Source organism: Myroides sp. DW712, from assembly GCF_046557355.1.
Classification (GTDB): Bacteria; Bacteroidota; Bacteroidia; order Flavobacteriales; family Flavobacteriaceae; genus Flavobacterium.
In genome coordinates, this window is sequence record NZ_JBKFDO010000023.1 from 1 (window position 1) to 55,068 (window position 55,068).

The following is a 55,068-nucleotide window of genomic DNA, read 5'->3' on the forward strand; positions in this document are numbered from 1 at the left end:
CAATGCCAATACCTACCAAGTAGAAGTGTTGGAAGATCATCGCCCGATTCAAGGGATAGCTCTTGTTTCTTTTCAAGTGCATGACAATGCCATACTTTCGATTTCACCTGCTGTGGAAAATGTACGCTTGGGTAGTACCCTTGTGTTTACCGCTGCCTTTCACAACCAGAAAAACGCAAAGCCTTTCTTGGTCAAATGGCGTATTCAGTCCCCTGGCAACGCTAGATTCGAAGAACATTTTATTAAAAACACGTCCATTACCTTACACTTTCCTCTAGAGGGAACCTATGTTGTCGAATGTGTATATGGGCATTTTTTGATGGTTAAAGACAAAGTACGTCAAACGATTCACGTGGTTGACAATAAAATTAACCAGCTCACCCTTAGCCCTAGCCTCTCCAAAACAGAAAGCGGGCAAACAACTTACACGGTTTACTGCCAGGATTGGGTAACGATGAATTTGGGAATGACTATTGGGTATCAACCTCCATCGGAAGCAGCCTATTTGGAAGTGAAGGAATTGGCATCTGCCCAGCAGTTTCAACACCTTATTCGCCATCTTTTTTCCAAAGAAAAATATTCTCCTGTTGCTGTTGTGCACGACAATGTGGATAGTGAAATTACCTATACCCTAACCTATAGCAAGGGACCAAAGAAGAAGCCGGGGTTTGGGTTATCCATCTCCTATGTGGATGCGCAACGCAAGGCAACGATTCAAGCGGAACTCGGCTCTCTCGTACTTGCTAGAGCTGAAGACACGCTGGAGAATCAATCCTTAGAAGGGTTAGTCTTGTATCCCGTTCACACCCAAACCGAAGGTCTTGTCTTGCGATCCAACTTGGCTACCCTGACTTTTCAGCTGGAAGAATTGGGTACGTACCACTTGAATATTACCTTAAATGGGCAAACGTATACCTATGAAATCCATTGCATAGCGGGAAAAGTCAACCGATGGGAGTTTGTCAATGTTCACGACCAACAAATCAGCAGCTTGAGTTTTAATGAGCGTTTTGCCGTTGTCGCTGACATCACGGGATATGAAAACCGATCGGCAACGATTTGCTACTGGTATGACAGTCGTAATCGGGCTCGCGATATTGTGGAGTTGCATCGCGATACGATTCACTTTGATTCTCAAGGGAAGGGCACACATCAGGTGTTTCCCTTTTCTAATTTTTGGAAGACCTTTGAACAACAAGTTCCCGAAGGCAAGGGAGAGGAATACGCTATCTTTTTTACCTTGTCTGAAGAAATTGGTTTATCCAATGTCAAAAGAGAACTATTCAAGCAACACGAAGGGCTACTAGGGCATGTTTTTCCGATGGATACGGTGAATACTTATGGGTATATTCCCAAAAAATACCGCATTGAGGCCTATTTTAACACGGCCAATCACCGTCGTTTATTTCGCCCGATCTTGTATAAAGAGCCCATTGAGGTTGAGGTCATCCGCATTTTGGGGCGTTATGATCAGCATGAAATTCTCCCTGATACTGTGAAGGTAACCCTATATGAAAACACCAATCAGCGTTTTTTAAAGTTGGTATTTAAGGACAGAGAAGCGGCTTCGTTTTTCCTTGCTTTTCCCAAGGGAGAACACGTGATTTATCACCCTTTAGACACGAGTGATCACGCGATTTACAAGGGCAATACCCACAAAAAAGACAAGGGATTGGGAAGTAATCCCCGTGTATTTTACCTGGGAATTAGCTATGAAGCCCAGACCAAAGACCCTTTATATGGCCAAACGAACTATTTCATAGAGAAAAAGAATGTAGAGGTTTTATACCCCAAGGGATACGAGCGAAACTGGGCCAATGATCACCTGTTGATGCAACCGTTTAAACCCGAAATAGAAAAAGGATTGCCTCGTACAGTGGCACAAAAAAGAGCCCAAAAAAACCTCCTGCGTTTAGCTGCCTATCTCAAAGACAATAAACGGGGCTACCTCTACCTGCATCAACTCAAACTGGTCCAAGAATTTGTGTTTAGTCAAACCTTTAAGGAACACAGTGTTCCGATTGTGGTGGAGCGTAGATCAACAACTAGACAGGAAGTTGTACCTGATTCCCATTCCGATTGTCCGAGATGCAAGGCTCCCGTAACAAGTGCCCAATTAATGCAACTCTTTCCAGGATCAGATGCGGTTGTTCTAGACGCCATCGCAAAAGCTTATACGGATTATATGGCTGTTTTTGAGATGAATACCTGTTGGAACAAAGCACATTTTTTTGCACAAGTTTTTGCAGAATCGGGAAGTCCCTTAAAAATTAGAAAAGAGAACCTAGATTATTCAGCTCTACTATTGGAAACAGGCAATGAAAGGAGAAAGGGAAAGACATGGGTAAAAGGAGATTCCGTTAATAAAGTTGGAGGTTATTACACAGATGGAAACTATCGCTCTCAACCTGTACGATTAAATAATTTTTTCCAAAATAAGGAGAATTCTAGCAAGTATGGAAGAAAAGATTTAAATGCTCCTAATGACAGCGGTATACAAGCTTCGAATCAAAAAATGATTGCCGATTTGGTTTATGGAGGAAGATTTGGAAATGATAAGAATGAACCAGGAGGTGAAGGTTGGAAATTTAGAGGACGAGGCTATATTCAAATTACGTTTAGAGCCAGTTATGAACAAGCAAATAAATATACAACCAAACTATTAGGTGTTGAGGTGTTAACAGAAGAAGGCGCCGATAAAGTAGGAACAGACCCTGAAGTGGCTATGGTGGCTAGTATGGCTTATTGGGCTTGGAGTGATAAAAAAGCAAATCACTATAGTAATTTAGAATGGGATGTCGATGAGGTGTCAAAAAAAATCGGAAATAATGTTGCCTATGCAGAAAAGAAAAAAGTTTTTCAAGAGAAAACATCGAAAGTGTTTGAAGTTGATAATTGCACTTTTACCTACTTTCCCGATTATGGAGACGGCGTTTTAGAAATGATGAAGCGCTATGTAGAAAAAGGATGGCCCTATAATCAAGAAGGATCCCGGATAGGAATAAAGTATAAGGATATTTTTGAAGCGGATTGCTCAGAAGTTGTAGCCCTGTATCTATATCATTTAGGTGTCGTTCAAGAACCCATACAACTACATACCGGCATCATGACTACGGAAAAAGATTTTCAAAAAGCCATTGGCAATACCAATATTGAACACATTGTAGGGAGCGAAAAAGAAGATTTCATTCCAGAACGAGGGGATATATTTGTGTGGCGTGGTCTTAATGAAAAAACGGGTAAAGTTCGAGGACATACAGGTATTGTATATAAATATAATCAAAAAGATGATTTAGTGATAATACTAGAAGCTATAGATCTATTAGGTAGCGGTGATGAAGACACACACTTAAAAAATGCAATAGGAATATTTGATAACAGTAAAATAAAAAAAATTAAGGAATCTAAAGTACACACAAAAAAAACAAGAGTAGCTTACTATAAACGCACAGGAGGAGCTCTTAGTGCACATGACAGTTGGTTTGGATATTTTAGACCTATTAACTACACAAAAACACTGTAATATTTTTAGTATGAAATACAACATTATATGTCTGCTTATTTGTTTTTTATTTCTGAATTGTAACAAACAAAATCAAGAAATAACAATACGAGAACAAATAGCAACACAACCAAAAAGAGATTGGCAACATATGCCTCAATATAAAGAAGAAGGAATCATTGAAGTAATGGAAGGACGCACAGAAGAAAATCAAAAATTATTAGAAGGTATTTATGAAACCAATCAAGGGATGCCTGATAATCAAGAGTTTATTGAAGAAGATTATAGAATGGAAGAGATAAACTTGATGAATCATCTCTATTATTTGGGATTAAAATCTTTTGGATTTCAATTTCCAAGTGAAGAAACTTTTGCTCAACGAATTATGGAGATTTTTAACGTAGATATCTATGCTGATTATTCAACTAATTCCAGAATAAAAAAAATTGACAACTTTCTAATACTATTACCTACGGTATACATCCAAAATAAATATGATAAAGTTCCCTTGCTATATTTTACTTATGGAAATTACATTTTCGATTTAGAACATAGATATTTCTTCAGTTTTAGTCCTGGTTATGTAGAGAGACATTTAGATGATTATAACCAAAAGTATTATATGTTTAGAGTAGATTCTTATGATCTTGCATACAATAATTATATTTTTTATACCAATCAGGCTGCACTAAATCAAGTATATGATTATTTACCTTATGAATTTGTGAAAGATATTGGCTATGAAGATTTTCCGCCAAACTATCCTGATGTTTACAAAAGAATTCAAATCAAATGTATGGAGGAATACAAAAAAATGAGTAGCCTCTCTCGCGAAGGTTGGGATTATCGCATGTATGATCGTTTGTTTTTTTCTCGTGGGTTTGATGGCAAGTTGATTGTCAAGAAGAAGATGCTAGCTGCGGCAGTAGAATTAGCCAAAGAAGACGAGGCCTATATTCGCGTGCCGTTGGACTACTATTTCATTCAAATGACAACAAAGTATATTCCCAACGAATATGCTGCAGAATACAGCGAAGTAGACAATTACTTCACCCAACGAGAACCCTACTATACTCCGGAAGAGCGTGCCATGATTTGGGTGTATACTTCTCTTTTAGAATTGCATGTTGCAAAAAAATACGCGAGTACTATCGAATATGACTTTATTATTTTAGCCCAGCAATATCCTGAATTATATGAAGTAGCCAAAGAACATAACTTCTTTGGAGAAGATATGTCAGAGGTGTTGTCGTATTTGTAAGTAGTGCATCGTGAATAGTAAAGAAGGGAAATAAGAAAATGGTAAAAAAACAACACTCTAGTTGACTAGTCAACTAGAGTGTTGTTATATCTTCTAAATCACAGAAGCTCAACCTTCTATTTCTTGACTATTTTTTCGGTTGTTTTGATTCCATACAGAAACTTCCGTGCTATTTGAAACCAACACCTGCACTTTTACCTACTTTCCCGATTATGGAGATGGCGTTTTGGAAATAATGAAGCGCTATGTAGAAAAAGGATGGCTGGACTTGCTAACTTAGTCTGGACAAAGAGTTAAGCATAAAAACTTATCTTTGACTTATGAAAAGAATTAGAAAGACTTACGATGCAGCTTTTAAGAAGCAAGCCGTTGAACTGGCTAAGGAAAGAACAAACAAATCAGAATTAGCTCGTGAACTTGGAATTCGAGCCACCTTGTCATATAAATGGTGTAAAGAGGCTCAAGAGTTTGGAGAGGATATGTCAGAGGTCTTGTCGTATTTGTAAAAACTAAATTCGCTCCGGGAAATTAGTAATAATCCCATCTACCTGTAGTTTTTTCATGCGTTCAATATCTTTAGGATCGTTAACGGTCCAAGGGAATATCTTGAGTTTTTCTTTTTTGATTAAAGCCGTATTCTCTTTATTGAGCAGTTTGTGATACGGATTAATAGCTTTCGCTTGAATTTGCAAAGCAAAGGAAATGGCATCTTCTGGTTTTTCTTCAGTCAACACTGCTAATACAAGTGAAGCATCAAGGTCACGGGCAATTTTTAATTCCTCCCATTTGAAACTGGAGAGTATAAAATCGTCATAACTCCAACCTCGCTCTAAAAAGTTGTGAATGATTCGATGGGTATCCACCGCTGTATTGTTTCCTTTCAGTTCAATATTCAATACAGCTTTACGTCCAATAACATCAATCACTTCTTCTAAGGTTGGGATTTTATATTTTCCTTCTACTAATACATCCTCTAATTCTTCAAGGGTATAGCTTTCAATAGGACCTTTGGCATTGGTAATACGATCGAGAGTATCATCGTGGAAAACCACAAGTTCTCCACTTTTTACTTTGAATACATCAATTTCAATCATATCGCAATTTAGTTCAATAGCTTTTAAAACTGACTCAACTGTGTTTTCAGTACTATGCCCCATTGCTCCTCGATGTCCAATACGCAAGACTTTGGATTCTTGTGCTAGAGTGGTGGAGGTTATAATCGTGCAAAGTAAGAATAACAAGGGTGTACTTAATTTCATAGTTTTAAATATTGATTGGTGTATAGCAAAAGTGTATCAATTCTAAAGAATAGCCATTATCACTACATTATGTTATTGTAAATAAAAAATAACTGCATGTAAAACGACGAACTTTACTATTAAAGTATTGAAAAATAACGAATAAAGAGAACTTTTCAAATAAAAAGTTCTCTTTATTCGTTATTTTTATGGTTTTAAATCCTGTAAAATTTCTTGTACTGCGCGCTCCAGTTGAGGGTCTTTTTCTTCCAGACGGTCAAGGAAGGTGTTTTTGACATAAATATCCGGTGCAACACCTGTTTTTTCTAAATTATCTCCTTCCAAGGTATACGTTCCCCAAGAAGGTAAGCGATAAAAAGAGTTATCTACGAGCGACTTTCCAGAGGTGAAAATAATCCAGCGATACGTTTCTTGACCGATGATTTTCCCCAATTTTAAGGCTTTAAAACCAGCAGCAGTCATTTCGGCATCACTGAGGGAAAATTCGTTGATGAGCAAGACAATAGGTTTTCCACTTGGGCTGAAATTGCTTTGCATCGTCAGTTTACCTTCTCTATATTTCCATTGTAGATAGGGACGTTGAGCTAAGAAATTTAATACCTTATCGTGTACATTCCCTCCCGTATTAAAACGAAGATCTAAAATTACCCCTTCTTTGTGGTGCTCTTGTTCTACCATATCCAATAAAAATTGCTCCAATTCGCTTGACCCCATGTTTTTCATGTAACTGTAGGCAATGCGGTTGTTACTCCACGTATTCACGCGTTGTTTATTTTGGTAAATCCATTCATCGTATAATAATCCTTTTTGCGTAACATAGGAGATGGGGTGTAATTTTACCGAAAAATTTTTGGATCCACGTTCAAAGGTTAATTCGATTTCTTCTTGCGTAGGCGCAAAAGTAAAATACGCATCACGGTTAGTCGCAAAGTCAACTTTTTGTTTGTTGACGTGGGTTAGTATATCTCCTTTTTGCAAATCAATATCTTTTGCAGCAGCGGGAGATTTGCGTAGAATGTGTGCTATTTCATACGGATTCGCAGCGGAAAATATGATTCCAGTTTCTACCGTGTTATATTGTAATCTGGTTTTTTCTTCCTCTCCTGTTGAGGTAAAACCCAAATGAGAAGACCCTAGTTCACCTAACATATCATTGAGTAAAATGCGCAAATCATTTCTGTTGTTCAGGTAAGGGAGGTAAGAGGAAAAGTAATCTTTAGTTGCTTTCCAGTCTAACCCATGAAAGGTCTCATCATAAAAATTTTCTTCCACACCAGCCCAAGTTTCTTCAAACATCTGATTGAACTCTTCTGCTAAATTCTTAGTGAAAGCATAGGAAATACTAATTTTTTCAGGTGTTCCTTTTTCTAAGGCAAATTTATACAGGTTGTTACCACTTAAGGCATAGAGGGTTTTGTCTCTTTGTTGAAGCAAGCTAACACTTTTATCAAATATTTTTTCGGTTTTAGCAGCCTCAAACTTTTCGTATATTTTGCGATACAAGGTATATTTACCATTCTCTTGATTGGATGAATAGTAGACATATTCTTTGTCGCCTTCTTCAAATACAGCAGGAGAATATTGATTGCCAAATTTATCACTCACTAATTCAATCCGATCCAATACATCTTGGGTATTGATTGTCACTACCGTAGATTTTTTAGATGGACCTGAGGTTTTGTTTTTGGTCTTTTTACCCTCTTTTTCTGTTTGTTCCTCTTCTTTTTTGGCTGCAAATAGTTGGTCAAATTCATCCGATTTAAAAGGGCCTGCATACCAATCTAAGGCTAGGCGATAGATACTAGCGTTTTGCATTCCCATAGGATAGGAAGGATTCAAACGATCACTGGCGAAATAGATGTATTTCCCTGAAGGAGACCATACGGGATTCGTTTCAGAAACTCCAGTATGAGTTAAGTTAATCGTTTCATTTTTGGCGATATGGTGAACAAAAATATCATCTTCAAAATTGCGTTTAGCCGTAAAAAGTACATACGCTCCATCTGGTGAAAAAGAAGGGGGAGCACTTTGGAACGCCCATATTTCATCTTTCACAATCGTTTTAGAGGCAAAGGTTTGTAAATCAAGGAGGCGAATCTCATCTCGTCCGCTCGTATAGACCGCTTGGGTGCGTGTTTTGTTCAACGTTAAGTCTCTGTTGTTACGAGTATCTTGGGTGAGTTGTGCTGCTTTTTCTTTACCAGTAGCCGCAAGTTTGAACCAATTTTGATAACCGTTATACGTCTGACTAAAAATCAACGTTTGATTGTCTTTCAACCATTTTACTTCCATCACACGTTCCTTTCCATTGGTCATTGCTTGGATAAATTTTCCCTCTACATCGGATACAAATAATATTCCTCTACTAATAAAGGCTAGTTTTTTTCCATCAGGTGAAAGGTCAAAATAGCTAATATTATCAGCTACATTGAAGGTTTGTTCTTTCGCAATAGATTTATTGGTGTTTAACGTAATAGACAAAGGACGAACTTCGTCTTGCTTGACATCATACACAAACAATTGGTAGTCTTTTTCAAACACGACCTGAGAACCATCGGCTGATACAAACGGTTTTTTGATGGATGAGGGGAATGCTGTTAAGGCTGTTTTCTTCCCATTTTTAAACGTATAGAGATTGTAATGACCGTTATTTTCATCCGAGATGAAATACACGTTTCCTTGGCGATCAACGGTTGGATTGAAATCTTTTCCGTTGTAATCGGTATATTGTTTAAAACTTTGATTGGTTGGGTGATATCCTAAAATATCAGGATTATTTTCTCCTTTGTATCGCTTGCGGGTTACTTGATTAGAACTTTCAGTGGAGTTTGTAAAAAGATATTCTCCCAAAGGTGTTTCTACTAATCCATTGGTGTTATTGAAATAGTTGGAAAATAATGGAGTAGGAGTACCCCCTTTTCGGTTGATGGAGAAAGAAGCGTAATTGTTATAGGCATTACCCGTGAAGTATAAGGTTTCACTGTCCCAGCTCCAACTCTCCATGTCATCTGCTGCTTGGTGATAGGTGAGTTGTTGAATAGGACCTCCTGTTAAGGGCATTATGAAAATATCTTTATTGCCATATTGATCCGAGCTAAAGGCTAGCCATTTACCGTCAGGTGATACGCGTGGGTTGGTTTCATTACCTGGTAGAGCGGTGATTCGTTGTGCTTCTCCACCTGCAGTGGGAACTTGCCAAAGGTCGCTATCAAAACTAAAATACGTGGTTTTTCCATCCGGACTTAAGGAAGGAGTAGAGGTAAAATGTATGTTTTGTTGACCCCAGGCCAAAGATGTTAGGGCTAAAGTTAGAAGAGAAATCGTTTGTTTACGCATAATCTATATTTTGCTTAAACTTAAAACTATTTTGTAGATCCCCCAAGTTGTTTTTTGTAGTTTACTTTTGTGATTTGCACGGTTTGTTGTGTGAATTGCTTTATTTAGACGATTTACTCATCATTTATAGCACAAAAAAACGCCACCTTTTAAGGTAGCGTTTTTATTATTTATTTTCAGGGCTTCCATACAAATCGAATTCTGTTGCTTCATCAATGGTGATATTGGCAAATTCTCCAATTTTTAGGTAGTGTTTGGTTGCGTCAATTAGCACTTCGTTGTCCACATCGGGGCTGTCAAATTCTGTACGACCAATGAAGTGATTTCCTTCTTTTCTATCAATAATACAACGGTAGGTTTGTCCAATTTTTTCTTGATTCAATTCCCATGAAATCTGTGCTTGAATTTCCATGATTTCGTTTGCTCTTGTTTGTTTTACCTCTTCAGGAACATCATCTTCAAGAGAGTAAGCATGTGTGTTTTCTTCGTGAGAATAAGCAAAACAACCTAAGCGCTCAAAACGCATTTCTTGTACCCAATTTTTTAAGATTTGGAAATCTTCTTCTGTTTCTCCTGGATATCCAACAATTAAAGTTGTACGGATAGCCATTTCTGGTACAGCTGCTCTAAACTCTTGTAATAATTTTGTTGTCTTTGCTTGTGTAGTTCCACGGCGCATTGACTTCAAGATGTTATCTGAAATATGTTGTAAGGGAATGTCAATGTAATTACAAATCTTAGGTTCACGCTTCATCAATTCCAATACATCCATTGGAAAACCTGTAGGAAAAGCATAGTGTAAGCGAATCCATTCGATTCCTTCTACTTTCGTTAGGTTCTCTAGTAATTCCGCTAAGTTTCTCTTCTTGTACAGATCTAATCCGTAATACGTTAAATCTTGAGCAATAAGAATTAATTCTTTTACACCATTTTTAGCTAAACCTTCTGCTTCTTTTACCAATTTTTCAATGGGTTGAGAAATGTGTTTTCCGCGCATGATTGGAATTGCACAAAAACTACATGGGCGATCACATCCTTCCGCAATTTTTAAATACGCATAGTTCTTCGGAGTCGTTGTTAAACGTTCACCTAACAACTCATGGCGATAGTCTGCACCTAGGGCCTTTAACAGCAAAGGAAGGTCTGTCGTACCAAAGTATTGATCGACATTTGGAATCTCTGCTTCTAAGTCAGGTCTGTATCGCTCAGATAAACATCCTGTTACAAAAACTTTATCTACAATGCCTTGTTCTTTTTTATCTACGTATTCTAAAATAGTATTAACCGATTCTGCTTTCGCATTGTTGATAAAACCACAAGTGTTAATCACAATGATATTCGCTTCATCATTTGCTGCTTCGTGTGTAACGTCTTTGCCATTAGCTTTTAACTGCCCCATTAATACTTCACTGTCGTAAATATTCTTAGAGCAACCTAGGGTTACCACGTTTATCTTGTTCTTTTTTAAAGATTTAGTTCTCATTCGTTTGAAAAAAATTGGACTGCAAAAGTACATTTTTTTTCTATATAGCGAAGAAGCTTTGTGAGAATTATATGAAGGAGGGCGGTTATCTAAAATGATTCCGTTTTAGCGAAGTAAACAACATCAGAGACTTAAGCGAATAAAAAAAGTGACTGCTCTTAAGAGTCAGTCACTTTTTAGTTCGGTTCGGATGAATTTACAATTTGAAAATTCCTCCAAATGCTATTACGGTCTCCCCAAACCAGAAATTGTGGAAAGCCTTGTCTTTCTTATTGTCTGTTGTACGAACATCATACATATCGATAAAACCTCCTTTTAACTCGGCTTGTACAAAGAAGTGTTTGAAGAATGTAACGTTTAGACCTGCTTTGGCAGAAAACCCTAATCCAGAAACGTGAAACTCATCGTAACGATCTTTTCCTAATAAAGTGGTATTTGTTTTTGGATAAATAATACCAAATCCAAGTCCCTCTGTTACGTTTACTTGAATTTTGTCTGTATTGTAAATGCGGAATAATTTTGAAATATCATCCACACGGTTTACTTCCACATTCAAATAGTTTAATCCATCGGTATGTTCGAATTTTAAAAATTCTTCCGTTAATTTTACTTGATCTGGATGTCCAGCAACTTGTTCTCCATAAGAACCTGCGCCGTAGTATTCGCCAGAATAATTTACGGTTTGATTTTGACGCATCACATATTTCATGTGATCTACCCCAATAGAGATGTTGTATTTATCCGTAATAAAGTATCCAATTCTCAAGTTTGTTTGAGGAATTGTCATACGTCCTGGATTGATGTAATCCACATGCCATCCCTTTGGCTTGTCATCTGCTTTTACATCTTTAATGGTAAAATCATAATCTTCCCCTCTAAAGCGAATGTCTGAATTCGTATAATAACCTCTGTTTCCTCCCCAATAAACATAAAATTTACCTTTATTCGAGGCAGTATAGCGCAAAGGTGTAGTTGCTGTTTCTTGTGCAAATCCTACTGTAGTTGCCAACAAGCATACACTTGCAAAAAGTTTAAAAATGGCTTTCATTAGTTTGATTTTTTAATTTCTGAATTGTGGGGCAAAAATACAATAAAAAAATCTCTTTAAGAGTTTATCCTTAAAGAGATTCATAGTATTAAAAATTCTAAATGAGATTAGAAATTGATAACATAAGAAAGAGTTACCCAATTTTCTCTCATTTTCCAAGTGGCATTTTCATATAAATTATTTATGTTCATATCTAGTACACTTGTGGCATAGGTACGTGCGCTATGAGAATATGCTAAGTCTAATCTAGAGTTTCCAAATTCATAGCCAATCCCTGCAGAGAAACTGTTTAAATCACTCATGTATTGGGTGTCTTTGTATGGACTTTCTTCGAAACGGTATCCTCCGCGAAGGCTCACTTGTTTGATGCGATATTCTGCACCAACACGTACTTCACTGGCTGTTTTCATTTCATTGCTATAGAAATTATTCGCTATATTATATACCTCATTGTTTTTAGGTTTAAAGCGATTGTTGCTATAATCTTTAATACCATAATCTACACTGATTAATCCTCTTTTATTAAAAACATAAGCTAAACTTCCAGTGTATTTAGCCGGTGTCTTTAGGTTATAACGATCGAATATATTTACTACATTAGGGTAGAGCCAAGAGGTTTCGGCAATATCTTCGCTTCTTGTTTCTATACCCTGTGTTATTTCATCGCGTAAGCTATACCAGGTTGGAGATTCATAGGCTACCCCTGCTCGTAATTCGTCTGTAATTTGTCCAATGACACCTAGATTAAAAGAGAATCCTGTTCCGTAGGTATATAGATGGTTGGAGTAGGAGATAGAGTTCACCATTCCTTCAGGTAAATCTGTAGCGTGATTAAATTCTACAGCTCTTGAAGATTGCGTGTAATCAAAAAGGTGTAAATTTAAATTCCCTCCCACATAGATACGATCACCAAGTTGGGCCGCAAAGTTTCCTGAAAATTTACTGTTATAACCGCTGGTACTTACATATTTTCCTTGGGTATAGGTATCCGTATTCGTACCAAAGTTTGCCGTATATTCTCCGTCATTCTTTCCTGTATCTAAGATAAATGACTTGTAGGCGAGGTAGGTTTGTTGACCTAAATAACCAGACATATACCCTGCATTAAGATATCCTTGATCATTATTACCTTGGACTGCTTGATGTGGAATAGGAACCCCATTTGCAATCTGATAGAAGTATTCACCTAAAGAGTTTGTTTGTCCAGTTCCCATAACGTTGTAATCGTTATAGAGGTTTTTTGTACTCTCGTAGTTCACACCAACCGTAAACTTTTTCATCGTTGCGGATGGATCATTGGAGTTAAATACAAACACAGCACCTAGTTGTCCCACATCAAGTCCTGTGTAATTTTTGGATTCGCGATTATTCATGTAATTGACCTTGTTGTTTTTATTGGCCAACGACATGCTGAAGGACGCTTGATTATACATGAAAATAGCACTTCCCGCTGGGTTAATCTTTAATGCGGATAAATCTCCTCCCACTGCACCGAAGGCTCCGCTCATTCCTTTGAAACGTGCCGTTCCATTCATGTCTGATTCAGAATATCTCGAAATATCCAATGGGTTTACTTCTTGCGCCTGTAAGGCACCTATTGCTAAAACAGATGCACTTAAAGCCAAAATGATTTTATTTATATCCATAGGGTTTGTCAAAATTTAGATTATTATCTGCTACGTGAACTACTTCCACTTCTACTGTATCCACTACTTCCACTGCTATAGCTGCTTCTTGTATTTCCGCTACTGTAGTTGCTTCGAGAGCTTCCGCTACTGCTTCTACTGTAATTACTTCTTGAGCTGTTCATGTTGTTGTAATTGCTTCTCGTATTATTGTAGTTACTAGATGAATTAGAACGGTTGTAATTGTTGGAAGAATTGTTGTAATTACTTCTCGTATTATTGTAGTTACTAGAGGAGTTCAAACGATTGTAGTTAGTATTCGATGAATTGTAATTGCTGTTTGAATTCCTTCTTGTATAATAATTGTTGTTCGTAGCGCTGTTCGTAAGATTAGAACGACTTCTGCTGTAGTTTGAAGTAGGTCTACCTACTTGGTAGGTTGGCCTTGTATTGTTCACATTGGCAGATCGGCTGTAATAACTTCTTGTATTGTTTGCGCTATAAGATGATCTTGTATTGCCATAGGATCCTCCTCTTGGGGAAGATGTGTAATATCGATGAGCATAGTATGGAGAGTAGTATCCGCCATAGTATGGAGATCCCCAATAGTAGTTGTTGTGCCACGGGCTATAATAGCCATTCCAACCCCAACCGAATCCAAAGCTCAATCCCCATCCGCCATAACCATAGCCACCATAGTAGTATGGATCGTAGAATGGGTCGTAATAACCATAGCCCCAATACGGTCTATAGTTATTGTTGTAGTAATTTACTTGGATGCTTGTTGGTTCAGTTCCCCATGAACCATAACTAACAGCCTTATTCGGTACATTATTCAATATACTGTCATTTACAGGTGAATTATAAGCATTTACATCCGTGAAATAATCCATATCTTGATTTAAAGAAGCGAAATAGTTCTCATAGTAATTACCCGAATTGTTACCTGCATAGGGGTCGGCTTGTGTACGTTGACCATAAATGCCATCTTGCGGGAAGGCGGCGTTATGATATGAGCCACAAGAAATAGCGAATCCTCCTAGAAGTAAGAAAAGGCTGATTCTTCTCATCTTTGTTGTTTTTTGAAGAATTGTAGTCATTTTCGATGGGAATTTAATTGTTGTTAAAAACAAATTTAGTTACTTTTGTCGAATTATTATAGTTAATTAAGAGTTAAACAACTTAACTGCTAATATATTAAAAATGAGCAAGAATATTACTAAGAGAAGTGAGGACTATTCGAAGTGGTACAATGAGCTTGTAGTAAAAGCTGATTTGGCCGAAAATTCGGGAGTTCGAGGATGTATGGTTATTAAGCCATATGGCTATGCTATTTGGGAGAAGATGCAAGCAGAGTTAGACAAGAAGTTCAAAGAGACAGGACATCAAAATGCGTATTTCCCCTTATTCATCCCCAAATCTTATTTTAGTAAAGAGGCTAGTCACGTGGATGGATTTGCGAAAGAGTGTGCAGTAGTAACGCATTATCGTTTAAAGACAGGAGAAGATGGCAAGACGATTGAAGTTGATCCAGAGGCTAAATTAGAAGAAGAGTTAATCGTTCGTCCCACGTCGGAGACGATTATTTGGGATACTTACAGAAAGTGGATTGAATCCTACCGTGATTTACCTATTTTAGTGAATCAATGGGCTAACGTTGTGCGTTGGGAGATGAGAACGCGTTTGTTTTTGAGAACGGCTGAGTTTTTATGGCAAGAGGGACATACAGCACATGCTACAGAACGCGAAGCGGTGGCAGAAGCAGAACAAATGTTAGACGTGTATGCTGATTTTGCAGAGAACTTTATGGCGATTCCAGTAGTAAAGGGCTTTAAGACAGAGAATGAGCGATTTGCTGGTGCAATTGAAACCTACTGTATTGAAGCATTAATGCAAGATGGTAAAGCTCTACAAGCGGGAACCTCTCACTTCTTAGGGCAAAACTTTGCCAAAGCGTTTGATGTGAAGTTTACGAGTCAAGAAGGAAAACAAGAATATGTATGGGCAACGTCATGGGGTGTAAGTACGCGCTTAATGGGAGCCTTGGTGATGACACACTCGGATGATAATGGGTTGGTTTTACCTCCAAACTTAGCGCCAATTCAGGTTGTAATTGTACCGATTCACAAAACGGATGAGCAGTTAGAGGCGATTCGCGAAGAAGTGAAGAAAGTAACTGATCGATTGAAAAAATTGAATATTTCGTTTAAGTTTGATGATCGTACGACGTTCAAGCCAGGATGGAAATTTAATGAATACGAGTTAAAAGGAGTACCGTTGCGTATTGCAATTGGACCAAAAGACTTAGAAAATGGTACATTTGAAGTAGCTCGTCGCGATACATTCACCAAAGAGATTGTAGCGAAAGACGATATTGTGACTTATGTACAGGATATGTTAGAGGAGATTCAAGCGAATTTATTCAACAAAGCGAAGGAATACAGAGATTCGCATATTACTGAGGCGAATTCATTTGAGGAGTTCAAAGATTTATTGGAAAATAAAGGAGGCTTTGTTTCTGCGCATTGGGATGGTACAATTGAGACGGAAGAGAAGATTAAAGATCTTACGAAAGCTACAATTCGCTGTATTCCAATGGATAGAAAAGAAGAGGCTGGGGTTTGTGTATTAACAGGAGCGCCTTCTAAGGGAAGAGTGTTGTTTGCAAAAGCCTATTAGAAATAAAAATTTTTGTTTTTTCTCTTGCGGGTTTAAAAATATATTGTACTTTTGCATCCGCGTTAGATAAACAAAATGGTCCGTTCGTCTAGGGGTTAGGACGCCAGGTTTTCATCCTGGTAACAGGGGTTCGATTCCCCTACGGACTACAACTTCTTTTGAAGTTAACGCATTTTGGTCCGTTCGTCTAGGGGTTAGGACGCCAGGTTTTCATCCTGGTAACAGGGGTTCGATTCCCCTACGGACTACACGTTCTTTTTAGAAGTATAAACGCATTTTTGGTCCGTTCGTCTAGGGGTTAGGACGCCAGGTTTTCATCCTGGTAACAGGGGTTCGATTCCCCTACGGACTACAGATTCTTTTTAGAATTGGATAATGCACTTTTGGTCCGTTCGTCTAGGGGTTAGGACGCCAGGTTTTCATCCTGGTAACAGGGGTTCGATTCCCCTACGGACTACAGATTCTTTTATAGAATCACAATCAAATTTTGGTCCGTTCGTCTAGGGGTTAGGACGCCAGGTTTTCATCCTGGTAACAGGGGTTCGATTCCCCTACGGACTACAAGATTCATCGAGAATCAAAAACGAGTTTTTTGGTCCGTTCGTCTAGGGGTTAGGACGCCAGGTTTTCATCCTGGTAACAGGGGTTCGATTCCCCTACGGACTACAGAAAAAAATAGTATAGACTTAATAAAATATTTAAAAAATGGCAAATCATAAGTCAGCTTTAAAAAGAATTAGAAGTAACGAAAAAAAGAGAGTATTAAACAGATATCAGCATAAAACTACACGTAACGCGATCAAAGCTTTACGTTTGATTGAAGATCAAAAAGATGCTGCTGATAAATTACCTGTAGTGGTTGCAATGATTGATAAATTAGCAAAGAAAAATATCATTCATGCAAACAAAGCTTCTAATTTAAAATCTAAATTAACAAAACACGTTGCTGCTTTATAAGAAGCAATAGGTTGTGTTTATAGAAGACATACACTAAGCTCTCAATTCCATGAGGGCTTTTTTTGTTTATACTATACGTTTCAATGAATACTAATATAATTTTAAAATCCTTTTATGACACAAATTAGGAATATTGCAATTATTGCACACGTTGACCATGGTAAGACAACAATGGTGGACAAGATATTACACCACTGTCAGTTATTTCGTGAAAATGAAACTTCTGGAGAGTTAATTCTAGATAACGAAGATATCGAAAGAGAAAGAGGAATTACAATCGTTTCTAAAAACGTATCTGTAAGTTATAAAGGAACTAAAATTAATATTATCGATACTCCAGGACACGCGGATTTTGGTGGAGAAGTAGAGCGTGTATTGAATATGGCAGATGGTGTTCTATTAATTGTAGATGCTTTTGAAGGACCTATGCCTCAAACTCGATTCGTATTACAAAAAGCAATCAGCTTAGGGTTAAAACCTTGTGTGGTTATAAATAAAGTAGATAAAGAAAACTGTACACCAGAAGAGGTACACGAAAAAGTATTCGACTTAATGTTCGAATTGGGTGCAGAAGAATGGCAAATGGATTTCCCAGCCGTTTATGGTTCAGCTAAAAACAACTGGATGTCTACGGATTGGAAGCAACAGACAGATTCATTAGAACCATTGTTAGATATGGTTTTAGAGCATATCCCAGCGGCAGAAGTACGCGAAGGTAGTCCACAGCTATTAATTACATCCTTGGATTACTCTACATTTACAGGGCGTATTGCGATTGGTCGTTTACACCGTGGCATCTTAAAAGAGGGAATGAATATTTCTCTAATTAAGCGCGATGGCAAAATCGTAAAATCAAAAATTAAAGAGCTTCATACATTCGAAGGATTAGGTCGTAAAAAAGTGTCTGAAGTACATGCAGGGGATATCTGTGCGGTTGTAGGAGTAGAAGGATTTGAAATTGGAGATGTTATTGCAGATTTCGAAAATCCAGAAGCATTGCCAACTATCACAATTGATGAGCCAACAATGAGTATGTTGTTCACTATTAACGACTCGCCATTCTTTGGTAAAGAAGGTAAATTTGTTACGTCTCGTCACATTAAAGACCGTTTAAATAAAGAACTAGAGAAAAACTTAGCGTTGCGCGTAAACGAAACGGATAGTGCGGATAAATTTATGGTATTCGGACGTGGTGTATTACACTTATCGGTTTTGATTGAAACAATGCGTCGCGAAGGATATGAGCTTCAAATTGGTCAACCACAAGTAATCATCAAAGAAATTGATGGGGTTAAATGTGAGCCAGTGGAAGAGTTAACAATCGATATTCCAGAGAACCTATCAGGACGTGGAGTAGAGTATGTAACGTTGAAAAAAGGAGAAATGTTGAGTATGGAACCAAAAGGAGACCGTATGATCATTAAATTTTTAATTCCTTCTAGAGGTATTATCGGATTGAGAAATCAATTGTTAACAGCAACAGCGGGTGAGGCAATTATGGCGCACCGTTTCTTAGAGTACCAACCGTACAAAGGGGAAATTGCTGGACGTATCAATGGTTCATTAATCTCTATGGAGAACGGAAAAGCGATTCCTTATTCTATCGATAAATTGCAAGACCGCGGTAAGTTCTTCGTTGATCCAAACGAAGATATTTACGAAGGACAAGTTATTGGTGAGAACTCTCGTGGAGATGATATGACAGTTAACGTTACAAAAACGAAAAAATTAACTAACGTTCGTGCATCAGGATCAGATGATAAGGCAAAGATTGTTCCGGCAATTAAATTCTCTTTAGAGGAAGCATTAGAGTACATCCAAAAAGATGAGTACGTGGAAGTAACGCCGAAGTCTTTGCGTTTGAGAAAAATCTTCTTAAAAGAGACGGATCGCAAAAGAAATAAAAGTTAAGCATTTAGGCATTTTTACTATAGAATCCAGCGTATACAGTACGCTGGATTTTTTTTTGATTTGAAGATTGAGTTCTAGTAGGTACAAAGTAGAAGAGCTAGAGTCCAAATAAAGAATTGCGGTACTACAAGTGGAATAATAGTGTATAAAGCAGGAGGTTTGTGTTTTTACCTTATCTTTGCAGGGGAATTTTATACGGTAAAAAGTGGAAATACCCGTAAAATAATTAGTTTAGTATGATACAAGAAAGCCTAGAAAATGAGGCATTGACCACAGGAAAAGTATTGCCTTTGATGGAACAGTTTTACACCATTCAAGGGGAAGGATTTTATTCCGGTCATGCGGCTTACTTTATTCGTTTAGGAGGATGTGATGTCGGATGCCATTGGTGTGATGTAAAAGAAAGTTGGGATGCGGACTTGCATCCATTAACGCCTGTGGAGAAAATGGTTGCTGATGCGGCCGCTGTGGCTAATTTAGCTGTGATTACAGGAGGAGAACCTTTGATGTATAATTTAGATTGCCTGACGCAGCAATTAAAAGAAGCTGGATTGAAAACCAATATAGAAACATCGGGGGCCTATGAGATGTCGGGTGATTTTGATTGGGTTTGTCTATCGCCTAAGAAAGCAAAACTTCCGACAGAAAGTGCATATGCAGCTGCCAATGAATTAAAAGTGGTAATTTACAATAAACACGATTTTATTTTCGCAGAAGAACAAGCGGCTAAGGTGAATAAGGACGCCTTACTTTTATTGCAGACTGAATGGAGTAAACGCGCGGTGATGATGCCGTTAATCATTGAGTATGTCAAGCAACATCCGCAATGGAAAATATCCTTACAAACTCATAAGTACTTGGATATTCCTTAGTAGAGTTTTATATTTACAACACAAAAGAAACTATAATTATGAAAAAAATTGTACTCGTAGCTGCATTTATGCTAGCAGGACATTTCGGTTTTGCACAAGATGCTGCTTACAAAGCAGACGCTGAAAAATACATGGAAGTAAGTGGACAAATGAAAGCTTTTGACTATATGACAGAAGATATCATGTTAAACGTTCCAGAAGAAAGACGTGCTGAATTTAAAAAAGAATTCGAGGAAAGCTTGAAGGATTTCAAGAGTAGAATGGCTGAAGTGTATATGGAGGAGTTCACACATAATGAAATCAAAGAATTGATTCAACTGTATAATACGCCCATTGGAAAGAAATTGTATGAAAAGAACAGGGTGTTGTACGATAAAGGACAACAAGTTGGTATGGAATGGGGAGCAGGAATAAATGGAATCATGATGAAATACATGGAAAATTAAGCAGTATAAAATTAAAAAAGCCTAAGCATTTGCTTAGGCTTTTTTAGTTAATTTTGCGAGGTATTCATAGTTTTCGCCCTCGTATACTAATTCGCAGGTCAGACCACTTCCATGGGCGGCATTCTGTAGTGTATTATAGTCTAAATAGAGCCACGGAAAGGCATCTTCTGTTTGTCCTTTGTATTCTACGCTAAAAACAAGTTCTCCGTAATAATCTTTATTGTCCATCGGAATCCATTTTCCTCCATCTTCATCCTCGTCGAACATATAGATTAAATCCGAACTATCGATTAAAATTTGTCCGTTGTTTGTAAGTAAGCTTTTGAGATGTTCTAAATAGATAGTAATGTGAATTAATCGTCCAAAAATGCCCGTTCCATTCATCAAAAGTAGAATTGTGTCGTATTGTTCATTTTTGATGTCAAGAATATTAGTTGTTTTTGTATTTTTCACGCCTCTTAATCGACAGGCTTCAATAGCTTTTGGTGATAGATCAATGGCGGTGACATCCAATCCTTTTTCTTGTAAATAAAGGGAGTGAGATCCTGCGCCACATCCCACATCTAAAATTTTTCCCTTGCTCCGTTTTAAAGCTATTTGCTCCAATTCGGGCATATCTTTATAGGAGCGAAACCAATAGGAAACGTCCATTTCTTCTGCTTCTGATATATCTGTTTCCGTCAGGATTACGGCTGGTTGTTGGGTGATTTGATAATCTAGGATGGCTTGGCCAATGAGGTCTTTCATTTTTTTTGACGATTTTTGAGCGATAAAAATGGGAGTTGTTGTAATTTTGTCCTTCAATTTACAAAGGGATGAATAAAATACTGCAACAGCTGCCAAAGTTAGCCAAAGATAAGCATAATGAGAATAAAAAGTATTTGGCAAAGCTGCAAAAGAAAGCACCTAAAGACTTGGATTATCAAATGCAGGAAATCCACGATGCAGTATTTAAAAAAACGGATTGTTTGTCGTGTGCCAATTGTTGTAAAACAACAGGACCCTTGTTTACTAGTGCTGATATTGAGCGAATCAGTAAGCATTTGCGTCTCAAACCCCAGCAATTTATTGATCAATATTTGAGAATTGATGAAGATAACGACTACGTTTTACAACAACTACCCTGTACGTTTCTCGATGCAGAAAATTACTGTATGATCTACGATGTACGCCCTAAGGCCTGCAGAGAATATCCCCATACGGATCGCAAAAAGTTTCAACAAATAGCTAATCTTACCTTAGCAAATGTAGCCATTTGTCCAGCTGCTTATGAAGTAGTGGAGCAAATGAAAAAGAAAATTATGGTAAAATAAATGGTAAACTAAATAAAGAAATGATTCTCTTCTGCTTCTTCGAATAGTGCAACAGCCTCTTCGGTCAGGTTTTCCATTTGAGCTGAAAAGTAATCGAGAATGTCGAGTACAACGTCTTTTATTTTTTCAAAAATACTTACTGCATCCTCTAAATAATCTTTGATTAGTTGAAAGAAATCCAGAATTCCATCGATGAGGTTCACAATATATTCTCCTACATTCATAACAGCGTTTGTTTTAGTTTTACTCAAATGTAAGTAAAAAAAATAAGTCGTAAGGCATCGAATGGCGATTTAACTTAACCAATCTTTCAGCGGAGTAATATGGGCTTTGCTGACAAAAATAGGAGATTGGTCCTCGCTTTGTACCTTGAGTATTAGTTCTATTTTTTGACTGTTATGGCGAATTACTTCTTTGATTGCTTGAATGTTAACAATAAAGCTACGGTTGATTTTAAAAAAAGTTTTGGCCTCTAATTTTTCAATGATATCCTTCAAAGTATCATCATAAATGAAGCGTTCATCCTGAAAGGTATGTAGAAATAAATGCTTGCCTGATGCGAATAAATAGGCGATTTCCGTGGTTTCTATCGATTTTAATCGATGTCCATCGTGAATCAAAAAGCGATCTTTTAGTTTTCTATTGACTTCTTCTGATTCTTGTTTGGGAGGAGCTTCGTCTTGTATGCGTTTGGTAATGGTGACATATTTGAGTAATACTTCGTCTAAGGCGTGCTTGTCAAAGGGTTTTAAAATATAACCAATAGCAAATTGTTTAAATGCTTCAATGGCGTAGTTTTCATAAGCTGTGATAAAGACCACCGGACTTTTTACGGCAATTTTATCGAAGATTTCTAAACTTTTTCCGTCACCTAAATGAATGTCCATGAAGATGAGGTCAACAGTATGTTGAAAAAAGAACGCCGTTGCTTCTTTAATAGAAGAGAGCATGACGATATCACTAACCGAAACGGGTAGAATATCTTGGTTCAATATTAATTTCTTTAGATAATTTGCTGCTAGAGCTTCATCTTCGACTATGGCTATTCGCACCTTTTTTTTGGTAAAAGTAGTAAAAAGTTAGTCGTTCTAAAAATGCGATTACTTTCGACAGTGTATCAAATATAAAAAAGCTACCATTTCTGGTAGCTTTTTGCAGTGTCACCGGCTATAAATTGGGGTTGTTTTCTCTTGCTTTTCTTGGGAAAGGCAAGGTATAACGCGGATCGTTTTGTTGTAGTGTAAATTTTTCGTTGCCTAATTGGTGGACGATTTTCTTTTGATCTAACCTTCTTAAGTCGAACCAACGTTGACCTTCAAAAGCAAATTCTCGGAATCGCTCTTCCAATAGGTATGTTTTATATGCGGCTACATTCATCGATTTTAATTGTTCGATTACTGCTGCTACGGCTTCTACTTTGTAACGGCTTTCAATAACCGGTTGTAAAGTAGCTGTTGCTTGATCGAGTTGGTTTAAGAAAAGATGAGCTTCTGCCTTGATAAAGTACAATTCAGCGGTTCTAAATGAAATTTTTGTATCTCCATTTCCAACTTTTGTTGCGATAGTATTACCTCCTACTTCATCAAAAGAAGCGGCATAGCGTAAATCGTTTTCTGTGTCGAAGCTTGCTTTTAGTTCTTCAGAGGCAAAGATAAAAGACAAATACCCCGATTTAAATACATCTTCTAAATTCATAATGGATTCTGGCGATTTAAAGTTAGTTACCGCTAGGTCCGTACTTTCGTTTAAATTCTGTAGTGTATTTTTTATTTTTAACGCTTGTTCTACACTTTCCAAAGCAGCTTGATACTCTTTTTGGTACAAGTTTACACGGGCTTCTAGGGCATAAATAGCCAATTTTGAAAAGCGGTAGTTCATCCCTGCATCATAAGTCGCTACTTTCAACTTACTTTTAGCAGCATTAATATCCGCGTGGATTTGAGCATATACTTGAGCTATCGTTGATTTAGGTCTTTTGTTTTCGAGGTCTAATTCATTTTGAATCACAATACCAGGTTCTGTTGCTGCAGTAGCCGGGTCATAGGGTTTGGCAAAAAAGTTTACCAAATCAAAATACGCTAGCGCACGTAAGGCATGAGCCTCTCCTAAGAGTTGTTCTTTTGTATCTCCTGCCTGCATTGTTCCCGTACCATCATTGATGGTTTGATTTGCATAGAAAATAACCTTGTATAAATCAGCGTATCCGTATTCTCTGGTTCCATCGCTTGGATTTTGATCATTATAAGCAAATACATCACGAACTTCAGTGAAATCACTATTATCTGTCGATGGAATCTGAACTTCGTCTGTGCGAATTGTCAGTAAGGCTTTATGTCGTGGATAAGCAAAGTAAGCAGTAGTCATCAGCTTTCTATAGTCATCTGTTGATTTTGGAATAATTTTTCCTTCAGGCTCAATGTCTAAGAATTTATCACAACTCACTGTTGATAAATTTAAGGTAAGACATCCGAGTAGTAAAACTAGTTTTTTCATGATACGCAAAGATTAGAAGGTTACATTTAATCCTAAAGAAAATGATCTTTGGATGGGTTGAGCGTAGATATTTCCATACGTTTCTGGATCGAAATACCCGTTGTAATTCGTTCCGAATACAAACAAGTTTCGTCCTTCTACAGTGAAACGAACGTTATCTAAACGCAATTTATCTAATACTGCTTTAGGTAAAGTATACCCTAAACGCATGCTGCTGATTCGGATATAGCTGGTTTCTTTTGCCCAAATATCCAAGTAGTTGTAATAGTTAATTGGAGCACCACCATCAAACCATTTGGTCAACATCCAATTGTCTGTTCCATCATAAGGATCATTTCCTGTTACGGCTGGTAAGGTACCTTCCGTGTTGATTGGCGTCCACATATTTAATACATCTTTTGTGTAGTTTCTTCCTGGATCAACTAAAGCCGAATTATAGGAAGGAGTACGCGTCACCATTTGTTTTAAATTAAAGGCAGCAGAGATAGTAAAATCAAAATTGTTGATTTTGAATGTATTGATAATCCCTCCTGTAAATTTAGGATCGCGATCTCCCGCATAAGTAAATAAGTCTCTAGACTCTTCAGGACCAATTCCTGAACCCACCATATAACCTGGCATCACTTCTTCCCAAGCATCGTATAGTTGGAAGAAATCTTTAGCCGATACTTTTTCGCCATCCTGCCAGAACATCACATTCCCTTTTTCATCCAACCCTGCTGTTTTCAACACAAAAACAGAATTTACTGCATGTCCTTCTCTTGAAGGTAGATATTCTCCGTCATTCACTTGGATGCGATCTACTCGGCTCTTGTTGTGCGCAAAGTTGAAAGTAGTACTCCATGAGAAATTAGGACGTACGATATTTCTTGTGGTCAATGAAATCTCATAACCTCTATTGGTTACCTGTGCCCAATTCATATTGGTAAATTCAAAACCAGATTCGAACGGCATGGCACGTAAGCCAATTAAGTCCGTACTTTTTCTGTTATAGGCATCAAATTCGACAGCGATACGGTTGTTGAATAAACCTAAATCAAAACCAACGTTCGTATTCGTTGTTTTTTCCCAACGCAAGGTACCATTAGGCAAGTTGGTCACCTGAATGGTTCCTTCTGGATAGCCAGGAAGAATGGTCGAATTACTGTATTCTCCAATAACAAATGGAGATGTGGTACGGTCGATGTTTCCTTGTAAACCATAGGAAGCACGTAGGCGGAAGTTATTGACAAAATCTAGGTTTTCCATGAAAGATTCATTCGATACCAACCAAGAACCTGAAATAGCCCATAGCGGTAAATATTTGTATTTTGGATCAACTCCAAATAGGTTAGAACCATCATAACGCACACTACCAAATACGGTATATTTTCTGTCGTAGGTGTAAGAAGCAGTCGCAAAGAAAGAAGCATATGCATTTTCGTTTTTCGCTCTTGTATATGTTTCATACAATTTTTTGTTCGCTGATGTATACCCTTCAGGAAGGTCAATTTCTACCGTTGTTAACGTTAGTGGATCATAACCAAAACCTTTGGATTTGATTTGCTTATTCTCCTCTTTTCGTATTTCCATCCCTCCCATTACATCAATCTCGTGCATATCGCCGAGGATGGTGTTGTACATCGCTTGTGTTTTCCAATTGTATTGGAAGTATTTATCAGAGAAGTTCTCGATTATTCCACCATCAGGTAAGAAGTATTTAAACTCTTTGGATGCTTTGTCGTAATATCTCGTACCTTCTCTAAACTTTCTCGTATTATACGTTTCTTTACCTAAGTATTTTTCTGTATCGTTGTTGTCAATTTGTAAACCCAGTTGAGACGTTATTTTGAAATCATCCAGAACTTGATAGTTTAAATCAAATACAGCTTTTAATGATTGGTTAATCAATTCATATTTGGTATTTTCCCTTTCCTCTAAGAAGTTAAACGGAACATAGGTATCTCCAGTTCCATCGATATCAGGGTCATATTGAAAACTTCCGTCCTCATTATATGGTTGTAGGTATGGGTTGGCATTTCTCGAATAGTTTGCAGGGTTTACACTCGCGTCTTTATCCGAGATAAAGCTTGTTTTTTTTGATTGTGTACCAAATAAAGCTACACCAGCGGTTAATTTATCCGTCAATTGGAAGTTGTTTTTCAACGTGATATTATAACGTTCAAAACCTGTTCCAATCGTTGTACCTTCCTCATTGTAGTAGCCTAAAGAGAAGTAATAATCAGAAGTTTCGCCACCACCAGATAAGCTCAAGCCATACTGTTGGTTGTATGTAGGACGATATAATTCTTTTCCCCAATCGGTTGTTGTGGTTCTCAGGCGATTAATCGCGCTTTGACTTTCAGTGGATAAGGCGCTAAAGCCACCAGTTCTATAAGCATCTAATTCGTTGTTTCGGTTTAAGATACGCGCTACTTCTCCTTGCCCTGAACGCAGGTTACTGATGTCAGCGCGTCCAGCTAACATTAACTCAAAATCCACTTTTTCAGATGCATTCATCAAGTTTAATTTAGAGAATTGCGGACGTTCATTGACGAAGGTATTGGCCGTGAAATTTACTTTCATTTCACCTTTCTTACCTTTTTTCGTTGTAATTACAATTACCCCATTTGCTGCTCTTGCTCCGTAAATAGCAGTTGCCGATGCATCTTTTAAGATGGTAATATCTAAAATATCATCTGGATTTAAGCCAGCGATAGAGAAGTTTTGTAATTGATCGATATTGTCTTTGTCATTGAAATTAGGAACATTGTTTCCCTCCAATGGCATTCCGTCAATCACCCATAGCGGGTCTTGTGGTCCATTTAACGAAGCGGTTCCACGGATTCTAATTTTAGCAGGTCCACCAGGGGCTCCTGTAGGAGTTGTTACTGCTACTCCGGCAATTTGGCCGGCTAGCATTTGATCCACACTTGCTACCCCTGTTTGCTCAATATCAGCCATGCTAATTTGCGCTACAGACGAGGTTAATTTGCGTTTTTCAATGGTTTGGTACCCTGTAATCACTACCTCATTTAAGATGTTTTCATCTGTACCTAAAGAGACGTTGTAATGTGTCTTTGTCGTTAATTGAATTAACTTAGAAGCGTAGCCAATAAAACTTACGCGAATGGCTTTTGTTTCTCTTGGCACTTCAAGGGAGAAGTTACCATCAAAATCCGTCATTGTTCCAATACTCGTACTCTCGATAATTCCTTTTTGTGCCGTTTCTGTTGATACACTTTGTGTTTCAACAATAACCGATGCACCTGGTAAACCCGATTTGTCGCTCGCATCTTGAACAAAACCTGTAATCGTTCTTTTCTCTTGGGCTAGAGCAAGAGTTAGGGTAAAGAACGAAAATAAAAGAAATAGTTTTTTCATTTTCTCAACTATGTAAGGTTGTTAGTTTAAATACCTAAAGCTTGGTTAATTCTGTTTGCTAAATCTGCATAGTGTGCTCGTGTTGCTGCATCACCTGATTTAGCTTTTTTGCTTACTAATTTTTGAATAGCAAATAATTCTCCTTTTTTATAACTGGTAACCTCCGAAACACGTTTCATCACCGTATAGTTGATGTTTCTCAACTGATTGTCATTCAGTGAAACACGACACAAGGTAGGCATTTGCAGCGATTGTTCGAGGAGTAACCCTTTTTTGTTTGTTTTTTCAAATAGTTTGTTCACATCAATAATTAACGCATCCACGTAATTTTTCTGTGTCATTCGCTCTAATATGGTCAGTGATTTCCCTTTTTTAGTAGGAGCAAAGATCTCACTTCTCAATTGATTGAATAGGTCTTGAACCGTAAACACTTTTTCCCCTTGAGTTTGGGTTTGCAAAGCTTCACTTTCTAATAAACGGAGTAGACGCTCGTCCATTAAGATGTGGTAAATCGCAGTGTATTGCAATTCTCTTGCTAAAGAGTAAGGCGAATATTCGTATGGACCGACAGGAGAATCTTTTAAGCTGTACGTTTTTTCATTGATGTCATTGAAAAATAACCAGTTTGGAATAGTAAGCACATGTTGACTCAAATAATCCACGGCTCTTTTCTGTGTTTCGTAAGGCACGGGTTGATATGCTTTTTTGTTGTTTCCGTATACAGCATGATCTAAATAAACACCACCAATGTTAGCTAAAACATGTTGATTATACATTTGCCATTGTCCAATAGCGCCCATGTATAATTTTCCAGCTTCATAATAGTCTTCTCCTTGGTCGTAGGTCCATGATATGATATTGTCTACTACAATTTTTAAATTTTTTAATCCATATTCGCTTGCTTTCATCGCGTCATTTCCTAAGTCTTCTGATTGTGATCTCGGATCGACGATGTTCAAGTAGCTTTGTTGTTCACCATAAAAATACATCGGATCATCTTGGTGATCTTCAATCATTTTACGAAGTGCTTGTTTTTCTTGCTCTGCCGTGGGGTACCAACGGTATCCCCATTCGATAGCATATTTGTCGTATAGACCAATTTGAGGTGTAATTGCAGTTACCTTGTCTTCAGGTTGTGCGACGTAGTTGTAACGGGCGTAATCCATAATAGAAGGAGCAGTCCCGCCCATTTGATCGGTGAAGGTTTTAGAACGCAAAGAATCCACAGGAAAAGCAAAAGAAGCTCCCATATTGTGTTTCAATCCAAAAGTGTGTCCTACTTCGTGTGAAGAAACAAAGCGAATCGCGTCTCCCATATGATCATCGCTAAATTTATTTGCTCTCGCTCGTTCGTCAATTGGTCCCGTTTGAATACGCATCCAACTGTGCACAGAAGTCATCACGTTATGCCACCAAATAATATCAGATTCAATAATCTCACCACTACGCGGATCAATAACAGAAGGTCCCATAGCGTTTGATTTAGGCGATGCTGCGTAAGTAATTACCGAATAACGCACGTCGTCAATATCAAAATCGGTATCTTCTTCCGTTGGTTCTTTGGCAGTAATTGCATTTTTGAACCCCGCTTGTTCAAAGGCTACTTGCCAGTCGTGAACACCTGCAATAATTTTTTCTCTCCATTGTGGGGGCGTAGCAGGATCTATATAGTACACAATCGGTTTTTTCGGTTCAACTAATTCCCCACGAAGGTATTTTTCAATATCCTCTTCTTTGGGTTCCATCCTCCATTTGGTAATGAACTCCTTTTCATCCATCTTGTGTTGTGCATCGCTGAAGTACCAGTGTTTTTCTGTAAAATATCCCACACGTTTATCCGCAATTCTCGGTTGCATTGGCTCTTTAGACAAGAGTACAATATTTGTCGTAACGCCCATAGAAACAGATACATCTCCTGAACCCTCATTTACACTAGTAGTCATCATAGACTTCACCACAATATTTTCTGGAAATGTCTTGATTCCTTCTATATAGGATAAGTTTGTTTTGATCGAAGTCGGTAAGCTCAATCCGGATAAAACGTCATTGAAGCTTTTTTGATTTCCATCAAATACTTTGTTTACCTTAATAACTGTGGCCGTAGAATCTGGGTTTTGCGTTTCAATATCGAATACTTCTAAAACAGACTCGATAAAGTTATCCGCTACAGAACGCGTAATCGCATCTTCTTTCGGTGAAGAAACACGTGGTGTTTCTGTTTTGACCCAAATTTTATTTGCTAAAGTATCTTTGTGAAAGGTGATTAATTTATTCTCGTAATTCATGCCCTTGTTCGCTCCAGCATCATTGATTTCCAAAGGTACTTGGGAAAGCTTGTTTACCAACAAAAACTGACGGTTCAATAAACTATCGGGGATTTCAAAATAAACATCCGTTTTGACTTGAATAACGTTAAATAGTCCTTTAGTGTAAGTCCCTTTTTTTATTAAATCAGCGTAATTGTTTTCTTTCGTATCCGTAGAGTCCTTTTCTTGCTCCTTGCCTTTTTCTGCCTTCTTTTCCGTTTTCTTTTCCGTTTTCTTTTCTTTGGCATATAATAAGCCTGTTGGCGCTTGTGTTAAACACCCTAGTAAAGCTAAAGTACTGATACTTAGTTTAACCGTGTTTCGATTCATTACAATGTTAAGTTTAAGTTAAGTGAGGGATAAAGCTATAGCAGTTCGCGTTAAACTTAAAATTTTCAGGAGTGAGTGGATTTATTTTGGGAGTGAATGGATATTTTAACAATTCAGCAGGGGGAATACACAAATAAAAGTCTCATTTTGTGAATAGACTTGGTAGGTTTCGATTTGATAATATTGGTAGACAGATGCAATGTAAAATAAGCCAAAGCCTTCACTCTCTTCTTTTTGCTCTTTGAGTTGAATATTGTTGGTTACTGTTACTTCTTCATTGGTTAGGATAATTTGAATTGACAACGGTGCGTCAAGTGTCGCAATATTGTGCTTCATGGCATTTTCTACTGCAATTTGTAGGGCTAAATAAGGAATCTTCGTTTTTGTAGGGGCATGGCGTTTGTCCACCACTTCAAAATGGAGTTCCTTCGGAAATCGAATGCTTTGTAGGGCAATATAGTGTTCGATAAATTTAAGTTCTTGATCCAATTCAACTAAATTACTCGCAGGGGATTGAATAAGATAACGATAGGTATTACTGAGGTTCAAGGTAAACTTTTGTGCTAATTCACTGTCAAGTACAATTAACATATAAAGTGAATGGAGTGAATTGAATAAAAAATGGGGATTAATCTGATTTTTTAGCTGTTTCAACTGCATCAACGCTTTTTCTTTGTTCATTTTTTCTTGTTCTACAGCGAGTTTCTCTTTTTCGCGAAATGCACGTTTACTCTCTTCATTAAAGAAATAAAGAAGGAGTAAAATGATTGAAATCGAACTGATAAAAATTAAATAGGTATTGCGTTTTAAGGGAATTACATTTTCATCTACATTGACTTTCGGAAAGTTGATACTGATGTATCCTTTAAAGGTTTCAGAGTTGAAAGCAGTAAAAAAACGATAGACTTCGAGTTGCAAAAACTCTGATTGAACCACTTGAGGAACAGCCTTCTGGCTTTTACTCGCTGTTGTATCCTGACTGGTCGTCGAAGAAACAGCAAAGATATTTTGGCCCACTAACTCCCATTCAGGATGGTATATACAGGTACCATCTGTAGTGAAAATATACGCATAGTTTGGGGTGGTAATATCAATGGTTGTCAAATGCGTGTGTAAAGCTCTTACATCAAAAATAAAACCAGTTAGGACTTGCTTATCCTCTCGTTGTACTTTATTCCAACATACCCAGTATAAGTTGGAGTTAAGACGAATAAAATTGTTGATGTTGGACAGATGGTCTTGATGTATCAGTTGTTGTACAAAAGGGGTATCTAAAGAGAGAACTGTTGTAGGGGTTAAGTTGTGCGATACAACTTGATGAGTTTCATCTAGAATGATAAACCAATTGTAGCTGGGAATTGTATGATGTGGTTGAATTTCATTGAGTATCTCATATTTTAGGTTGAGCTGATCCAAAGGAGTGGATTGCGCCACTTCCCTTACTATCTCTCGTTGTTTGTCAATCAGATTGAATTCGACCTCTAATGCATTTTTTCGATGGTTAAAACTCTTCTTGATGATGTCTTGATAGGTTTCTTCATAACTACTATTGATGGAAATGCTCAGAAATAGCATTGCAATGGAAGTAATACTTACAATAGCAATGGCAATACTAAGCAGGGTTCGACGAGAAAATAGCAGTTGTTTCATGAAAAAGAATTACTTGACATACAATAAATAAGGAGTACGCATGGTCTTAAAAGCCGTTAGTTCTTTTTGCCAAGATTGACGAATCTCTTCTTCTGTTTTTCCAGCGATAATTTGTTGTTTTAAGGTGTCAGTTCCAGCTAGTTTGATAAAGAAATTCGTAAAGAACTTATCTTTATTTGTCGATTGACGGTAAGCTTTTAACAACCAGGTAAGTTCCAGTCGTTTGACAGGTTGGTGATGAGCTAAGTTTTCTCCATAGCACAGCTTGCCGTTGTTCATTGGATCTTTGGCACCCGTATTTGGCTTGGGAGTGAAACTAAACGGCATTTGTTGTAAAAAGGGAGAACCGTAAATTTGAAACTGCAGATCTGTTCCACGTCCAGAGCTCACATTCGTTCCTTCAAAAAAGCACAAACTCGCATATAAGTTGATGGATTGGTCATTAGGTAAATTTGGAGAGGGAGCTACGGGAAGGGAATAATCTAGCTGTCTGTTGTAATTTAAGTTGGGAACGACGGTTAAATCTGCTTGAATACCGTTCGTTAACCATTTTTCACCATTAATCATCAGTGCATATTCACCAATAGTCATCCCGTGAAGCGTTGGTATAGGGTGCATTCCTATAAAACTCTTGTTTTTCATTTCCAATGTCGGTCCATCAATAATGGAAATGTTGGGATTTGGACGATCAAGTACCAAAATCGGAAGGCCTTGTTCAGCACAAGCTTCCATGACGTAGTGTAAGGAAGAAATATAGGTATAAAATCTCGCTCCGACATCTTGTAAATCAAATATTAGAATATCAATACCTGCTAATTGTTCTTTGGATGGTTTCTTACTATTGCCATACAGAGAAATAATAGGCAAACCTGTTTGGATGTCTTTGCCATCCTTGATTAATTCCCCTGCGTCAGCCGTTCCTCTAAACCCGTGTTCAGGTGCATATATTTTTGTAACGTCAATCTTGTGTTGTAATAAAAAATCAACCGTTGAGGTATACACATTCGTTGAAATATCTTGGCGGACAACCCCCGTTTGATTAGTTAAAACACCTACTTTTTTGTGTCGAAGAAGATTAAAATATGCAGCAGTATTCTCTGCCCCAACGATAATTGTAGAGATGGAATCTGCCGTAATTGTCCTTTTCTCCACAGAAAAAGAATACGAATTTACACTATAAATCAATAGCGTTACTAAGAATAATAATGTATTTTTGACTCTTGAATTTGATACCATAACAAAGTTGAAATTAGAATATTTTATAGCTAAACGCTTAGTAACTACAAAGAACCATAAAAGTAGTGTTTCTGCTCCAATTATTAAAATCGCTATCACAGCTATTGCGTTAGGGATTATCATGATGTTGGTGTCTGTGGCTACTGGTTTAGGTTTGAAACACAAAATTAGAGATAAAATTTCAGCTTTTAGCGGTCATATTGTCATTACAAAATATGATTCGAATGTTAGTGATATCACTTTAAAACCCATTGAATTAAATCAAAAGTTCTATCCAACCTTTGAAAATATAGATGGGGTAAGCAGTGTGCAACCCTTTGCTTCCAAGGCGGGGATTATTCGAACTGAACAGGCTTTTGAGGGAATAGTATATAAAGGCGTAACCGAGACCTATCAGTTTGATGAAATTGCAGAATACCTCGAACAAGGACGCCTACCTGTTTTTGGGGAATCGATGAGCAATGAGATTCTCATGTCCACTTATATTGCCAACCGATTGGGATTCAAACTAGGAGATAAAGTCAATACCTATTTTATGAAAGATTGGGGCAACAAAGTACCTAATATTCGTCAATTTGAAATTGTAGGTTTATACAATTCAGGATTACAGCAGTTTGATGAAAATGTTGTGCTCGGCGATTTGCGTCATGTACAACGCTTAAACCGTTGGACAGAAAATGAAATAGGAGGATTTGAAGTACTGTTGAAAGACTTTGATCAAATTGAAGAGAAGGGCAGTGAGATTTACTTGAATTTACCGTCAACAGTAGACAGTAAAACCATTGTAGAAAAGTATGAGAATATTTTTGGTTGGTTGGATATGTTTGACTTTAATATTAAGGTAATCATTATCATTATGATTGCCGTAGCCTCCATCAATATGATTGTTGCTCTATTAGTTTTGATTTTAGAACGCACGCAAATGATTGGGATGCTAAAAGCCTTGGGGGCAACAAACTGGACTGTGAGAAAAATATTTTTGTACAATGCCTTTTATCTTATTGGCAAAGGACTTTTGTATGGAAATGCTATTGGTTTGGGCATGCTCTTCCTGCAAAAATATACAGGAGTTATTAAATTAGATCCTACCTCTTATTACGTAAGAGAAGCTCCTGTCTTAATTCGTCTCACGGATGTGATTTTACTTAATGTAGGAGTGGTGTTGATTGCTATGTTGGTTTTGTTGATTCCCTCTTATTTAATTACGAAAATATCGCCAGTTAAGGCAATTCGATATGATTAAAAAAGTCGCCATTAGGCGACTTTTTTTATGCTTTATCTTCATCTTCATCTTCAAATGTCAGTTCAATATCGACAAATTGAACGATGATTTCACAAACGTCGTTGGCCGCATCATACCCAAAATAAACAGGATAAGTCCCATCTCCGTAGCCACTTTGAATCATAGGAATCGTTAAATCTGTATCAGGTATGGCAAAATTAATCCAATCTCCACCAGGCCTTTGGTATTGCGGATGTTCTTCATAGCTCTTCTTGAATTCAGCCGCTAAATAATCATCATATATATTGCCCCCTGGATGGGCTGCTAGCCATTGTTGTTCAAAGGCACAGTAAGCTTCTTTGGTCTGTTCATCAACAATCGTAGCTAATCCTGCATCTACATTGAATCCAAAATATTCCCCTTCCTCAAAATCGGATAAGTTTTCATGCCCAAGTAAGGCTTCATAATGAGTAACAGCTTGATTGGAGGTCACTTTTAAGCGAAAAGCTACATAGCGAAAATGATCTTCTTCTACTTCCATGACTAAGATGGACAAAGGATATTTTCCTGGAGGAATAGTAGTAAAATAGGGTTGTGCATCACGTTGCAAATACACTAAGGGATCTCGAACAATAATTTGACCCGTTGGAAAGGCTAAGTCTCCTAGGTTGAGGTGAAATAATTTTCGCTCGCAAATTTCAGTTGCACTAAAATAATGATTAAAATCGGTGGGAGCGTGTAAGCCCTCCTTCTTTTGCTCATAAAGAGCGAACCATTCGGGGGTAGGTACTGTTTTCATAGGCTATTTTATACTATTCTAATTCGCTTTTTTTAGGATTGTAAGTGTAAAGATAGTAAAGCTTAGGGGAAAGGTATATGCTACTTGTATTTCTTTTCCGATTGCGTTCGTTTTAAAGTAATCTTAGAGAAAACAGGCAGAAATAGCCACTATGAGTCCTGTTTTATTGGAGATATAGGCAGCATTTAACCTCATTTTCAGCAAATTAGAACTTGTTTTTTTATGAAACTAGCAAGAGTAACTGTTAAAAAATGTATAAAAAAAACAAGATTGGTTTTTTTACCTTGATGCGCTTTTGAATACATCAAAAAGGATATAATATTTTAGCAAAGTTCTTGTGAAAAAGAGATGGTTTTTTTGAAAATAAGTGCAGTTTGTGAAATTAACATTTCATTGTTTCAAATTAGTCTAAATAAGTTGTTTATCAGATAGATACAAAATACATTTGCATCTCAAAAGATTAAAATCACGGGGTGATGCATAGTACGAATAAACGCTTTATAATCAGTAAAGTAAATTTACTTTACTTGTTTTTTTTCTTTACATGTAGTGTCTTGGCACAACAGGCCTTGGACGTTCAAATACAGGTTGTAGATGAAAACAAACAAGGGATTGCGGAAGCCACCGTAACAATGCGAAATAATCTACATCAGTATATGGGGTTGACAGATGAAACAGGAAGAACTCATCTTCGTGTAGCACCTGGACAATACCAAGTGGCTTATTTTCATATTGCTTATCACAGTAAAGAAGTATCCAAAAATATTATTGGTAAACAAACAATAGAAGTAACCTTAGTCCCGTTGGTGAAAGAATTACAAGAAGTGATTATCACAGCGGAAGAAGGAAAAGGATTTTCAACCAAATCAGTGATTAATCGCAAAGCCATGGAACACCTGCAACCCTCAAGTTTTGCAGATCTAATGGAACTTCTACCAGGAGGATTGGCAAAAACACCCAATTTAACCAGTACAAATGTCATTCGAATTCGAGAATTTGGATCGAGTATTTCAGGCTATTCAACGAGTTCTTTAGGAGTACAGTTTGTCATGGATGGAAATGTATTGAATTCCAATATGGATATGTTACAAGCGGTGAAAGATGATCAAGGGGCGGTAAGAAAAAGAAATACCAATGGGTTAGGGGTGGATATGCGTACGCTGTCAACCAATGATATCGAAAGCGTTGAAATCATACGGGGTATTCCAACGGTAAGCTACGGTGATTTAACTTCTGGACTCGTCCTGATTCACAGAAAAAGTGGCTATACCAAATGGCAAGCCCGTATTAAAGCAGATGGCTACAGTAAATCCTATTATGTAGCGAAGGGATTTGAAGTAACGCCCACTTGGAGTTTAAATGCAAGTCTTGACTATTTAGATGCTTTGTCCGATCCTCGCGATGTGTATGAAACCTATAAAAGAGTTAACGCCTCTATTCGATCCAAAAAAGTGTTTACGCTTGGAGAACATACACTGGAATGGCGATCTAATTTGGATTATAGTGTTAATATAGATGAAGTAAAAGTAGATCCAGATACAGGATATTTAGCTACCGATTCTTATCAGAATCAACGCCAAAAGATTAGTTTTTCTAATAATTTCGATTATAAGTTTCAATCTGGAGGGTGGTTAAAAAATATTAAACTGACTACCAATATCAATCAGGGCATCGAAGACATTAAACAAAGTATATTTGTCCAATATGGCGGACCTACTTCTGTGTCAATTGCCACGGAGCAAGGGGTAAATGAGGGGTATTTCCCAGAACTTAGTTTTGTGTCTCGTACCAAGACAGAAGGACGCCCTTTAAATGCGAATGGAAAATTAGAAACAAATTTAGGCTTTCAAACGGGAGTGCTGAAACATGAGGGTGAAGCAGGAATTGATTATAAATATTCCCATAATTATGGTCGCGGGGAAATGTATGACCTTTTGACTCCACCTTCCACGAAATCTACAACGAGACCGCGTGCGTATAAAGATATTCCAGCGTATCAAAACCTAGCTTTTTTTGCTGGAGACAAAATGAGCACATGGATAGGGGAGCACAACCTTGGACTTTATGGGGGAATTCGTGTATCAAAAATGTTGGGACTTAATCACAACTTTGATTTGAGTAAAAAGGTGTATGTCGAACCTCGTTTTATTTTCCAATGGGGACTACCTACAATCAAGTTAGGAAATCAGGTATTGAAAACGGATGTAACCTTAGGGTATGGGGAATTGTATAAACAACCCACCGGATTAATGCTGTATCCTAATAAAACTTACCTCGATTTTACTCAATTAAACTTTAGACCGGTTGATTCGGACTATCAATCCGTCAACTATATGACCTATGTAGAAGATGTAACCAACCATCAATTGATGGCTGCTAAGAATGTGAAAAAAGAAATTCGACTGGATCTGAACTATGCGAAACACGATTTCTTTATTACCTATTTTGACGAGAAAATGTCCAATGGTTTCCGCGGCGTTTTGAACTATAAAATCTATCAATACAAACGATATGATACCTCTGGAATTGATCTAGAGAATTTGACTGACAAACCTGTGTTAGAAGAACTACCTTATACAGAGCGTGCGGTTTTGCAAGGTATAACCAAACGCGAAAATGGAAGTAGTACCCATAAACAGGGAATTGAATTTGGATATAGTTCCCCGCGATTCGAAGGGATTAATACCCGATTTACCCTAAGTGGAGCTTGGTTTAAAACGGTCTATATTAATTCAGTGCCTGTTCAGGAAAAACCAAGTAAATCCTTAGCGGGAGAAGATTATGCTTTTGTTGGGGTTTATAAAAGTGATGATGGTAATAAGGTCAACGGGATGAATTACAACCTAATTGTAGATACTTACTTGCCTGCTTTAGATATGAATATTTCGGCTTCTTTCCAAGGCGTTTTATTTAATAGCGATACTCGTGAATGGAAAGAAGATCAACCCATCAGCTATTTTGGAGCAGATGGTGTACTACATGATTATACAGACGCTGATCGAAAAGATGGGTATTTACAATGGTTGGTGCGCAATGTCTCGACAACAGAGAACATGAATAGACATTACACGTTTGATATTCGCGTCAATCTAAAAGTATCCAAGCGAATCTACAAGGATATAAAAGCCTCGCTATTCGTCAATAAATTGTATGCGTATATGAGCCCTTATACGTTTAATAAGACCAAAATATATCGAAAAGACATGACAACCCCTTATTTTGGAATGGAACTTACTTATAATTTTTAATACATAAATCAAAATGAAAAAAAGTTTAATTACCTTGTGTTTCGCGCTATTAAGCGTGGCATTTGTTACAACAGCCTGTAGCAGTGATGACAGTAGCATTGAAAATACAAAAAAGCAAAAAAGCACACTAAATATCTCTTTTAAAGGAGCAGATATTGAATCAGTAACAAACTTAACGATAGATTTCCTAGAGACAAACTCAGGAGCAAAAGGAGATAAAGTTATCACAGAACCAACAACGGCTATTATCCTAGATAAAGGATCGTATAAAATTTCAGTAAACGGAAAAGTGGTATTGAAAAACGGAGAAGAAGTTGAAGTAGGAGGAAATGCTGCGGTTGATTTAGTACAAGATGAGCAAGCGGTTGTAATTGATTTAATTATCAAAGCATTTAGTGAAGACTTTATTATTGAAGAGGTGTTCTTTACTGGGGTGAAAACAACAGAAGGAAAACCCTATAACAGTGGACGTTATTTTAAATTGACAAATAATACAGACAAAGTTTTAAAAACTGGAGGATTGTTAATTTGTCAATCTGAATTTAATACGACACTTAACCACAATGTAACACCAGATATTAAAAGCGAAGCTTTTGCTGTACAAGCGGTTTTAATGATTCCTGAAGCCTATTCGAAAGAGGTACAACCGGGTGATTTTATCGTGATTGCCGATATGGCTCAAAATCACAAGAAAGCTAATATTCCTGCTTTTGATTTAAGTGGTGCAGATTACGAATTCCCTAATTTAGATAATCCTCATTTAGGTCAAGTGGATAATCCAGCCGTGCCTAATGTTGTTGTGATTTATACCCAAATGAATTACAATATGTTCTTCTTACATAACCAAGGGGCAGAAAGTTATGCGATTGCTCGTTTCCCAGAAGGTGTATCAGTAGAAAACTGGAATGCTGATTATGTATATGAATACGAGTATTTAAATCAAGCTGGAAATATTACCAAGAAAAAAACATTAAAAATAATGAATACTTGGATTCTAGATGGGGTGAACTCGGCAGTTACTGAAAAATGGGTACACAATACCTTGGATGCTTCTATTGATAGTGGTTGGACAGGATGTGGTACAATTATGTCGGATCCAACGCGTTTTGGAAATTCAATTCGCCGTAAAGTAATCGGAAAAATGGAAAATGGAAAGAATATGTACAAAGATACGAACAATTCTACCATCGATTTTGTTCGTGACTCAGAAGCAAGTTTTAGAAACGGAATTGTACATTAATAAAGTGTAATCTTGAGGAAGTATGCTATTTTTTGGCTGTTGTTTTTCATTAGTGCGGTAGGAAGTATACAAGCACAAGATAGCTTGTTCACGTATGATCGCATGATACTCCAACAACAATCCAAACAAAACTTTAAAAGAGACTATTACTATAATCCAGTACATCAACTGGATTATAGTGATTTCTCATTTTCTGATATTCTTGTTGGTTATCAACAGGATAAAAAGGAGTTATACCCCTTACAAGAAGGCTCGGGTATAGATGGTGTTCAAATTACCGCGTCCTCCTATAAGAAATTGAGCAATAACCGCAGGGTCTGGGGAAATGTGAGGTATCAAAAAAACACACAAAAAGCGATGCAGTGGAATAATAATCTCGATGTAGATGTATTGGGACCTTATGTACTCGCGGACTCCACAAGCAACAGTATGAAATATGAAGCCTATGAATTTGCTGGAGGATATGCCAAAAAAATACAGCGATTTTCCTTGGGAATAGAGGCAAGCTATCAAGCGCATTTAGGATATAAGAGTAGAGATCCAAGGCCCAAAAGCATTTCTTCTCACATGCAACTAAAAGGAGGAATTGGCTATGATATTACCAAAGATTGGATGGTTAGTGCCCATGGATTATTTGCTAACTATACCCAAGATACAAAGATTGTTTTTGCTAATCAAACCCAACGTGCAGCTTTATATCAAATGAATGGACTGGGAACGTGGAGCAGATACTTTAGCGGAAAAAGTACGGGAACAGAAATTGAACGCAACAAGTATGAATACGGAATGGATGTCGAGAATAAATCGCTTAACTTTATTGTTGGAGCAAGTAAGGGAGCATCAAAACTCAAGCGATTTAGTACTGGAACATCCTTGAAAAACTCAGACAATAATGCAGAAACGAATCGATTGGAAGAAACGTATTCCAACGTGTATCTCTTGAAATTTTTTAAGCTAGACAAGGATCAAATTGGACTGAAGTACAAGTATTCCAAAGGGAAGAAAACAGGGATTGAAGTTTATTATACAGATAATGACGCAGCAGGTTTAACCAAGCTAATGGAGAAAAAAATGTATAAGTACACGGATACCAACCATCTCGTTGAAGGAAGCTATGAGCTAAATAGAGAAAAAAGTCAGCTAGTAATCCAACCTTTTTGGAAGCACCAAAAAACAACCGAATTGCTCCAAGAAGCCAATACAAAACAAAGTTTTACATATGCGTATTATGGAATAAATTTAGCCTATACTCAAACGTTAACTGCAACGACAACCGTAGCAGTGCTACCAACCTTTACTTATCGAAAAACAAGTCAAGCCAGCAACCAGCTGAATTTTGAGACAACCAAACCAGCAATGAAAGAATGGCTATTGAATGACTTTGAATACTTATCGACAGATTATATGTATTGGGGTGCAACAGTCAAGTATGCCCTAGAAAAAATAGAAAAAGCCCCGATGTTTGTAGCGATAAGCTACCATCAGATGGATTTTAAAACAAATAAACAAAACAACTATGTAAGCGTAACCTTAGGGGTGACGTTTTAATTGAGCAACAAAAACATGAATAAGAAGCTAATCATTGCCCTTTTTTTGAGCCTCGGGGGACTGTTAAGTTTTACACAGGCACCGAAATTGTTGAATTCAAGTGACCCAGAATACAAGGCAATTATTGATAGTTATAAACAATCGATATCAGCGTGGCCAAAACCAACAATTGACGAAGGAGTAGATTGGGAAGAATTTGTTAGTATTCAACGTGATACGGCTTTTTTTACTACCCAAGAAGTGCCTGAAGTTATTTTGGGGAAAATGCTTTTTTTTGATCCAAAATTATCCAAGTCAAGCCAAATTTCGTGTAGCACCTGTCATGACCCAGCCATGGGATGGACCGATCGAAGAGGCGTAGCGCTTGGACATGATCACTTAGAAGGGATGAGAAATACGCCTAGCTTATACAATATCGCAAATCGCACGGTTTTCTTTTGGGACGGGAGAGCAACAAGCTTAGAAGAACAAGCCAGTGGACCACTTAGCGCGCACAATGAAATGGCGATGGATGTTGATTTATTGCCTGAAAAGTTGAAGAAAATAGAGGGGTATAAACCCTTATTTAAAGCAGCATATGGTGATGAAATCATTACTTATGAACGCATTGTGGGAGCTTTGGCTACTTTTCAACGAACAATTAAAAGCCAGCCGAGTCGAGTTGATCTTTTTGTCGATGGTAAATACGATGCCTTAACGGACCAAGAAATCTACGGGATGCATTTGTTTAGAACCAAAGGACGCTGTATGAATTGCCATCATGGTCCGGATTTAACGGATGATCAATTTCACAATATTGGATTGACTTATTATAAAAGAAAATTTGAAGATTTAGGGCGATATAATATCACGAAAGATCCCAATCATGTAGGGCAGTTTAAAACTCCATCTTTGCGTGACTTACTGCTAACTCGACCTTGGATGCACAACGGTTTTTTCGATAATCTAGAAGGAATCGTCAATATTTACAACAGTGGCATGCATATGATTGATCCAAAGCCAGAACAAAAATTGGCGGATCCTTTATATCCCGTAACAGATTCACTCATGCAACCACTAAAGTTAAACCGAGAGGAAGTGAAAGCTATTGTTGCTTTCTTAGAATCTTTATCGGGTAGCCGATATAAAATGAGAAGACCTGATTTTCCAAGAGAGTAAAAGGATTTGCATAGTCAAAATAATAGGCTAATTAGGTCTTTATTACGAAAGTTTCTATCCGATATACTTCGTTTATATCCAATAGAAAAAAGATCGAATACTCCGCATGCTACTATTTATATTGTTTTGAACAAACGCATCGGAGCAATGTAGAATTAAAAATTTTAATTTAAAAGAGATTATGATTAAATAATCTCTTTTTTTGTATTCTTTTTGAGTGGAATTTAGAAAAATTTATCCTAGGTTTATTTTTTTTAACATATTGATAGGTAGGTTTTTATGTGTATTTTAACAGGTGAAAAAATATTTAAAATAGTTCTAAATAATATTGTTTAGAATGATTTTAGATAATACATTTGCAGTCCACTAAATTATGTTGTGATGTTTAAATACCTTACTCAATTCACACAATCGAACCAATTAATTTTTACTTTATTTATTTTTTTGCTGTACTGTTCTAGTTATAGTCAGCAAACAACTTCTTCCGTATTAGTTAAAGTAGTAGATCAAGAGGCACGTGCTATACATACTGCTGTTGTCGCTGTAAAAAATGAAAAGACAACTTTCTATGAAGTAACCGATGAAAAGGGAGAGGTGACCGTAAACGTGCAGCCCGATCAATATAGTATAGAAGTACAACATGTCACTTATTTTCCTTATGTACAACAAATAACCATTTTTGAAAATCAAACGATTAATGTTGTACTCCATACAGTAACCAATCAATTGGAAGAAGTTGTGATCACAGCGAAAGAAGGAACTGGATTAACGAGTACTTCAGTCATTAATCAAAGAGCGATGCAGCATTTGCAACCCTCTAGTTTTGCAGATCTAATGGAGCTTATTCCTGGAGGAAGAGCGCAAGATCCATACCTTAGTGGAGTAAATAAAATACAATTGCGAGAGGTAAGTCGCGCTGAATTAAATACTGGAGGAGTGGGAAGTAGGCAATACGACACCCATGCCTTAGGTACACTATTTGTTGTCGATGGAGCACAGTTGAATTCAGGAGCTAACTTACAATATACCTATAATTTCTTAGATAATGTTGGATCTGCTGTGAATAAAAGAATCAGTGTAAGCTCAGGAGTAGATATGCGAACTATTTCTACAGATCAGATTGAACAAGTGGAAATCATCAGAGGGATTCCATCTGTTGAATATGGTAATCTTACATCTGGAGTGGTCAAAATCACGAAGAAAAGCGGATATTCAGCTTGGCAAGCCCGTTTTAAAGCGGATGGATACAGCAAGCTTTTTGCTGTAGGTAAAGGATTTGAATCCAAAGATAATAGCTTTAAAGTAAATCTAGGAGTAGATTATCTTCGCGCAACACCAGAACCGCGAAATGATTTAGAAAATTACAACAGACTAACGGGAACTTTGCGCTTGAGTAAAGATAAATACTTGGCAAATGGCAATCTTTTTTCTTGGGTGTCTAATGTCAGTTATACCGCCTCAATAGATGAATCAAAATCGGATCCAGATATTGACTTAACAGGAGTAAATGAATATAAAGTTGACAACCAATTCTACAGCATTAGCACAAGTTTTACTTACGAAAATAACAACGAATCCTTTTTTAAAGGAATTGAATTACAGACCACATTAAATCAGCGATTTGATAAAATCAGTGAAACAAAATTTGTTCAGTTAGAAGGAGCTACGGCCTTACCTTTATCAAAGATAGAAGGCGAATTTGATGGGTTCTATCCTGCAGCAAGTTACGTTGCAAAAGGAACAGTAGAAGGAAAACCACTTGATGTTTTTGCTAAATTAATTAGCTCGTTTCACTATGAAAAAGCAAGTATTGCTGCAGATGTACGCTTAGGTGTCGACTGGCAGTACAGTAAAAATAACGGAAAGGGGCAAGTATATAATCCTTATAAACCCTTAGATCCAACATCTGCCTATAGAAATAGAGCGTATAAAGAGATACCCGCTTATGTGACAACTGCATTATTTGCCGAACACATCGCAACAACAAAAATAGAACAACACAAGTTGACACTTGCTTTAGGGGTTCGTGGATCTATCATGCAAAATTTATCTCGTGATTTCGCAATGAGCGGCAAAGCGTATGTCGATCCACGAGTAAATCTGCAATGGACTTTACCTCCATTTTTCTTAGCAACAAAAGAAACGAAGATAGACCTGACCCTGGGATGGGGACAACAGCGATTATTCCCTGATTTAAACTTACTTTATCCTGAACTATTCTACAAAGACATACAGCAGCTTTCTTATTTTCACAGTAATCCAGCCTACCGTGTAGTAAATTATAAAACCACAGTATTTAATCCACAAAATACACAGTTAACTCCAGCCTTAAATACTAAAATTGAAGCAAGAGTAGATGTTGATTGGGGATTTCATCAGTTATCTGTGACGGTGTTCTCGGAAAAAATGAACAATGGATTTCGTACAATGAATCAATATGGACTGTACCAATACAAAAAATATGATGTTTCGGGTATTGACCACGATAAAGTTACCCAAGCACCTCATAAAGAAGATTTACCTTATCAAGAGTTTCAAGAAAATTTTCTATATAATGTATCGCGTAATGGTAGTAGAACCGATAAAGAAGGAATTGAATTTCAATACAGTTCCAATAGAATTCCTGTAATCAATACGCGTATTACAATGAATGGCGCTTGGTTTAGAACAAAATACAGCAATAGCTCTGCCTCATATCGTCGAGGAAAATCAGACGCCAATATCAATGGTAAACCTTACCCGTATCTAGGACTATATGAAGAAATGGAGCCAAAGAGTCAGTATGAACAACTAAATACGACCCTTTTCTTTGATACTTATATTCCGAAGTTGGATATGCAATTCTCTACTTCTTTTCAAATGAATTGGTATTATTTGAGAAAGAACGAACCATTGAATGGGATTCCATCCTATTATGTCGATACAGACGGGCAACTCTTACCCTTTGATGCAGTACAAGCACAGGGAACCCTATTGGAACAACTGATTATTCCTCAAAATGACTTGGCAAACAAAAAAAATCGCACGCCTATGATTATGGATGTTAATTTAAAATTGTCCAAGAGTTTTAGAAATAAGCAAATCAGAGTAGCCATGTTCGCAAATAAACTCTTTAGTTACTATGCTCCCTATGTTGTAAATGGAGCTAAAATCAACAGAAAGGGATTACAAGACCCTTATTTTGGAATGGAAATTAATTTTAATCTATAAATACAAATACAAAAATGAAAACAAGATTATTACAGTTGGTAACCCTTTTACTTGTTGTTTTAGGACTACAAGCTTGTTCTTCTGATGACAATAGCCAAGGAAACGAACAAACGTTAGTTACCTTTTTAATCAATGATCCGAAAGATACCAAAATGGAGGATATAAAAGAGCTTACGCTTCAATTGATAGAATTAAATTCAAATGCAAAAACAACGCTTGTTTATCAAGCGGATAAAAAAATACAAAAAGCACTACCTACAGGAACCTATGATATCAGTGTGGAAGGAGTGATTACTCACTTAGTGAATGGTGTATTGGAAGAGAGCAAAGTCAGCAACTTCATTAAAGGTGTGATTGTTTCTGGTCGTGAAATGACACAACCTATTGATCTTATTTTCAAAGGTACTAGCTCAGGCTTTGTAATTGAAGAAATATTCTTTGCCGGAAGTAAAACACCAGAAGGAAATCAATACACGATGGATCAATATTTTAAAATCACTAATAATTCAGATGAGGTATTGTATTTAGACGGTTTGTTATTTGCACAATCTAAGTTTATGACAAACGAAAAACAAGACTATACGCCAAATGTTATGGATGAAGCATTTTCTGTAGGAGTCGTTTTACAATTCCCTGGAAAAGGAAACGAACATCCGGTTGAGCCAGGTCAATCTGTAATCTTTGCTGAAAATGCCATTAATCACAAAGAGTATAATGCAAATTCAATTGATTTAACGAATGCTGATTTTCAAAATTATAGAGAAGGTGTACATGATGTAGTTGGATTAAAAGCAAAAAATATGATCAACATATACGATGAATTAGTCATTAATATACAAGGAAGTTACGCCTATGCTCTAATTCAATTGCCAGAAGGAATGACTGCTGATCGCTTAATCGTTGAAAATCTATATGATTTTACCTATGATTTTGTTTTTGATGGAGAACGTTATCCCATGGATGATTCAGCCTTAAAGATTCCAAATAGCTGGGTAATGGATGTTGTAAACCTGGGAACAGCCTCAGAATATTTATGGAATGTAACTTCTCCAGCATTGGATATGGGATACACCTATGTAACACAACACACCGGTGATGAAGGACGCTATGGAAAAGCAGTGCGCAGATTCACAATCGGTCAAAATAACAAAGGATTGAATATTTTAAAAGATACAAACAATTCTAAAGTAGATTTTCAGCCAGCAGTGAAACCTTCCTTATTTAAATAAAATAGTAGCGTAAGATGAAGCACTCTCATTGGGGAATTAGTCTTTTTTTCTTTTTTACTTTCGCTTGGACCTATGGGCAACAGACAGATTCACTAGCATTAAAGATCAAAGATAATCAGGATGTTATATATCAGTTTCGTAAATCGCTGTATGATAATCCAGCGGCATATCTAAATTATAGACAGTATAATCTTACTTCTTTTGATTTGTCAAAAGAAGTAAGTAAAAAATCAACAACACTAGCACAAGAAGGTAAGAATGTCGAGCGCTTATTTTTTCGTGCAAATGCGTTTAATCGTTTAGACGAAAAGAGTGCCGTTTGGGGAAATGCGTCTTATAACCAAGGAAAACGACAAAATATCCAATGGAATGAAAGTGCAGATTATGAATTAATCTTCCCCTATGTAGTGGCGGATAGTGTTGGGGGAGATATGAAATTTGAAAATTATGAGATTCAAGGAGGGTACGTACAGCAAATAGGAAAATATAATATAGGAGTTTCAGGATTTTACAAGGCAAAACTAGAATATAGAAATGTAGATCCACGACCAAAAAACCTGGCAACCCAAGTCGGAGGAAGTCTTGGAGGGAGTCGTAATTTTGATCAAAACTTCTCGATAGGAATCCAACTAGAGATTGAAAAATATACGCAAAAACACAATATGAGTTTCTATAGCCCTACAGGCTTTCCCGTAATCTATGAAATGAACGGTATGGGAAATTTCAATAACCTACTCAAAGGAAAACGCAGACAAGCTTTTTACGATGGGTGGAAGTATGGAACTTCGTTTCAAATTTATGAAACACAACAAAATAAGTGGTTTTTAACGGGTGGAATACACGTGTTTAACTTTGAAAAGTTACTACCTGAATTCTACGACGTACAAGCTTCAAAAGCAAAAGATATCTTATATAAACTAACCGCAGGAAAATGGTTTGAATTCAATACGACAACAGTAGGCGTACTTTTTTATGGAAGTAAACAAACCAGAAAGGGCACCGAAAACCTATTTGTCAATGAAACAACAACCAATTTTATAAAGATCGGCCAAGAAGAAAGATATCGATATGAAGAGAGTCAAGTTCAGCTAAGCGGTGTGTGGAAATATCAAGAATCTCGCAACGAATATAGTGTTTGGCCCTTTGTAGGATGGACGCAACAAATAGAACGATATGCGCAACCCTATTCAAAAACGGAGGTTCAATCTATTAATTTTGGTGTACATGCGCAGTGGTTGCATACTTTTAGGAATGGAAGTTTGCTGACTGTTGAGCCTAGTTTACAACAAAAGCAAGTTCAAAATGAGAAGGCAATATTGACCTATGGAGTTAGTAATGCGATTAATCAAATGCTCTTAGACAACTATGAAGTGCAAATAGCTGATTATTGGATGGGCAGTTATAAAATTAAGTATGACTTTGCTTTACCTGGTTTTGTTGATGCTTTTGTTACAGGAGAGTATAAGTATCAACATTTTGATAAACTCAGCAAGAATAGCAGCATACTCGTAAGTCTAGGAATTACTTTTTAAAATGAAAAATAGAAGAAGAAAAATAGGAGTCATTAGTGGAGCATTGTTGTTTTTTTTTATAGCTACAAATTTCCAAAGTAATAAAAACGCTCCTTATACTGAAATCATCAATCAGTATAAAAAACCAATGGAACAATGGCCTTCTCCTGTAGTCGATAAAAGTGTTGCGTGGAAAGAATTTGAAGCCTTGTCTATTGACACCTTGTACTATGATACATTAGAATTACCAGAAGTCACGTTGGGACAAGCGCTGTTTTTCGATCCTAAATTATCGAAATCCAACCAAATATCGTGTAGTTCATGTCATGATCCAGAAATGGGATGGACAGATCACCGGCAAGTATCTTTGGGAAATGACCATTTATTAGGTGCGCGTAATACTCCTTCACTCTATAATATTGCGACGCGTACGTCTTATTTTTGGGATGGAAGAGCCTCTACGTTGGAAGAACAAATGATAGGTCCTTTATCCGCGCATCATGAGATGGATACGAATATTCAAACACTAGCGGCTAAATTGAAGAAAGTTAAAGGCTATCTGCCCTTGTTTAAAGCAGCGTATGGAGATGATGAGATCACCTATGAACGTATCGTTGGTGCAGTGGCAACTTTTCAAAAAACAATAAAAAGCCAACCAAGTCGATTTGATAAGTTTATTCAAGGTGAATATCAATATTTATCCGATCAAGAGATTTATGGGATGCATTTATTTCGCACAAAGGCAGGGTGTATGAACTGCCATCATGGGAAGTATTTAACAGATGAGTCCTTTCACAATATAGGGTTGACGTATTACAAAAGAGAATATGAAGACCTTGGACGTTACCATTATACAAAGCAAGCAGAAGATGTTGGTAAGTTTAAAACCCCATCTTTGCGAGACTTACTTCTTACAAAACCATGGATGCATCATGGATTAATGGATGATTTAGAGGGAATTGTAAATCTCTATAATAGTGGAATGCACATGATTGATCCAACTCCGGAAGAGAAGATGATAGATCCTCTTTTTCCCGTTACGGATTCTTTGATGAAACGCTTAGAACTAAACGAACAAGAAATAAAAGCGATTGTCGCTTTTCTCGAATCGTTATCGGGCAGTTATTATAAAATGCCAAGGCCTGATTTTCCTAGAGAGTAAAAAAAGATATTGAGGTAGTAGTCATGTACAGACTAATGCGAAAAATAGAAGAAGATAAAACGAGCTATTCCAAAAAGGAACGGCTCGTTTTGTATTAAATAAATGAATAAATGGTTATTGAAAATAGGAAAAAACGCCTCTTATTTACGCAGTTGCTTGGGAGAATATCCCGTATACTTTTTTACAAAGCTTGAAAAGTAGGTTGCATATTCAAACCCCAAAGAAAAAGCAATTTCTGCCACAGTTAATTCGGAGTTCTTTAATAAGCGTTGCGCCTCAATGAGTATACGTTCCTGAATTAACGCAGTTGTCGATTTACCAAAAGTTTGTTTGACAACATAGTTTAAATAATTGGTGTGAACTTCTAGTATCGCTGAGTAATCTGTTGCCGTTCTTAGGCGAATTGTTTGTTCTTTGTGCGTAATAGGAAACTGCTTTTCTAAGAGCTCCAAAAATTGGGAACATAACCGATTAGATGCATTGCGCTTCTCTGAAAAGGTAAATTCTCCCGTTAGTTTATTAGCCTGATGAATAATAATCTCAATATAGTTACGCAAAATTTCTTGCTTTAACGGATAGTCTTGCTGTTGCTCTAAAAGAATATTCTCAAACAAACTCTTTATCATTTTATCTTGTTCCTTCGTTAAGGAATAAATAGGAGTGGTTTGCAATGTCTTTAAGGTAGAGCGAATTTCATTGCTCTGGTACCCGAGAAACGTATTGGTAAACAAACAGAAAAAACCGTCCGGAGATTCTGATGTGGGCTCTAAGGTATAAGTAGATAATGGATTGGAGAAAAATAGGATAGGTCCAAAAAATTCTCGCATCTCGGTGCCGCAAAATAATTTACTATTTCCATTTAAATAAGAAACCTTATAATGTGTTTTTAGATTATAAGAAATTAAGTGTTCCTTTCCTTCTTTTTGAGAATAAACAGCGAATTCATTCGAATTCGTTTCGTGTAAAGGGATAGGTTCTTTATCAAGTAGTTCTAGTTCGAGTGTAGGGGTTAAGTACGTCATTTTTTTCGCTTCGTTTTTCTTAATACTAGTTTTCTGAATGCTTTTTGAATGCGTGTATACTATTATGTTTTTTGGTTATTTGTAAAAATATATATAATTACAGTGTTAGATTTGATGAAATGTTGTTATTTGTTGTGTTTTTTAGTTTTTTTATTTAAAATATTTAGATATTTAATGTTTATTCGTGATTTAAGTTGTTTTAATTATGTTTTTCGCTATTTTAAAATCTAGTAGACCAATTTTTTTTGTAAATAGATCAATTTAGTATCGTCAATGGAGTTTTTTACTAGTACTTTTTAAGTTTTTACCCTGTCAAGTCTTAAAAATGTAGGGAAATAGTTTAGGAGTTTTACTTCTAAAAAGAAAAAGAGAAGTCTTTTTGACAGCTATGTCTTTTATTAAAGAAGGCTATTTTCTATATAAAATTGTACAGATATAGGGGGAGAGTGAACGAAAAATGAGGTAAAGGATGCAAGAATGCTGTGTTGCCCCGATACATCCTAGTTTTACTAAAAGCATCGAGTTAATGTGTACAACGAAAACAACTGGAGAAGTAACCATATAGAGTGAACTTACAATCTCCTTCTTTTCAAATAAGAGATTTTTCTTCTTATTTGTTTATTTCCGCCTAAATGGAAATAGAAAATTGAGGATAGAAAAAATTGATAGCGGAATTCATATCCCCCCTAGAAAGGAGATTTATTCTCTAAACCAGTCAAAAATATAGTCAAAGAATTTAATCGGGTTATTGATCATGTCAACGAATAATCTGTTTGCTGTAAATGAGCTTTCGGTATTGCCCTGGAAGTGGCTCGACTCCATCATATTGATATCCACAACGCTCGAGTAAGTTTTTAGAAGCTATATTCTCGTCAAAGAGTTGAGCGCGAATAATCGTATGTGGTAGAGATTGCGCAATGAAAAGATCTAAACCTTGAAGTAATTCTGTCGCTAATCCTTGTTTCCAAAACTTTTCATGCAAGATGTAACCAATCTCTAGCGTTGTCAACGTAGATGGTGTACAGGGAAATAATCCCATTTCACCAATTAGTACCGATGTATTTTGATCTTTGCGTACAATTTTGTATAACCCTAATTGTTGCGGATACAAGGTAGTATTGCGCTGATACTTTTGTGCCAAATCCGCTGTAGTCCATTGTGCTTTGTTGTTGGGAATCCAGCGCATAGTGTTATGGTGATTATGGATAACCAACAAAGCTTCAGTATCTTGGGCTAAATCAATCGATTGGACGAGTAAGCGTGGGGTATCAAACAGTGTATTCATAAGAATATTACGAGGGTGAAATAAAAATACGAAGCCGAAATATAAGCTATCTTTTTCTTTTAAATAATAAAAAAAAGATAGTGCTATCTTGACTTAATATTTTATATTGTGCAATAAAATTCAAGTTCACTTAAGTATAGCATGATATTTGGTGGTGAATACTTGATTATCTTTTATAATTATAAAATAGAGTTGAATAAATTTTAAAAAAATATAATGAAAACGAAGTCAATTGGCAATATAGTAACGATAGGTTTTGCACTGTTCGCTATGTTTTTTGGAGCTGGGAATATTATTTTACCTCCTATTATCGGATTGTTAACTGGAGAGGAATGGGATTCAGCCGTTTTTGGCTTTACTATTACAGCAATTATAGCTCCTTTCTTAGGAATACTAGCGGTTTTGTTTTCTGGAGATGAATTTACCGATTTAGGGAAACGAATTAATAAAACAATTGGAATCATCTTAGCTACAGCAATTATCTTGAGTATTGGGCCACTGGTTGCTATTCCTCGTACAGCAGCAACTACCTTTGAAGTTGGTCTATTGCCGATTTGGCCAAATTTTAATCCTGTCATTTCCTCCATTTTATTCTTCGCAGTGACCTTAACTTTGTCAATATCTCCTTCCAAAGTGGTGGATATTATCGGAAAATACCTCACTCCTTTATTGTTAATCATACTGGCTATTATGATTGTTATGGGAGTACTTCATCCATTGGAGTCAACTGTAGATACTGGAATTGGTGCAGTTGAATCTTTCCGTAAAGGTTTTGCTGAAGGATACCAAACGATGGATGTATTAGCCTCCGTTATTTATGCGGGCATTATCATTTCTGCTGTAAAAGCAAAAGGATATACCTCGGAAGAATCAAAAACAAGAATAACCTTCTTGTCTGGGGCCGTAGCTACAAGTTGTCTTTTGTTTATCTATGGAGGATTGGTTTATCTTGGTGCTACTTCAGGTTATCCGTCTAACACAGATTTAAAACGAACCGAATTATTATTGTATATCTCCAATCACGTCCTAGGATCTCAAGGAACTATTGCTTTATCACTGTGTATTGCTTTAGCGTGTCTAACGACAGCAATTGCTTTGGTATGTGCTACGGGAACTTTTTTTAGCCATTTGACGAAAGGGAAAGTAAGCTACAAAACTATTGTTATTGCTACTTGTGTATTCGCTGCTGTACTAGCGGTAAACGGAGTGGATAAAATTATTGATTATGCCGGACCATTTTTAGGTATTATTTACCCGATTACCCTGACCTTAATCTTGTATGTTGTAATCTTTGGGAAAATAGTAAAACGCAAAATTCCTTTTGTAGGAGCCATTGCCACGACAACTGTTTTTGCCCTCGTGCAATTTTACATGGCCATGGTACTCGATCCAACAGTAGAAGAAGGATTGACATTTCAGTTGAATGAGTGTATCAAAAAGATTCCATTATACAACTATGACGTCCCTTGGCTACTTCCTTCCTTTATTGTGTTTGTTATTTTATATCTATTCAATCGAAACTAAAAAAAATCCCATTCTACTCTAGAATGGGATTTTTTTTAGTGTAATGTTATTCTTTCCCCTTGTTTTGGAAAAATATAGTGTAGCTGCAAGGGATTGTTTTCTAATAATTCGCGTTTAATCTCTTCTATTTGATTCCCTGAAGGTTTTAAATGAGTAACGATAATAGTCAAATCATTCAATTTTTCAAGGCCAGAGTATTGAGCGAGCTTGCTTAACTCTTCGTTTAGAAGTTTAGGAGTTAAATGACCAAACAATAAATGTTCTGGTTGACTATTAGGGAAAGATACTTCAAGTAAAATTGTTTTTAAATTCTTGTTTTGAACTAATGGAGCAATGTAGTCCCATATCGTGTCTAAATGATTTGTTTTCTCAATGCGATCCGCGCCCGTATCACCGAAGTATAATACATAATCATTGTTGTTGCGAAGTAGTATCGCAGAACTCTTTTGTGGATTGACATGACTTAATTCAAATAATTCCGCAGAAAATGGGGTATTGGCAATGGAGAACGATTGAAAAGGTTTTACCTTTTTATAGGTATATTTTCCTAAAATGGGAGATTCTCCCTCATTGCCAAAATTAGCCCAAGAAGCATTGGTGAAATAATTGTGTTTGAAAATCTCCGCGACAAAGGGCAAAGAGTAAATCGGTTTAGCTGTATCTTCTGGAGAATTGATAATTAATCCTGATAGGTGATCTAAGTGACCATGTGAAATAAAGTATCCTTTGATGTATTGTTGAAGCACAGTCTCAAATGAAACATCAAAAGCCCCCTTCTCAATGGACTTGTTTATTCCACTTCGTATTGTTCCAGCATCTAATGCAAGGTAGCTATTGCTGTTTTCAACCCCCACTAAATAACAAGATAAATTACTTTCGTCTCCACCTCCATAAACCCCTAGCGGAATAACCTCTAAATTTTGAGCCAATAGAGGAGAGGCTGTATAAAGTAAAAACGCAGAAAGTGTAAAAAATAATTTCTTCATTATATATGTATTTAGTACAAAAGTAAGAGCTTTTTTTGATGTTTGGCTTTTGATGTTTGTGTAGTATAGTCATTAGTAAGTAGATTTCTTCTCTATTATATATAGGGAATATTTTTTCTATATAAAGAAGAATCTTCCTTAGTATTAATTCACGGACAGAACCTTACGACATGCGCCCCCAAGAACCGCCCCTAACAAAAAAGCGAAAAAGCGAAAAAGCCAACCTCACCAATCTCACCAATTCCTCCAAAAAAACAAAAAAGCCATTCTCACCAATCCTCACCCAACCTCACCAATTCCAAAAAAAACTTTCCACCCTAAGACGCATCATACTAACCAGTTGCGGTTTTAATCAAAAATACTTTGTAAAAAAGGTTTAAAATAATTTGGAAGTGGCTAAAAAGGTACTACTTTTGCATCCGCATTAAACAAGCAGACGTTCATAGAAAAGCAGAAGAAAAAGACTTTAGATTAGCTAGAAATATTTTTAAAAAATAAATTTGGATAATTGAAATAAAGAGTCTTATCTTTGCAGTCCGCTTCAGTAAATACTGGGGATTGGTGAAAAACGGAGAGAAATATTTTTTCAAAAAAGTTTTGTCAGTTCAAATAAAGTTTTTACTTTTGCACTCGCTTTAGTAAACGAGCGATTTGAGAAAAAGGGAGGAAAAGTTTTTTCTAAATTTTTTTGTTAAATTGAGAAATAAGTTTTACTTTTGCACTCGCTTCGAAATTAAGTAGAAGAGAGATTAGAAATACGATCATAGACATATTGGACAACAGCATACGAAAAAAGAGAGTAAGGTGATTTTAGGATCACGAAATAAACTAGCTAACTTTTTACAATATTAAAA

The 55,068-nt window shown here is 36.8% G+C and carries 37 protein-coding genes and 6 tRNA genes; 25 read left to right on the forward strand and 18 right to left on the reverse strand.

The window, feature by feature from the left end; genetic code table 11:
• The 3 genes from ACLJX0_RS14565 to ACLJX0_RS14575 form a co-directional block, all read left to right on the forward strand.
• A partial coding sequence (locus ACLJX0_RS14565; RefSeq protein WP_410881458.1) for a glycoside hydrolase family 19 protein occupies positions 1–3,523 on the forward strand: 3,523 nt, incomplete at its 5' end.
• Between the two features lie 130 nt (positions 3,524–3,653).
• The gene (locus ACLJX0_RS14570) at positions 3,654–4,763 is read left to right on the forward strand and encodes a hypothetical protein (protein ID WP_410881460.1); all 1,110 of its coding nucleotides are present in this window, start codon (positions 3,654–3,656) and stop codon (positions 4,761–4,763) included.
• A gap of 320 nt (positions 4,764–5,083) precedes the next feature.
• Complete coding sequence (locus ACLJX0_RS14575; protein WP_410881461.1) at positions 5,084–5,269, forward strand: transposase; 186 nt, start codon at positions 5,084–5,086, stop codon at positions 5,267–5,269.
• Between the two features lie 3 nt (positions 5,270–5,272).
• Here the strand turns inward: ACLJX0_RS14575 and ACLJX0_RS14580 are convergent, their stop codons facing one another.
• From ACLJX0_RS14580 to ACLJX0_RS14605, 6 genes are all read right to left on the reverse strand, one after another.
• Positions 5,273–6,022 carry a glycerophosphodiester phosphodiesterase gene (locus ACLJX0_RS14580; RefSeq protein WP_410881463.1) on the reverse strand — a complete coding sequence of 250 codons (750 nt, stop codon included), beginning with the start codon at positions 6,020–6,022 and terminating at the stop codon, positions 5,273–5,275.
• Positions 6,023–6,208: 186 nt separating this feature from the next.
• On the reverse strand, positions 6,209–9,358 hold the full coding sequence (locus tag ACLJX0_RS14585) for a S41 family peptidase (protein WP_410881465.1): 3,150 nt from the start codon (positions 9,356–9,358) through the stop codon (positions 6,209–6,211).
• 166 nt (positions 9,359–9,524) lie between these two features.
• Positions 9,525–10,841 carry a 30S ribosomal protein S12 methylthiotransferase RimO gene (gene rimO, locus ACLJX0_RS14590; RefSeq protein ID WP_410881467.1) on the reverse strand — a complete coding sequence of 439 codons (1,317 nt, stop codon included), beginning with the start codon at positions 10,839–10,841 and terminating at the stop codon, positions 9,525–9,527.
• 196 nt (positions 10,842–11,037) lie between these two features.
• On the reverse strand, positions 11,038–11,889 hold the full coding sequence (locus tag ACLJX0_RS14595; protein WP_410881469.1) for a hypothetical protein: 852 nt from the start codon (positions 11,887–11,889) through the stop codon (positions 11,038–11,040).
• Positions 11,890–11,996: 107 nt separating this feature from the next.
• A complete protein-coding gene (locus tag ACLJX0_RS14600; protein WP_410881471.1) occupies positions 11,997–13,535 on the reverse strand; it encodes an OmpP1/FadL family transporter in 1,539 nt (512 codons plus the stop codon).
• Positions 13,536–13,558: 23 nt separating this feature from the next.
• The gene (locus ACLJX0_RS14605; protein ID WP_410881473.1) at positions 13,559–14,584 is read right to left on the reverse strand and encodes a hypothetical protein; all 1,026 of its coding nucleotides are present in this window, start codon (positions 14,582–14,584) and stop codon (positions 13,559–13,561) included.
• Positions 14,585–14,717: 133 nt separating this feature from the next.
• Here ACLJX0_RS14605 and proS point away from each other — a divergent pair, with 133 nt between their 5' ends.
• The 11 genes from proS (at position 14,718) to ACLJX0_RS14660 (ending at position 20,379) form a co-directional block, all read left to right on the forward strand.
• A complete protein-coding gene (gene proS / locus ACLJX0_RS14610) occupies positions 14,718–16,193 on the forward strand; it encodes a proline--tRNA ligase (RefSeq protein ID WP_410881475.1) in 1,476 nt (491 codons plus the stop codon).
• A 77-nt stretch (positions 16,194–16,270) separates the two neighbouring features.
• Positions 16,271–16,342: transfer RNA gene (locus ACLJX0_RS14615), tRNA-Glu, on the forward strand.
• Between the two features lie 27 nt (positions 16,343–16,369).
• Positions 16,370–16,441: transfer RNA gene (locus ACLJX0_RS14620), tRNA-Glu, on the forward strand.
• 32 nt (positions 16,442–16,473) lie between these two features.
• Positions 16,474–16,545, forward strand: a tRNA-Glu gene (locus ACLJX0_RS14625).
• A 33-nt stretch (positions 16,546–16,578) separates the two neighbouring features.
• Positions 16,579–16,650 (forward strand) — tRNA-Glu (locus tag ACLJX0_RS14630).
• Positions 16,651–16,682: 32 nt separating this feature from the next.
• Positions 16,683–16,754, forward strand: a tRNA-Glu gene (locus ACLJX0_RS14635).
• A 33-nt stretch (positions 16,755–16,787) separates the two neighbouring features.
• A tRNA-Glu gene (locus ACLJX0_RS14640) sits at positions 16,788–16,859 on the forward strand.
• A gap of 39 nt (positions 16,860–16,898) precedes the next feature.
• Positions 16,899–17,150 carry a 30S ribosomal protein S20 gene (gene rpsT, locus ACLJX0_RS14645; RefSeq protein ID WP_002987410.1) on the forward strand — a complete coding sequence of 84 codons (252 nt, stop codon included), beginning with the start codon at positions 16,899–16,901 and terminating at the stop codon, positions 17,148–17,150.
• Positions 17,151–17,264: 114 nt separating this feature from the next.
• Complete coding sequence (gene typA, locus ACLJX0_RS14650; protein ID WP_410881477.1) at positions 17,265–19,061, forward strand: translational GTPase TypA; 1,797 nt, start codon at positions 17,265–17,267, stop codon at positions 19,059–19,061.
• 236 nt (positions 19,062–19,297) lie between these two features.
• Positions 19,298–19,933 (forward strand): 7-carboxy-7-deazaguanine synthase QueE, encoded by a 636-nt coding sequence (locus ACLJX0_RS14655; protein WP_410881479.1) that lies wholly within the window; start codon positions 19,298–19,300, stop codon positions 19,931–19,933.
• 38 nt (positions 19,934–19,971) lie between these two features.
• Positions 19,972–20,379: a DUF2059 domain-containing protein gene (locus ACLJX0_RS14660; RefSeq protein WP_410881481.1), complete on the forward strand. Its 408-nt coding sequence runs from the start codon at positions 19,972–19,974 to the stop codon at positions 20,377–20,379.
• A 33-nt stretch (positions 20,380–20,412) separates the two neighbouring features.
• Here the strand turns inward: ACLJX0_RS14660 and ACLJX0_RS14665 are convergent, their stop codons facing one another.
• Positions 20,413–21,126, reverse strand: a complete 714-nt coding sequence (locus ACLJX0_RS14665) for a class I SAM-dependent methyltransferase (RefSeq protein ID WP_410881483.1) — start codon at positions 21,124–21,126, stop codon at positions 20,413–20,415.
• Between the two features lie 68 nt (positions 21,127–21,194).
• On the opposite strand from ACLJX0_RS14665, the gene ACLJX0_RS14670 reads away from it, so the two are divergent.
• The gene (locus ACLJX0_RS14670; RefSeq protein WP_410881485.1) at positions 21,195–21,692 is read left to right on the forward strand and encodes a YkgJ family cysteine cluster protein; all 498 of its coding nucleotides are present in this window, start codon (positions 21,195–21,197) and stop codon (positions 21,690–21,692) included.
• An 8-nt stretch (positions 21,693–21,700) separates the two neighbouring features.
• Here ACLJX0_RS14670 and ACLJX0_RS14675 read toward each other — a convergent pair whose 3' ends face one another.
• The 7 genes from ACLJX0_RS14675 to ACLJX0_RS14705 all read right to left on the reverse strand — a co-directional run bounded on the left by ACLJX0_RS14675 (position 21,701) and on the right by ACLJX0_RS14705 (position 33,070).
• A complete protein-coding gene (locus ACLJX0_RS14675; RefSeq protein WP_410881487.1) occupies positions 21,701–21,916 on the reverse strand; it encodes a hypothetical protein in 216 nt (71 codons plus the stop codon).
• A gap of 69 nt (positions 21,917–21,985) precedes the next feature.
• Positions 21,986–22,744 carry a LytR/AlgR family response regulator transcription factor gene (locus ACLJX0_RS14680; protein WP_410881489.1) on the reverse strand — a complete coding sequence of 253 codons (759 nt, stop codon included), beginning with the start codon at positions 22,742–22,744 and terminating at the stop codon, positions 21,986–21,988.
• 115 nt (positions 22,745–22,859) lie between these two features.
• Positions 22,860–24,185 (reverse strand): RagB/SusD family nutrient uptake outer membrane protein, encoded by a 1,326-nt coding sequence (locus tag ACLJX0_RS14685; protein WP_410881491.1) that lies wholly within the window; start codon positions 24,183–24,185, stop codon positions 22,860–22,862.
• A 12-nt stretch (positions 24,186–24,197) separates the two neighbouring features.
• Complete coding sequence (locus ACLJX0_RS14690) at positions 24,198–27,548, reverse strand: SusC/RagA family TonB-linked outer membrane protein (protein WP_410881493.1); 3,351 nt, start codon at positions 27,546–27,548, stop codon at positions 24,198–24,200.
• A 26-nt stretch (positions 27,549–27,574) separates the two neighbouring features.
• Positions 27,575–30,184, reverse strand: coding sequence for a zinc-dependent metalloprotease (locus tag ACLJX0_RS14695; RefSeq protein ID WP_410881495.1), 2,610 nt, complete (start codon positions 30,182–30,184; stop codon positions 27,575–27,577).
• A gap of 105 nt (positions 30,185–30,289) precedes the next feature.
• Positions 30,290–31,834, reverse strand: a complete 1,545-nt coding sequence (locus ACLJX0_RS14700; RefSeq protein ID WP_410881497.1) for a histidine kinase — start codon at positions 31,832–31,834, stop codon at positions 30,290–30,292.
• Between the two features lie 9 nt (positions 31,835–31,843).
• Positions 31,844–33,070, reverse strand: coding sequence for an exo-beta-N-acetylmuramidase NamZ domain-containing protein (locus ACLJX0_RS14705; protein WP_410881499.1), 1,227 nt, complete (start codon positions 33,068–33,070; stop codon positions 31,844–31,846).
• 7 nt (positions 33,071–33,077) lie between these two features.
• On the opposite strand from ACLJX0_RS14705, the gene ACLJX0_RS14710 reads away from it, so the two are divergent.
• Complete coding sequence (locus ACLJX0_RS14710; RefSeq protein WP_410881501.1) at positions 33,078–34,313, forward strand: ABC transporter permease; 1,236 nt, start codon at positions 33,078–33,080, stop codon at positions 34,311–34,313.
• 25 nt (positions 34,314–34,338) lie between these two features.
• Here ACLJX0_RS14710 and ACLJX0_RS14715 read toward each other — a convergent pair whose 3' ends face one another.
• A complete protein-coding gene (locus ACLJX0_RS14715; RefSeq protein WP_410881503.1) occupies positions 34,339–35,091 on the reverse strand; it encodes a DUF4241 domain-containing protein in 753 nt (250 codons plus the stop codon).
• A 476-nt stretch (positions 35,092–35,567) separates the two neighbouring features.
• Between ACLJX0_RS14715 and ACLJX0_RS14720 the strand changes: the two genes are divergently transcribed.
• The 8 genes from ACLJX0_RS14720 to ACLJX0_RS14755 all read left to right on the forward strand — a co-directional run bounded on the left by ACLJX0_RS14720 (position 35,568) and on the right by ACLJX0_RS14755 (position 49,397).
• The gene (locus ACLJX0_RS14720; RefSeq protein WP_410881505.1) at positions 35,568–38,339 is read left to right on the forward strand and encodes a TonB-dependent receptor plug domain-containing protein; all 2,772 of its coding nucleotides are present in this window, start codon (positions 35,568–35,570) and stop codon (positions 38,337–38,339) included.
• Between the two features lie 13 nt (positions 38,340–38,352).
• Positions 38,353–39,579, forward strand: a complete 1,227-nt coding sequence (locus ACLJX0_RS14725; RefSeq protein WP_410881507.1) for a DUF4876 domain-containing protein — start codon at positions 38,353–38,355, stop codon at positions 39,577–39,579.
• A gap of 12 nt (positions 39,580–39,591) precedes the next feature.
• Positions 39,592–41,127 (forward strand): DUF6850 family outer membrane beta-barrel protein, encoded by a 1,536-nt coding sequence (locus ACLJX0_RS14730; protein WP_410881509.1) that lies wholly within the window; start codon positions 39,592–39,594, stop codon positions 41,125–41,127.
• 15 nt (positions 41,128–41,142) lie between these two features.
• Positions 41,143–42,285, forward strand: a complete 1,143-nt coding sequence (locus ACLJX0_RS14735; protein WP_410881511.1) for a cytochrome-c peroxidase — start codon at positions 41,143–41,145, stop codon at positions 42,283–42,285.
• Positions 42,286–42,666: 381 nt separating this feature from the next.
• Positions 42,667–45,495 (forward strand): TonB-dependent receptor plug domain-containing protein, encoded by a 2,829-nt coding sequence (locus tag ACLJX0_RS14740; protein ID WP_410881513.1) that lies wholly within the window; start codon positions 42,667–42,669, stop codon positions 45,493–45,495.
• A gap of 14 nt (positions 45,496–45,509) precedes the next feature.
• Positions 45,510–46,724 (forward strand): DUF4876 domain-containing protein, encoded by a 1,215-nt coding sequence (locus ACLJX0_RS14745; protein WP_410881515.1) that lies wholly within the window; start codon positions 45,510–45,512, stop codon positions 46,722–46,724.
• A gap of 14 nt (positions 46,725–46,738) precedes the next feature.
• The gene (locus tag ACLJX0_RS14750; protein WP_410881516.1) at positions 46,739–48,256 is read left to right on the forward strand and encodes a DUF6850 family outer membrane beta-barrel protein; all 1,518 of its coding nucleotides are present in this window, start codon (positions 46,739–46,741) and stop codon (positions 48,254–48,256) included.
• Position 48,257: 1 nt separating this feature from the next.
• Positions 48,258–49,397, forward strand: coding sequence for a cytochrome-c peroxidase (locus ACLJX0_RS14755; protein ID WP_410881518.1), 1,140 nt, complete (start codon positions 48,258–48,260; stop codon positions 49,395–49,397).
• Between the two features lie 140 nt (positions 49,398–49,537).
• On the opposite strand, the gene ACLJX0_RS14760 is transcribed toward ACLJX0_RS14755, so the two are convergent.
• Both ACLJX0_RS14760 and ACLJX0_RS14765 read right to left on the reverse strand, forming a co-directional pair.
• Positions 49,538–50,419, reverse strand: a complete 882-nt coding sequence (locus tag ACLJX0_RS14760; RefSeq protein ID WP_410881520.1) for a helix-turn-helix domain-containing protein — start codon at positions 50,417–50,419, stop codon at positions 49,538–49,540.
• A gap of 757 nt (positions 50,420–51,176) precedes the next feature.
• Positions 51,177–51,704, reverse strand: a complete 528-nt coding sequence (locus ACLJX0_RS14765; protein WP_410881522.1) for a GNAT family N-acetyltransferase — start codon at positions 51,702–51,704, stop codon at positions 51,177–51,179.
• A gap of 216 nt (positions 51,705–51,920) precedes the next feature.
• Between ACLJX0_RS14765 and brnQ the strand changes: the two genes are divergently transcribed.
• Positions 51,921–53,228 (forward strand): branched-chain amino acid transport system II carrier protein, encoded by a 1,308-nt coding sequence (gene brnQ / locus ACLJX0_RS14770; protein ID WP_410881523.1) that lies wholly within the window; start codon positions 51,921–51,923, stop codon positions 53,226–53,228.
• A gap of 35 nt (positions 53,229–53,263) precedes the next feature.
• Here brnQ and ACLJX0_RS14775 read toward each other — a convergent pair whose 3' ends face one another.
• Positions 53,264–54,214 (reverse strand): 3',5'-cyclic-nucleotide phosphodiesterase, encoded by a 951-nt coding sequence (locus ACLJX0_RS14775; RefSeq protein WP_410881525.1) that lies wholly within the window; start codon positions 54,212–54,214, stop codon positions 53,264–53,266.
• Positions 54,215–55,068 lie beyond the last annotated feature (854 nt).

What these genes read in the sequence shown, in the direction of transcription:
- rpsT (WP_002987410.1), top strand. Translation starts at nt 16,899, where the DNA reads ATGGCAAATCATAAGTCAGCTTTAAAAAGAATTAGAAGTAACGAAAAA.
- typA (WP_410881477.1), top strand. Translation starts at nt 17,265, where the DNA reads ATGACACAAATTAGGAATATTGCAATTATTGCACACGTTGACCATGGT.
- ACLJX0_RS14600 (WP_410881471.1), bottom strand. Translation starts at nt 13,535, where the DNA reads ATGGATATAAATAAAATCATTTTGGCTTTAAGTGCATCTGTTTTAGCA.
- ACLJX0_RS14725 (WP_410881507.1), top strand. Translation starts at nt 38,353, where the DNA reads ATGAAAAAAAGTTTAATTACCTTGTGTTTCGCGCTATTAAGCGTGGCA.
- ACLJX0_RS14760 (WP_410881520.1), bottom strand. Translation starts at nt 50,419, where the DNA reads ATGACGTACTTAACCCCTACACTCGAACTAGAACTACTTGATAAAGAA.
- ACLJX0_RS14605 (WP_410881473.1), bottom strand. Translation starts at nt 14,584, where the DNA reads ATGAGAAGAATCAGCCTTTTCTTACTTCTAGGAGGATTCGCTATTTCT.
- ACLJX0_RS14665 (WP_410881483.1), bottom strand. Translation starts at nt 21,126, where the DNA reads ATGAAAGACCTCATTGGCCAAGCCATCCTAGATTATCAAATCACCCAA.
- ACLJX0_RS14575 (WP_410881461.1), top strand. Translation starts at nt 5,084, where the DNA reads ATGAAAAGAATTAGAAAGACTTACGATGCAGCTTTTAAGAAGCAAGCC.
- proS (WP_410881475.1), top strand. Translation starts at nt 14,718, where the DNA reads ATGAGCAAGAATATTACTAAGAGAAGTGAGGACTATTCGAAGTGGTAC.
- ACLJX0_RS14745 (WP_410881515.1), top strand. Translation starts at nt 45,510, where the DNA reads ATGAAAACAAGATTATTACAGTTGGTAACCCTTTTACTTGTTGTTTTA.
- ACLJX0_RS14675 (WP_410881487.1), bottom strand. Translation starts at nt 21,916, where the DNA reads ATGAATGTAGGAGAATATATTGTGAACCTCATCGATGGAATTCTGGAT.
- ACLJX0_RS14765 (WP_410881522.1), bottom strand. Translation starts at nt 51,704, where the DNA reads ATGAATACACTGTTTGATACCCCACGCTTACTCGTCCAATCGATTGAT.
- ACLJX0_RS14690 (WP_410881493.1), bottom strand. Translation starts at nt 27,548, where the DNA reads ATGAAAAAACTATTTCTTTTATTTTCGTTCTTTACCCTAACTCTTGCT.
- ACLJX0_RS14585 (WP_410881465.1), bottom strand. Translation starts at nt 9,358, where the DNA reads ATGCGTAAACAAACGATTTCTCTTCTAACTTTAGCCCTAACATCTTTG.
- ACLJX0_RS14695 (WP_410881495.1), bottom strand. Translation starts at nt 30,184, where the DNA reads ATGAATCGAAACACGGTTAAACTAAGTATCAGTACTTTAGCTTTACTA.
- rimO (WP_410881467.1), bottom strand. Translation starts at nt 10,841, where the DNA reads ATGAGAACTAAATCTTTAAAAAAGAACAAGATAAACGTGGTAACCCTA.
- ACLJX0_RS14580 (WP_410881463.1), bottom strand. Translation starts at nt 6,022, where the DNA reads ATGAAATTAAGTACACCCTTGTTATTCTTACTTTGCACGATTATAACC.
- ACLJX0_RS14660 (WP_410881481.1), top strand. Translation starts at nt 19,972, where the DNA reads ATGAAAAAAATTGTACTCGTAGCTGCATTTATGCTAGCAGGACATTTC.
- ACLJX0_RS14595 (WP_410881469.1), bottom strand. Translation starts at nt 11,889, where the DNA reads ATGAAAGCCATTTTTAAACTTTTTGCAAGTGTATGCTTGTTGGCAACT.
- ACLJX0_RS14740 (WP_410881513.1), top strand. Translation starts at nt 42,667, where the DNA reads ATGTTTAAATACCTTACTCAATTCACACAATCGAACCAATTAATTTTT.
- ACLJX0_RS14685 (WP_410881491.1), bottom strand. Translation starts at nt 24,185, where the DNA reads ATGAAAAAACTAGTTTTACTACTCGGATGTCTTACCTTAAATTTATCA.
- ACLJX0_RS14570 (WP_410881460.1), top strand. Translation starts at nt 3,654, where the DNA reads ATGCCTCAATATAAAGAAGAAGGAATCATTGAAGTAATGGAAGGACGC.
- ACLJX0_RS14750 (WP_410881516.1), top strand. Translation starts at nt 46,739, where the DNA reads ATGAAGCACTCTCATTGGGGAATTAGTCTTTTTTTCTTTTTTACTTTC.
- ACLJX0_RS14700 (WP_410881497.1), bottom strand. Translation starts at nt 31,834, where the DNA reads ATGAAACAACTGCTATTTTCTCGTCGAACCCTGCTTAGTATTGCCATT.
- ACLJX0_RS14670 (WP_410881485.1), top strand. Translation starts at nt 21,195, where the DNA reads ATGAATAAAATACTGCAACAGCTGCCAAAGTTAGCCAAAGATAAGCAT.
- ACLJX0_RS14655 (WP_410881479.1), top strand. Translation starts at nt 19,298, where the DNA reads ATGATACAAGAAAGCCTAGAAAATGAGGCATTGACCACAGGAAAAGTA.
- ACLJX0_RS14720 (WP_410881505.1), top strand. Translation starts at nt 35,568, where the DNA reads ATGCATAGTACGAATAAACGCTTTATAATCAGTAAAGTAAATTTACTT.
- ACLJX0_RS14755 (WP_410881518.1), top strand. Translation starts at nt 48,258, where the DNA reads ATGAAAAATAGAAGAAGAAAAATAGGAGTCATTAGTGGAGCATTGTTG.
- ACLJX0_RS14735 (WP_410881511.1), top strand. Translation starts at nt 41,143, where the DNA reads ATGAATAAGAAGCTAATCATTGCCCTTTTTTTGAGCCTCGGGGGACTG.
- brnQ (WP_410881523.1), top strand. Translation starts at nt 51,921, where the DNA reads ATGAAAACGAAGTCAATTGGCAATATAGTAACGATAGGTTTTGCACTG.
- ACLJX0_RS14775 (WP_410881525.1), bottom strand. Translation starts at nt 54,214, where the DNA reads ATGAAGAAATTATTTTTTACACTTTCTGCGTTTTTACTTTATACAGCC.
- ACLJX0_RS14715 (WP_410881503.1), bottom strand. Translation starts at nt 35,091, where the DNA reads ATGAAAACAGTACCTACCCCCGAATGGTTCGCTCTTTATGAGCAAAAG.
- ACLJX0_RS14705 (WP_410881499.1), bottom strand. Translation starts at nt 33,070, where the DNA reads ATGGTATCAAATTCAAGAGTCAAAAATACATTATTATTCTTAGTAACG.